Annotated in this window: 52 protein-coding genes and 2 tRNA genes (2 of these 54 cut by a window edge); 30 read left to right on the forward strand and 24 right to left on the reverse strand. The window is 58.8% G+C overall.

Annotated features, from left to right (window positions below; genetic code table 11):
- Positions 1–2,202 carry the 5' portion of a glycogen/starch/alpha-glucan phosphorylase gene (locus tag AB4P92_RS13400; RefSeq protein WP_395599517.1) on the reverse strand. The gene continues 249 nt to the left of window position 1, outside the view, so only the first 2,202 of its 2,451 coding nucleotides appear in the window; its start codon is at positions 2,200–2,202; its stop codon lies beyond the left edge, outside the window.
- 258 nt (positions 2,203–2,460) lie between these two features.
- Between AB4P92_RS13400 and AB4P92_RS13405 the strand changes: the two genes are divergently transcribed.
- A complete protein-coding gene (locus tag AB4P92_RS13405; protein WP_042557215.1) occupies positions 2,461–2,898 on the forward strand; it encodes a YkgJ family cysteine cluster protein in 438 nt (145 codons plus the stop codon).
- Positions 2,899–3,059: 161 nt separating this feature from the next.
- On the opposite strand, the gene typA is transcribed toward AB4P92_RS13405, so the two are convergent.
- Both typA and thiI read right to left on the reverse strand, forming a co-directional pair.
- Entirely contained in the window at positions 3,060–4,880 is a 1,821-nt protein-coding gene (typA, locus tag AB4P92_RS13410) for a translational GTPase TypA (protein WP_042557214.1), read from the reverse strand.
- A gap of 139 nt (positions 4,881–5,019) precedes the next feature.
- A complete protein-coding gene (gene thiI, locus AB4P92_RS13415) occupies positions 5,020–6,474 on the reverse strand; it encodes a tRNA uracil 4-sulfurtransferase ThiI (protein WP_047299357.1) in 1,455 nt (484 codons plus the stop codon).
- 327 nt (positions 6,475–6,801) lie between these two features.
- Here thiI and glnA point away from each other — a divergent pair, with 327 nt between their 5' ends.
- From glnA to ntrC, 6 genes are all read left to right on the forward strand, one after another.
- Entirely contained in the window at positions 6,802–8,208 is a 1,407-nt protein-coding gene (gene glnA, locus AB4P92_RS13420) for a glutamate--ammonia ligase (RefSeq protein WP_042557212.1), read from the forward strand.
- A gap of 129 nt (positions 8,209–8,337) precedes the next feature.
- Positions 8,338–10,398, forward strand: coding sequence for a hypothetical protein (locus AB4P92_RS13425; RefSeq protein WP_395599518.1), 2,061 nt, complete (start codon positions 8,338–8,340; stop codon positions 10,396–10,398).
- 111 nt (positions 10,399–10,509) lie between these two features.
- A complete protein-coding gene (locus AB4P92_RS13430; RefSeq protein WP_395599519.1) occupies positions 10,510–11,022 on the forward strand; it encodes a DUF4124 domain-containing protein in 513 nt (170 codons plus the stop codon).
- Entirely contained in the window at positions 11,019–11,642 is a 624-nt protein-coding gene (locus tag AB4P92_RS13435) for a DUF4124 domain-containing protein (RefSeq protein ID WP_047299353.1), read from the forward strand. The genes AB4P92_RS13430 and AB4P92_RS13435 overlap by 4 nt, the downstream gene beginning before the upstream one ends.
- Positions 11,643–11,873: 231 nt before the next feature.
- Positions 11,874–12,959 carry a nitrogen regulation protein NR(II) gene (gene glnL / locus AB4P92_RS13440; protein WP_150593895.1) on the forward strand — a complete coding sequence of 362 codons (1,086 nt, stop codon included), beginning with the start codon at positions 11,874–11,876 and terminating at the stop codon, positions 12,957–12,959.
- Complete coding sequence (ntrC, locus tag AB4P92_RS13445) at positions 12,956–14,392, forward strand: nitrogen regulation protein NR(I) (protein ID WP_042557208.1); 1,437 nt, start codon at positions 12,956–12,958, stop codon at positions 14,390–14,392. Before glnL ends, ntrC begins: the two co-directional genes overlap by 4 nt.
- A 608-nt stretch (positions 14,393–15,000) precedes the next feature.
- Here ntrC and AB4P92_RS13450 read toward each other — a convergent pair.
- Positions 15,001–15,441 carry a hypothetical protein gene (locus AB4P92_RS13450; RefSeq protein WP_395599520.1) on the reverse strand — a complete coding sequence of 147 codons (441 nt, stop codon included), beginning with the start codon at positions 15,439–15,441 and terminating at the stop codon, positions 15,001–15,003.
- Here AB4P92_RS13450 and AB4P92_RS13455 point away from each other — a divergent pair.
- Positions 15,440–15,895 carry a tRNA (cytidine(34)-2'-O)-methyltransferase gene (locus tag AB4P92_RS13455; RefSeq protein WP_003220777.1) on the forward strand — a complete coding sequence of 152 codons (456 nt, stop codon included), beginning with the start codon at positions 15,440–15,442 and terminating at the stop codon, positions 15,893–15,895. The two genes, AB4P92_RS13450 and AB4P92_RS13455, sit on opposite strands and share 2 nt — an antisense overlap.
- A 113-nt stretch (positions 15,896–16,008) precedes the next feature.
- Here AB4P92_RS13455 and secB read toward each other — a convergent pair whose 3' ends face one another.
- The 3 genes from secB to AB4P92_RS13470 are packed head-to-tail and all read right to left on the reverse strand — an operon-like array spanning position 16,009 to position 17,221.
- Positions 16,009–16,494, reverse strand: a complete 486-nt coding sequence (secB, locus tag AB4P92_RS13460) for a protein-export chaperone SecB (RefSeq protein ID WP_042557206.1) — start codon at positions 16,492–16,494, stop codon at positions 16,009–16,011.
- 57 nt (positions 16,495–16,551) lie between these two features.
- Positions 16,552–16,806 (reverse strand): glutaredoxin 3, encoded by a 255-nt coding sequence (gene grxC, locus AB4P92_RS13465; protein ID WP_042557205.1) that lies wholly within the window; start codon positions 16,804–16,806, stop codon positions 16,552–16,554.
- Position 16,807: 1 nt separating this feature from the next.
- Entirely contained in the window at positions 16,808–17,221 is a 414-nt protein-coding gene (locus tag AB4P92_RS13470; protein ID WP_042557204.1) for a rhodanese-like domain-containing protein, read from the reverse strand.
- A gap of 153 nt (positions 17,222–17,374) precedes the next feature.
- Here AB4P92_RS13470 and gpmI point away from each other — a divergent pair, with 153 nt between their 5' ends.
- From gpmI to AB4P92_RS13495, 5 genes are all read left to right on the forward strand, one after another.
- Positions 17,375–18,904 (forward strand): 2,3-bisphosphoglycerate-independent phosphoglycerate mutase, encoded by a 1,530-nt coding sequence (gpmI, locus tag AB4P92_RS13475; protein WP_115146014.1) that lies wholly within the window; start codon positions 17,375–17,377, stop codon positions 18,902–18,904.
- A 253-nt stretch (positions 18,905–19,157) separates the two neighbouring features.
- Positions 19,158–20,462: a murein hydrolase activator EnvC gene (locus AB4P92_RS13480; protein WP_047299349.1), complete on the forward strand. Its 1,305-nt coding sequence runs from the start codon at positions 19,158–19,160 to the stop codon at positions 20,460–20,462.
- A 31-nt stretch (positions 20,463–20,493) separates the two neighbouring features.
- Positions 20,494–21,813, forward strand: a complete 1,320-nt coding sequence (locus AB4P92_RS13485; RefSeq protein WP_395599521.1) for a S41 family peptidase — start codon at positions 20,494–20,496, stop codon at positions 21,811–21,813.
- Positions 21,814–21,815: 2 nt separating this feature from the next.
- Positions 21,816–22,592, forward strand: coding sequence for a divergent polysaccharide deacetylase family protein (locus AB4P92_RS13490; protein WP_395599522.1), 777 nt, complete (start codon positions 21,816–21,818; stop codon positions 22,590–22,592).
- A gap of 118 nt (positions 22,593–22,710) precedes the next feature.
- On the forward strand, positions 22,711–24,084 hold the full coding sequence (locus tag AB4P92_RS13495; RefSeq protein ID WP_395599523.1) for a Vps62-related protein: 1,374 nt from the start codon (positions 22,711–22,713) through the stop codon (positions 24,082–24,084).
- Here AB4P92_RS13495 and AB4P92_RS13500 read toward each other — a convergent pair.
- The 7 genes from AB4P92_RS13500 to AB4P92_RS13530 all read right to left on the reverse strand — a co-directional run bounded on the left by AB4P92_RS13500 (position 24,065) and on the right by AB4P92_RS13530 (position 30,307).
- Positions 24,065–24,820: an ABC transporter substrate-binding protein gene (locus AB4P92_RS13500; RefSeq protein ID WP_042557198.1), complete on the reverse strand. Its 756-nt coding sequence runs from the start codon at positions 24,818–24,820 to the stop codon at positions 24,065–24,067. The two genes, AB4P92_RS13495 and AB4P92_RS13500, sit on opposite strands and share 20 nt — an antisense overlap.
- Positions 24,821–25,161: 341 nt before the next feature.
- Positions 25,162–25,932 (reverse strand): imidazole glycerol phosphate synthase subunit HisF, encoded by a 771-nt coding sequence (gene hisF, locus AB4P92_RS13505; RefSeq protein ID WP_007897430.1) that lies wholly within the window; start codon positions 25,930–25,932, stop codon positions 25,162–25,164.
- A gap of 93 nt (positions 25,933–26,025) precedes the next feature.
- Positions 26,026–26,775: a 1-(5-phosphoribosyl)-5-[(5-phosphoribosylamino)methylideneamino]imidazole-4-carboxamide isomerase gene (gene hisA / locus AB4P92_RS13510; protein WP_042557197.1), complete on the reverse strand. Its 750-nt coding sequence runs from the start codon at positions 26,773–26,775 to the stop codon at positions 26,026–26,028.
- 101 nt (positions 26,776–26,876) lie between these two features.
- The gene (locus tag AB4P92_RS13515) at positions 26,877–27,137 is read right to left on the reverse strand and encodes a DUF2164 domain-containing protein (protein ID WP_042557196.1); all 261 of its coding nucleotides are present in this window, start codon (positions 27,135–27,137) and stop codon (positions 26,877–26,879) included.
- Positions 27,138–27,776, reverse strand: coding sequence for an imidazole glycerol phosphate synthase subunit HisH (hisH, locus tag AB4P92_RS13520; RefSeq protein WP_008080553.1), 639 nt, complete (start codon positions 27,774–27,776; stop codon positions 27,138–27,140).
- Entirely contained in the window at positions 27,776–28,369 is a 594-nt protein-coding gene (gene hisB / locus AB4P92_RS13525) for an imidazoleglycerol-phosphate dehydratase HisB (protein ID WP_042557195.1), read from the reverse strand. The genes hisH and hisB overlap by 1 nt, the downstream gene beginning before the upstream one ends.
- Before the next feature lie 273 nt (positions 28,370–28,642).
- Positions 28,643–30,307 carry an OFA family MFS transporter gene (locus tag AB4P92_RS13530; protein WP_042557194.1) on the reverse strand — a complete coding sequence of 555 codons (1,665 nt, stop codon included), beginning with the start codon at positions 30,305–30,307 and terminating at the stop codon, positions 28,643–28,645.
- Between the two features lie 353 nt (positions 30,308–30,660).
- On the opposite strand from AB4P92_RS13530, the gene AB4P92_RS13535 reads away from it, so the two are divergent.
- From AB4P92_RS13535 to AB4P92_RS13555, 5 genes are all read left to right on the forward strand, one after another.
- Positions 30,661–32,886 (forward strand): AsmA family protein, encoded by a 2,226-nt coding sequence (locus AB4P92_RS13535; protein ID WP_395599524.1) that lies wholly within the window; start codon positions 30,661–30,663, stop codon positions 32,884–32,886.
- Complete coding sequence (gene mutY, locus AB4P92_RS13540; protein WP_395599525.1) at positions 32,883–33,950, forward strand: A/G-specific adenine glycosylase; 1,068 nt, start codon at positions 32,883–32,885, stop codon at positions 33,948–33,950. The genes AB4P92_RS13535 and mutY overlap by 4 nt, the downstream gene beginning before the upstream one ends.
- Complete coding sequence (locus tag AB4P92_RS13545) at positions 33,947–34,219, forward strand: oxidative damage protection protein (RefSeq protein ID WP_008024947.1); 273 nt, start codon at positions 33,947–33,949, stop codon at positions 34,217–34,219. The genes mutY and AB4P92_RS13545 overlap by 4 nt, the downstream gene beginning before the upstream one ends.
- Before the next feature lie 103 nt (positions 34,220–34,322).
- Positions 34,323–34,398: transfer RNA gene (locus tag AB4P92_RS13550), tRNA-Phe, on the forward strand.
- Between the two features lie 125 nt (positions 34,399–34,523).
- The gene (locus AB4P92_RS13555; RefSeq protein WP_395599526.1) at positions 34,524–34,871 is read left to right on the forward strand and encodes a hypothetical protein; all 348 of its coding nucleotides are present in this window, start codon (positions 34,524–34,526) and stop codon (positions 34,869–34,871) included.
- A 13-nt stretch (positions 34,872–34,884) separates the two neighbouring features.
- Here the strand turns inward: AB4P92_RS13555 and AB4P92_RS13560 are convergent, their stop codons facing one another.
- Positions 34,885–35,166, reverse strand: coding sequence for a YceK/YidQ family lipoprotein (locus AB4P92_RS13560; protein WP_395599527.1), 282 nt, complete (start codon positions 35,164–35,166; stop codon positions 34,885–34,887).
- Between the two features lie 375 nt (positions 35,167–35,541).
- On the opposite strand from AB4P92_RS13560, the gene AB4P92_RS13565 reads away from it, so the two are divergent.
- From AB4P92_RS13565 to AB4P92_RS13580, 4 genes are all read left to right on the forward strand, one after another.
- Positions 35,542–36,600, forward strand: a complete 1,059-nt coding sequence (locus AB4P92_RS13565) for a YhcG family protein (RefSeq protein WP_395599528.1) — start codon at positions 35,542–35,544, stop codon at positions 36,598–36,600.
- Between the two features lie 67 nt (positions 36,601–36,667).
- A complete protein-coding gene (locus AB4P92_RS13570; RefSeq protein ID WP_261736219.1) occupies positions 36,668–37,642 on the forward strand; it encodes an alpha/beta fold hydrolase in 975 nt (324 codons plus the stop codon).
- Positions 37,643–37,671: 29 nt separating this feature from the next.
- The gene (locus AB4P92_RS13575; RefSeq protein WP_042557187.1) at positions 37,672–38,085 is read left to right on the forward strand and encodes a hypothetical protein; all 414 of its coding nucleotides are present in this window, start codon (positions 37,672–37,674) and stop codon (positions 38,083–38,085) included.
- 6 nt (positions 38,086–38,091) lie between these two features.
- Complete coding sequence (locus tag AB4P92_RS13580; RefSeq protein ID WP_395599529.1) at positions 38,092–38,544, forward strand: hypothetical protein; 453 nt, start codon at positions 38,092–38,094, stop codon at positions 38,542–38,544.
- 70 nt (positions 38,545–38,614) lie between these two features.
- On the opposite strand, the gene gabP is transcribed toward AB4P92_RS13580, so the two are convergent.
- Positions 38,615–40,006: a GABA permease gene (gene gabP, locus AB4P92_RS13585; protein ID WP_042557183.1), complete on the reverse strand. Its 1,392-nt coding sequence runs from the start codon at positions 40,004–40,006 to the stop codon at positions 38,615–38,617.
- 553 nt (positions 40,007–40,559) lie between these two features.
- Here gabP and AB4P92_RS13590 point away from each other — a divergent pair.
- From AB4P92_RS13590 to AB4P92_RS13625, 8 genes are all read left to right on the forward strand, one after another.
- Positions 40,560–41,333, forward strand: coding sequence for an ABC transporter ATP-binding protein (locus AB4P92_RS13590; RefSeq protein ID WP_042557182.1), 774 nt, complete (start codon positions 40,560–40,562; stop codon positions 41,331–41,333).
- Between the two features lie 13 nt (positions 41,334–41,346).
- A complete protein-coding gene (locus AB4P92_RS13595; RefSeq protein WP_042557181.1) occupies positions 41,347–42,096 on the forward strand; it encodes an ABC transporter substrate-binding protein in 750 nt (249 codons plus the stop codon).
- 78 nt (positions 42,097–42,174) lie between these two features.
- On the forward strand, positions 42,175–42,870 hold the full coding sequence (locus AB4P92_RS13600; protein WP_047299331.1) for an ABC transporter permease: 696 nt from the start codon (positions 42,175–42,177) through the stop codon (positions 42,868–42,870).
- The gene (locus tag AB4P92_RS13605) at positions 42,867–43,556 is read left to right on the forward strand and encodes an ABC transporter permease (protein ID WP_395599530.1); all 690 of its coding nucleotides are present in this window, start codon (positions 42,867–42,869) and stop codon (positions 43,554–43,556) included. The genes AB4P92_RS13600 and AB4P92_RS13605 overlap by 4 nt, the downstream gene beginning before the upstream one ends.
- On the forward strand, positions 43,537–44,772 hold the full coding sequence (locus AB4P92_RS13610; protein WP_395599531.1) for a methyltransferase: 1,236 nt from the start codon (positions 43,537–43,539) through the stop codon (positions 44,770–44,772). The genes AB4P92_RS13605 and AB4P92_RS13610 overlap by 20 nt, the downstream gene beginning before the upstream one ends.
- A 418-nt stretch (positions 44,773–45,190) precedes the next feature.
- Positions 45,191–45,266 (forward strand) — tRNA-Thr (locus tag AB4P92_RS13615).
- Between the two features lie 199 nt (positions 45,267–45,465).
- Positions 45,466–45,675, forward strand: coding sequence for a hypothetical protein (locus AB4P92_RS13620; protein WP_395599671.1), 210 nt, complete (start codon positions 45,466–45,468; stop codon positions 45,673–45,675).
- Positions 45,676–45,760: 85 nt separating this feature from the next.
- Entirely contained in the window at positions 45,761–46,321 is a 561-nt protein-coding gene (locus tag AB4P92_RS13625; protein ID WP_395599532.1) for a DUF6998 domain-containing protein, read from the forward strand.
- Here the strand turns inward: AB4P92_RS13625 and AB4P92_RS13630 are convergent.
- The 8 genes from AB4P92_RS13630 to AB4P92_RS13665 all read right to left on the reverse strand — a co-directional run.
- Positions 46,318–46,548: a hypothetical protein gene (locus AB4P92_RS13630; RefSeq protein ID WP_395599533.1), complete on the reverse strand. Its 231-nt coding sequence runs from the start codon at positions 46,546–46,548 to the stop codon at positions 46,318–46,320. The genes AB4P92_RS13625 and AB4P92_RS13630 overlap by 4 nt on opposite strands.
- Before the next feature lie 50 nt (positions 46,549–46,598).
- Entirely contained in the window at positions 46,599–47,036 is a 438-nt protein-coding gene (locus AB4P92_RS13635) for a cell wall hydrolase (RefSeq protein WP_395599534.1), read from the reverse strand.
- 284 nt (positions 47,037–47,320) lie between these two features.
- Entirely contained in the window at positions 47,321–47,722 is a 402-nt protein-coding gene (locus tag AB4P92_RS13640; protein WP_395599535.1) for a DUF1353 domain-containing protein, read from the reverse strand.
- Positions 47,719–48,330 carry a DUF4376 domain-containing protein gene (locus tag AB4P92_RS13645; protein WP_395599536.1) on the reverse strand — a complete coding sequence of 204 codons (612 nt, stop codon included), beginning with the start codon at positions 48,328–48,330 and terminating at the stop codon, positions 47,719–47,721. The genes AB4P92_RS13640 and AB4P92_RS13645 overlap by 4 nt, the downstream gene beginning before the upstream one ends.
- Before the next feature lie 784 nt (positions 48,331–49,114).
- Complete coding sequence (locus AB4P92_RS13650) at positions 49,115–49,534, reverse strand: hypothetical protein (RefSeq protein WP_395599537.1); 420 nt, start codon at positions 49,532–49,534, stop codon at positions 49,115–49,117.
- A gap of 11 nt (positions 49,535–49,545) precedes the next feature.
- On the reverse strand, positions 49,546–49,899 hold the full coding sequence (locus tag AB4P92_RS13655; protein WP_395599538.1) for a hypothetical protein: 354 nt from the start codon (positions 49,897–49,899) through the stop codon (positions 49,546–49,548).
- A complete protein-coding gene (locus tag AB4P92_RS13660; RefSeq protein WP_395599539.1) occupies positions 49,899–50,819 on the reverse strand; it encodes a carbohydrate-binding protein in 921 nt (306 codons plus the stop codon). The genes AB4P92_RS13655 and AB4P92_RS13660 overlap by 1 nt, the downstream gene beginning before the upstream one ends.
- Positions 50,816–56,468, reverse strand: the 3' portion of a protein-coding gene (locus AB4P92_RS13665) for a tape measure protein (RefSeq protein WP_395599540.1). The gene runs 371 nt beyond the window's last position; only the last 5,653 of its 6,024 coding nucleotides appear in the window; the start codon falls outside the window, past its right edge; it ends in the stop codon at positions 50,816–50,818. The genes AB4P92_RS13660 and AB4P92_RS13665 overlap by 4 nt, the downstream gene beginning before the upstream one ends.

Consider the following 56,468-nt stretch of genomic DNA (forward strand, 5'->3'; position numbering starts at 1 on the left):
GCTGCGGATCGCTTGCAACACGTCGTTGAGGCGATGGGACTCCGCGATGTCCGGCGCAGCGCTGAACTCGTGGTTCTGTTTGCGCGCTTCAACCTGCTGGGCGCTGAGGCCGAAGATGAACATGTGCTCGGCGCCAATACGCTCGCACATCTCCACGTTGGCGCCATCAAGGGTGCCGATGGTCAGCGCACCGTTGAGGCCGAACTTCATGTTACTGGTGCCCGACGCCTCGAAACCGGCGGTGGAAATCTGCTCCGAAAGATCCGCCGCCGGAATAATGCTCTCCGCGAGGCTGACGTTGTAGTTGGGCAGGAACACCACTTTCAACAGGCCACGCACGGTCGGATCGTTGTTCACCACCCGGGCGATATCGTTAGTCAGCTTGATGATCAACTTGGCCTGGTGATAACTCGCCGCCGCCTTACCGGCGAAGATCTTCACGCGCGGCACCCAGTTGACTTCCGGCTCAGCGCGAATCGCCTGATACAACGCCACGGTGTGAAGCAGATTAAGCAACTGGCGTTTGTATTCGTGGATCCGTTTGACCTGCACGTCGAACAACGCCGCCGGATTGACCGCGACCCCCAGCCGTTCATGAATCAGATAGGCCAAGGCTTTTTTGCTGTGCAGACGTTGTTCGGCGAAGGCTTTGCGGAACGCGGGTTTCTCGGCGAATGGCTCCAGATCCAGCAGGCGTTCTTCAGGGTTGTCGAGCAGGTCCGGGCCGAGGGCATCAACCAGCATCGACGTCAGCTCGGAGTTGGCCTGGTACAGCCAGCGGCGGAAGGTGATGCCGTTGGTTTTGTTGTTGATCCGCTCCGGGTAAAGCTTGTGCAGCTCGGAGAATACGGTTTTGCGCATCAGTTGCGTGTGCAACCCGGACACGCCGTTGACGCTGTGCGAACCGAGAAACGCGAGGTTGCCCATGCGCACCCGACGACCGTTGTCCTCTTCAATCAGCGACACCGCGCGCAGCACGTCGAAGTCATGAATGCCCTTGGCGCGCAGCGAATCGATGTGCTGGGCGTTGATCAGGTAAATGATCTGCATATGCCGTGGCAGCATGCGTTCCATCAAGCCGACCGGCCAGGTTTCCAGCGCTTCGGGCAGCAATGTGTGGTTGGTGTACGAGAGCGTATCGACCGTCACCTGCCACGCCGCATCCCAGGCCACGTCGTAAACGTCGACCAATTGGCGCATCAGTTCGGCGACGGCAATCGAGGGGTGCGTGTCGTTGAGCTGGATGGCGGCGTGATCGCCCAGGGTCAGCACCGAGGTGTGCGTGTTGCGATGGCGACGCAGCAAATCCTGCAACGAGGCGGCGACAAAGAAATATTCCTGACGCAGGCGCAGTTCCTGCCCGGCCTCCGTGCTGTCCGCCGGATAGAGCACGCGGGAAATACTTTCGGCACGAGCCACTTCAGCGACAGCGCCCAGGTGGTCACCAGCGTTGAAACGCTCCAGGTGCAGATCTTCCATCGCCCGCGCACGCCACAGGCGCAAGGTATTGACGCTCGCCCCGCGCCAACCGACTACCGGTGTGTCGTAGGCAATTGCGCGGACGGTCTCGGCGGGTGACCAGACTTGCCTGGATTGGCCGTTGGCATCGATGACGGTTTCCACGCTGCCACCGAAGCCGATGGGGTAGGCGACTTCCGGACGCTCGAACTCCCACGGGTTGCCGAAATCCAGCCAGTGCTCGGTCTGTTCCTGCTGCCAGCCATCGACGATGGCCTGGCGGAACAAACCGTGCTCATAACGAATACCGTAACCGTGGCCAGCAATGCCGAGGGTCGACATGCTTTCCATAAAGCATGCCGCCAGTCTGCCGAGGCCGCCGTTGCCGAGCGCTGCGTCGGGCTCCAGCAGGCGGATGCGTTCAAGATCGACGCCGAGCTCGGTCAGGGCTTCACGCGCCACATCGAGCAGGCCAAGGTTGCTCAGGCTGTCGTAGAGCAAGCGGCCGATGAGGAATTCCAGCGAGAGGTAATACACCCGCTTCTGACCTTTGCGGTAGATCTGCCGGGTGTGGTCCATCCAGTGCTCGACCATGTGATCACGCGCGGCCAACGCAATGGCTTCGAACCAGTCATGGTCGAAGGCGTGATCAGGGTCTTTGCCCACCGCGTAGGTGAGTTTGGTCAAGACGGCGTCGCGGAATGCGGCCACCTCTGCTTCGCGAACTAGTGGTTCTTGAGTCATTGATACGACCTCGGGCGAGCGGGGAATTGTCTGAGCCTAGACGGTCTGACCGACGGCGGAGGCTCTGGTTCGGCAGTATTTCCTGAGACAGTGAGATGGCCCGGCATTACCCTGGCGGATGAGCTAATGAATGCAGGGGCCGTGCCGAATTGTTCGGCAAAATGCCTGCATGCAGAAAAAATCTGGCGAAAGGTTGTTCAAAAATCCACCTGTCCCGGTATGATCGCGCGCCCTGATGCACACGCCTGGTAACTCCCGATGATGAAGCCCAACCTGATTGCCGCCGCTGAGATCGATCGTCTCGATACGTGGGCCAAATATACGGCCCCGATGTGTGGCTCTTGTATCTCCAGCTGCTGCACGCTGCCGGTCGAGGTCAAGATCAAGGATCTGGTGCGCATCGGCGTGGTCGACGAGTTCGAACTGGGCGATCCGCCGAAGAACATCGCCAAGCGTTTGCAAAAGGAAGGCCTGGTTGAACGCTTCAATCAGAAGTCGGGCATCTTCACCCTCCAGCGCATGAGCAATAACGATTGCTACTACCTGGATCGTAAGAGCCGCCTGTGCACCATTTATGACAAACGCCCGGACACTTGCCGCAACCACCCGAAGATAGGCCCACGGCCGGGGTATTGCGCGTACAAGCCGAAGGAAGTGGTGCGCGAGCAGAATTTTCGGGCGATCGAGAAGTTCTAAAAATCAAAAGACCGCAGCCTTCGGCAGCTCCTACAGGGAAATGCGTTCCAATGTAGGAGCTGCCGAAGGCTGCGATCTTTTTTGCTTTTTACACTCCAGACAAACAAAAACGCCCCCGGTCTCGCGACCGGGGGCGTTTTCATTCAGCCTGAACTAAATACTTAGATCTTGGCTTTCTTGGCAGCGCGGGTACGCTCGCTTTCGTCCAGGATCTTCTTGCGAAGACGGATGGACTTAGGAGTAACTTCGCACAGCTCGTCTTCCTGGATGTATTCCAGAGCCTGTTCCAGAGTGAACTTCACTGGTGGAACCAGAGCGATGGTTTCGTCTTTGCCCGAAGCACGCATGTTGTCGAGCTTCTTGCCTTTGGTTGGGTTGATACCCAGGTCGTTGTCGCGGCTGTTCTGGCCGACGATTTGACCGGTGTAGATCTCTTGACCGTGCTCAACGAACAGCTTGCCACGCGCCTGCAGGGTTTCCAGGGAGTAGGTCAGAGCCTTACCGGTTTCAACCGAAACCAGAACGCCGTTCTGACGGCCGGACATGTGGCCCGACTTGACGGTGTCGTAGCGATCGAAGATCGAGGTCAGGATGCCAGCACCGTTGGTCAGGGTCAGGAACTGGTTACGGAAACCAATCAGACCACGAGCAGGGATGTTGTATTCCAGACGCACACGGCCTTTGCCATCCGGCACCATGTTGCTCAGGTCGCCCTTACGCAGGCCCATCTCTTCCATCACTTTGCCCTGAGCTTCTTCAGGGATGTCGATGGTCACGTTTTCGAACGGCTCTTGCTTGACGCCGTCTACTTCACGAATGATCACTTCCGGACGGCCCAGGGCCAGTTCGAAGCCTTCGCGACGCATGGTTTCGATCAGTACCGAGAGGTGCAGCTCACCACGGCCGGAAACCTTGAACTTGTCAGCGGTGTCGCCTTCTTCAACGCGCAGAGCAACGTTGTACAGCAGCTCTTTGTCCAGACGGTCCTTGATGTTACGGGACGTCACGAACTTGCCTTCTTTACCGCAGAATGGCGAGTCGTTTACCTGGAAGGTCATCGAAACGGTTGGCTCGTCGACGGTCAGAGGCTTCATCGCCTCGACAGTGTCCGGGTGGCACAGGGTGTCGGAGATGAACAGCGAGTCCATACCGCTGACGCAAACGATATCGCCTGCGAAAGCTTCTTCAACGTCGATACGGTGCAGACCGTGGTGACCCATCAGCTTCAGGATACGACCGTTACGCTTCTTGCCGTCGGCACCGATAGCAACAACCGGAGTGTTCGGCTTGACGCTACCACGAGCGATACGGCCAACGCCGATAACACCCAGGAAGCTGTTGTAGTCCAGTGCCGAGATTTGCATCTGGAACGGACCTTCACGGTCAACTTTTGGCGCTGGAACGTGGTCGACTACCGCTTGGTACAGCGGGGTCATGTCTTCAGCCATGTCGGTGTGATCCAGACCGGCAATGCCGTTCAGGGCCGAGGCGTAAACAACCTGGAAGTCCAGTTGTTCTTCGGTAGCACCGAGGTTGTCGAACAGGTCGAAGATCTGGTCCAGAACCCAGTCCGGACGCGCGCCTGGACGGTCAACCTTGTTGATGACCACGATCGGACGCAGGCCGGCTTCGAAAGCCTTCTTGGTCACGAAACGGGTTTGCGGCATAGGGCCGTCTTGAGCGTCAACCAGCAGCAGAACGGAGTCAACCATCGACATTACACGTTCAACTTCGCCGCCGAAGTCGGCGTGGCCCGGGGTGTCCACGATGTTGATGTGGTAGCCGTTCCAGTTGATGGCGGTGTTTTTCGCCAGAATGGTAATACCGCGCTCTTTTTCCTGGTCGTTGGAGTCCATCACGCGCTCGTCGTTGAGCTCGTTGCGCTCCAGAGTGCCGGATTGACGCAGGAGTTTGTCTACCAGGGTGGTTTTACCATGGTCAACGTGGGCAATAATGGCGATGTTGCGTAGATTTTCGATCACTTGTGTATCTCGATCAGAGGATTCGGTTTGCTGACAAGTCTTGGCAGCGATTAGCAGTAGTGTCCGGCATGGCCGTTACAGCTTGACGGCGGTGTCGGGGGGCCGGTGACGCAGGCCACAGGCAAACAGCCCCGGGCACTTAGCTCGGTCGATAAACGCGCACATTGGCATACCCCTCACTGAGCAAATGGTGGGCATGCAGGCGACTCATCACGCCTTTGTCGCAATACAGCAGGTACTGGCGAGTAGGGTCCAGTTCCTTGAAACGTGCGTTCACTGCATAGAACGGCATCGTCTGTACCTCTATGCCGGCAAGCTCCAGCGGTTCGTCTTCAGCGGCATCCGGGTGACGGATGTCGATGACGATCTGACCGGCCAGCGCTTCGCCGACTTCTTCAATCTGCAAATCCTGGCCCAATTCATCGATGACTCGATCAATGGCGACCAGTTTGGCGTTGGCGAGCGCACGCTCGAGCACCGCCATGTCGAATTCTTTCTCTTCGTGTTCAACGCGGCCACGCTTGGCGGCGGTCTTCGGATTGACCGAGATGACCCCGCAGTACTCCGGCATGTGCCGGGCAAAATCGGCAGTGCCGATTTCGTTGGCCGTGTCGATGATGTCCTGTTTGTGCGCGACGATCAGCGGGCGCAGCACCAGCTTGTCGGTCACGCAGTCGATCACCGACAGGTTCGGCAGCGTCTGGCTCGATACCTGGGAGATCGCTTCGCCGGTGACCAGCGCATCGATGCTCAGGCGGTCGGCGATGACAGAGGACGCGCGCAACATCATACGCTTCAATACGACGCCCATATGACTGTTATCGACTTTGCCAAGAATTTCGCTCAACACTTCTTCGAACGGCACACTGACAAATAGCACGCGTTGCGAGCTGCCGTACTTCTTCCAGATGAAGTGCGCGACTTCCATCACGCCCAATTCATGGGCACGACCGCCCAGATTGAAGAAGCAGAAGTGCGCCATCAGGCCGCGGCGCATGATCTGGTAGGCCGCAACGGTGGAGTCAAAGCCGCCGGACATCAATACCAGCGTCTGCTCCAAAGCGCCGAGCGGGTAACCGCCGATGCCGTTGTGCTGGCTGTGGATGACAAACAACCGTTTGTCGCGAATTTCCATGCGGACTTCGATTTCCGGCTTTTTCAGGTCGATTCCGGCGGCGCCGCACTCACGGCGCAGCTTGCTGCCGACGTATTTTTCGACATCCATCGAGCTGAACGTGTGCTTGCCTGCACGTTTGCAGCGCACCGAGAAAACCTTGCCCGCCAGCGCATCGCCGTAGTGCTGTTTGCACTTCTCGGTGATGTCGTCGAAGTCGCCCAGCGGGTACTCGTCGATCTGCAAAAAGTGTGCAATGCCCGGCATGCACGTCAGGCGTTCGCCCATCTCTTTAAGGGCTTTGGCATCGGTAACACGGGTTTCCAGTTCGAGGTTGTCCCACACACCGTTCACCACCACAGCCGGGTCCAGATCGCGGAGCACGGCGCGGATGTTTTTGGCCAACTGGCGGATGAATTTCGTCCGGACAGGTCGACTCTTGATGGTGATCTCGGGGAAGACTTTTACGATTAGTTTCATGAAAACAGCGCGCGCAGGGCCAGCCGAAAAAGGGGGGCGCGGATTATAGCGGAAATTGCTCAAGGTTTAACCAGTTAATGTGCAGAAGGTTTTTCATGCACCAAAACAGGTCATTTTCAGATTAAGACGCTACATTAGAGGGCGATAATTTCTGCATTAAGACGTTTTGCACCTTAATAAGCGTGAATATGGGGCATAAAATCCATGCTGGGGCACTGGCATGCAATTTGCTCCCTTGTGAGGCAGGTTGCCTTGGCAGAGTATTCGCGCCGGCATCACCACTATTAAGGGCATCCACTACCCGCCCTAATTCACCCGGAGGACACTATGTCGAAGTCGGTTCAACTCATCAAAGATCATGACGTCAAGTGGATTGATCTGCGCTTCACGGACACCAAAGGCACTCAGCACCACGTGACCATGCCGGCTCGCGATGCGCTGGAAGACGACTTCTTCGAAGTCGGCAAGATGTTCGACGGTTCCTCCATCGCTGGCTGGAAAGGCATCGAAGCCTCCGACATGATCCTGCTGCCGGACGACGAAACTGCCGTTCTCGACCCGTTCACCGAAGACGCCACCCTGATCCTGGTGTGCGACATCATCGAACCGTCGACCATGCAAGGCTACGATCGCGACCCGCGCGCCATTGCTCACCGCGCCGAGGAATACCTGAAGACCACCGGTATCGGTGACACCGTCTTCGCCGGCCCAGAGCCAGAATTCTTCATCTTCGACGAAGTGAAATTCAAGTCGGACATCTCCGGCTCGATGTTCAAGATCTACTCCGAACAAGGTTCCTGGATGTCCGACCAGGACATCGAAGGCGGCAACAAGGGTCACCGTCCAGGCATCAAGGGTGGCTACTTCCCGGTTCCGCCGTTCGACCACGACCACGAAATCCGTACTGCCATGTGCAACGCACTGGAAGAAATGGGCCAGACCGTTGAAGTTCACCACCACGAAGTGGCAACTGCCGGTCAGAACGAAATCGGTGTCAAGTTCAACACCCTGGTGAAGAAAGCTGACGAAGTTCAGACTCTGAAATACGTTGTACACAACGTTGCCGACGCTTACGGCCGCACCGCTACCTTCATGCCGAAGCCGCTGTACGGCGACAACGGTTCGGGTATGCACGTACACATGTCCATCTCCAAAGATGGCAAGAACACCTTCGCTGGCGAAGGCTATGCCGGCCTGTCCGAAACCGCCCTGTACTTCATCGGCGGCATCATCAAGCACGGTAAGGCACTGAACGGCTTCACCAACCCGGCCACCAACTCCTACAAGCGTCTGGTGCCAGGCTTCGAAGCGCCGGTAATGCTGGCCTACTCGGCTCGCAACCGTTCCGCCTCGATCCGTATTCCTTACGTCAACAGCCCTAAAGGCCGTCGTATCGAAGCACGTTTCCCGGATCCGGCTGCCAACCCGTACCTGGCTTTCGCAGCACTGCTGATGGCCGGCCTGGACGGTATCCAGAACAAGATCCACCCAGGCGATGCCGCTGACAAAAACCTGTACGACCTGCCGCCTGAAGAGGCCAAAGAGATCCCACAAGTTTGCGGCAGCCTGAAAGAAGCCCTGGAAGAGCTGGACAAGGGCCGTGCGTTCCTGACCAAGGGCGGCGTGTTCTCCGACGACTTCATCGACGCTTACATCGCGCTGAAATCCGAAGAAGAAATCAAGGTCCGCACCTTCGTACACCCACTGGAATATGAGCTGTACTACAGCTGCTGATCCGGTAGCGCTGCGCTACGCGGCGTGACAAAAAGAGGCCTCCTTCGGGAGGCCTTTTTTGTGCGCGCTCATCCATGGATAATCCGCCGCCTCTGCGCCGCGACTGGCGCCTTTGACGAAGGGATTCGTATGAAGTGGTTATGGGCTCTGACCCTGATGGGCGGCCTCGCCAGCCAGACTGTTAACGCGGCCGAGTTTTATGAAAACAAAACGCTGGCTCATCCGCTGATTCAGGGTTTGCAGGAGAGCTCGGCCACTCTGGCATTTATCAAAGAAGCCGGCGGCGTCAAAGGCTATTACTGCGTATGCGACAAGCCTGAAGCTAGCCCACAACGGCTGGATGACTTCGGCCAGGCCTCCATCGAATCGGTGTTCCTGACGCAACTCGACAGCGAAGATCCCATCCGCCTGGTGCTTTTCAAGCAGCAAACGAAATACCGGATCTACGCCTACAAATACGACGCCAGCAGCCAGCTCTACACACGCGTCACAGGACTGCAAAAAGCCCTCGACCGAATCGCCGAAGGCCAGAAGCGGCTCGACGCCCTCACGATCAAGAAAGCAATGGCGCAGCTAACGCCGATCAACTATCGCTTCTACTACGAGCAATCGGGCATTCCCGAGTTTGACCAACTCGATCTCACCGCAGGAGCGCTGGTCGGTTATTTCGATGAACAGACCAAACCACTCGACATCAACATGCCCGGTACTGGTCAGTACTATTTCAAAAAAACCTATCAGGAAAAAAACGGGCGTTTTCTCACCGTCACGTTTTGGCGCGGCATCAATACGTCCCTTAACGACGGCAATCGCATGCTCTACAACTACCAGGTCAGCCGCATGGCCTGGGAAACCGCGCCCGCTACTTTCAGCGGTAGCGAGGATGGCGATTCGGTTTCCTTCAATTTCGGCGAAATCAGCGGCCAAGGCTCATACGAAAAAGGTGTGCGCGTGGGTGCCTGGTCTTTCACCAAAGAGTCTAAATACTCGGCCAGCGGTGACTATGTGGCGGGCAAGCGACAGGGTGAATGGGTCGAAACCGAATATTCGAAGACCTTGACCGGCCAGTATGTCGACGGTGAACGCGAGGGGCGCTGGACGATCCTCGACGATGGCGATCCCGATAACACGACGACCGGGTTCCAGACATACAGGCGTGGCGTACTCGATGGCCCGAGTGAAGAAATCACTGGCACCATTACCGTGCGTGGCAATTTTATCAACGATCAACGCGAAGGCCCTTGGGTGACCGAAGCCGGCTCCGGTTTTTACCACAATGGCGTGCAAAGCGGTCTGTGGACGCTCAAGGCTGATAAAGGCCACAGCCAGACAGTGAACTTCGTTGCCGGCAAAAAGGATGGCGAGTTACGCGACACCGATGCCAGCGGTGTCCTGACGTTGATCGAGCATTACACGGCTGGCGTACTGAATGGCACTCGCGAGGGCTACAGCCCAAGCGGTAAACGGCTCTACTCGCAGTCCTACGAAAACGGCAAACTCGAAGGCCGGTCACTGGGTTACAGCGACGACGGCCAAGTGCTGATGAACGATATTTCCTGGCATAACGGAGAGCGCGAAGGTCCCTATCTGACCTTTCTGCACGACGGCACACCTGCAACAGTTGGACGCTTTGAAACGGGGCGCTTTATCGGCCTGATGAAACGCTACGACGAAAATGAAGTGATCTATGAGGAATCCAATTGGTGCCGCTTCGACAAGAACGGCCCGACCATTGATCGCTGTGGAAAATTTCGTACGTTCACCCACGGCAAACTGACCAATGAAACGGATTTTTTGTTTGGCAGCAGCCAGGCCGAAGTCAGTTACGACTACAAAACCGGCAATAAGACCCGCGAAAAGATCATCGGTGAAAACGACCAGATCACCGTGCGCACGTATTACGAAAACGGCCAGATCGAATGCCAGAAAAACTCGGTGGGCTTCAGCTGGATGACCGTCAACCAACAACAAGTCAAAAGCTACGAATACGGCGGTGATCTGGCCGGTGAACAGCTTTGCTATTACCGCAACGGCGTGGTCAAAAGCCGGGCGTTTTACGACAAGGGGCCGGTCGGTTGCACGATCCAGTACGACGAGACCGGAAAACAAACCTACCCCGGCCCTGAAGGCTGCCCCAGCCCCGTAGCGCCCGTCGGAAAGCAGAAACGCATGCTCAACTTCAGTAGTTGAGCAATCAGTCAAAACCGGGATGGTTTGTGTGAGCGGATGTTGTCTCAGTTAGGCTTACCGTCGTCCCTGGCCTATGCTGCAAGCCAATCTCATTGTTGATCGGTCGAGCCCATGGGTCGTGGTCTTCTATTCCTCCTGCTGGTGATTGCCCTGCCCGCCGTCGCGCAGATCTACAAATACACCGACGCCAACGGCCACACGGTGTACAGCGATCATTCGCCGGACGGCGTCGACGCGCAGCCGGTGGAGTTGCCGCCGCTCAACCGTGTCGAATCGCAAACGCCGAGCACGCCGCCAGCGGTCGAGACGGACAATCGCCAGCCTGAGCGCAACGCTTATGAGGTGCTGGAACTGGCCGGCCTGCCCACTGAAGAAGCCCTGCGCGCCAACAACGGCACCTTCACTGTCAATGTGCTGATCAAGCCGCGCCTGCAACCGCCGCAGCAATTAAGACTGGTTTTGGACGACGAGCCTTACGGGCAGCCGAGCAACGTGCCAATCCTGCAACTGGTGAATGTCGATCGCGGCGAACATCGTCTGGCCGTGCAGGTGATCGACGGCGAAACGATCGTCCAGCAGAGCCCGCCAGTACTCTTCACCGTGCAAAGGGTGCACAAGCCATGATCCGCGCATGGCTGATCGCCGCGCTGGCCATGACAGCGCTGCACGCCTCGGCCGAGGTGTTCACTTATATCGATGCGCAGGGCAATCGTGTCTACACCGATCAGCCACGCGGCAACGCCAAGCGGGTGCCGCTGGCCACCAGCAATCGCATGCCGGCTACCACCACGGCTGCTGCGCCGATGACCACCGCGAAAAAATCGCCGGAACAACCTCCGTTCCATTACGACATGCTGCGCGTTCTGGTGCCCGAGCCCGACGCGACCATTCGCAGCAGTGCCGGTGAGCTGATCGTCAGCATCACCAGCGAGCCCGGCTTGCAAAAGGGCCATCTGTATCGCTTGCTGCTGGACGGCAAAGCCACCGGCGAGCCCGGCGTCAGCCCGGTTTTTCCGCTGAGCAATATCGACCGTGGCAGCCATAGCCTCTCGATAGAAATTCTTGATGCTCAGGGCCGCACCGTCGAGCGCACCGCCAACCAGCCCTTCCACATGTTGCGCATCTCGCTCGCGCAAAAACGCCAGGTTAAACCCTGCGTTACTGAGGACTACGGCGTGCGCCCCGAGTGTCCGCTGAAAGACAAACCCGAAGAGCCTAAAAATCCCTTCCTGCGTTTCTTCTAACGCCATTCAGCTTTGCGCACTATATTGGTGCAATAGATTGCACCGTACTCACATTCCATCCCATTTTGGTTCGAAACTTCCCGTTCCAGCTGGCAGAACGCCACGCAAACGAGCGTCAAACGCCCGTTTCAGGGGTTGAACGCTTCTTTTCGGAGCCTTGGTTTGGTTTTTGCATTTTCCATCTGAACACGCTTGTTTCTTGCGCACGCTCCGCCCCCAAAAGAGGCCTTGATGACTATTAGCGACGCAATCCCACGCTTGCTGCTCGACAACCTGACCACCGCCACCATCTTGCTCGATGCCGAATTGCGCCTCGAGTACATGAACCCGGCAGCGGAGATGCTGCTGGCGATCAGCGGCCAGCGCAGCCATGGGCAGTTCATCAGTGAGCTGTTCACTGAGTCCGCCGAGGCGCTCAACTCGTTGCGCCAGGCCGTGGAGCAGGCGCACCCGTTCACCAAGCGCGAAGCCATGCTCACCGCCCTCACTGGTCAGACCCTGACGGTGGATTACGCGGTGACGCCGATCCTCAACAACGGCGCGACCCTGCTCCTGCTGGAAGTCCACCCGCGAGATCGCCTGCTGCGGATCACCAAGGAAGAGGCACAGCTGTCGAAGCAGGAAACCAGCAAGATGCTGGTGCGCGGCCTCGCCCACGAGATCAAGAACCCGCTCGGCGGCATCCGTGGCGCTGCGCAATTGCTGGCCCGCGAGCTGCCGGAAGAAAGCCTGCGCGATTACACCAACGTGATCATTGAAGAGGCCGATCGCCTGCGCAATCTGGTCGACCGCATGCTGGGTTCGAACAAGTTGCCGTCGCTGGCCATGTGCAACGTTCACGAGGTGCTCGAGCGTGTCTGCCATCTGGTCGAAGCGGAGAGCCAGGGCTGCATCACGCTGGTGCGCGATTACGACCCGAGCATTCCCGACGTGTTGATCGACCGCGAGCAAATGATTCAGGCCGTGCTGAACATCGTGCGCAATGCGATGCAGGCGATCAGCAGCCAGAACGAGCTGCGTCTGGGCCGCATCAGCTTGCGTACCCGGACCATGCGCCAGTTCACCATCGGCCACGTCCGCCATCGTCTGGTGACCAAGATCGAGATCATCGACAACGGCCCGGGCATTCCGGCGGAACTGCAGGAAACCATTTTCTTTCCCATGGTCAGCGGCCGCCCGGACGGTACCGGGCTGGGCCTGGCCATCACCCAGAACATCATCAGCCAGCACCAGGGCCTGATCGAATGTGACAGCCATCCAGGCCACACCACGTTCTCGATCTTTCTGCCACTGGAACAAGGAGCCACATCGACATGAGCCGTAGTGAAACCGTGTGGATCGTCGATGACGACCGTTCTATCCGTTGGGTTCTGGAAAAAGCCCTGCAGCAAGAAGGCATGACCACCCAGAGCTTCGACAGCGCCGATGGCGTGATGAGTCGTCTGGCCCGTCAACAGCCGGACGTGATCATCTCCGACATCCGCATGCCGGGCGCCAGCGGTCTGGACCTGTTGGCGCGGATTCGTGAGCAGCACCCACGGCTGCCGGTCATCATCATGACCGCTCACTCCGATCTGGACAGCGCTGTCGCCTCCTATCAGGGCGGTGCGTTCGAGTACCTGCCAAAGCCGTTCGACGTTGATGAAGCGGTGTCGCTGGTCAAGCGCGCCAATCAGCATGCGCAAGAACAGCAAGGCCTGCAGGTCGTGCCAGCACTGACCCGCACCCCTGAAATCATCGGCGAAGCGCCGGCGATGCAGGAAGTGTTTCGTGCCATCGGCCGCTTGAGTCACTCCAACATCACCGTGCTGATCAACGGCGAATCCGGCACCGGTAAAGAATTGGTCGCCCACGCTCTGCACCGTCACAGCCCGCGTGCGGCCTCGCCGTTCATCGCGCTGAATATGGCGGCGATCCCCAAGGACCTGATGGAGTCCGAGCTGTTCGGCCACGAGAAAGGCGCGTTCACCGGCGCGGCCAACCTGCGTCGCGGGCGCTTCGAACAGGCCGATGGCGGCACGCTGTTCCTCGATGAAATCGGCGACATGCCGGCGGACACCCAAACCCGTTTGCTACGGGTTCTGGCCGATGGCGAGTTCTATCGCGTTGGCGGCCATGTGCCGGTCAAGGTTGACGTGCGGATCATCGCCGCGACTCACCAGAATCTGGAAACCCTGGTGCACGCCGGGAAATTCCGTGAGGACTTGTTCCACCGCCTCAACGTGATCCGTATCCACATTCCTCGCCTGTCGGATCGTCGCGAAGACATCCCGACGCTGGCCCGACACTTCCTCAGCCGCGCTGCGCAGGAACTGGCGGTGGAGCCGAAGTTGCTGAAAAGCGAGACTGAGGAATATCTGAAGAACCTGCCGTGGGGCGGCAACGTGCGCCAGCTGGAGAACACCTGCCGCTGGATCACGGTCATGGCGTCCGGGCGCGAAGTGCACATCAGCGACTTGCCGCCAGAGTTGCTCAACCTGCCGCAGGATTCGGCGCCAGTGACCAACTGGGAGCAAGCGCTGCGCCAGTGGGCCGATCAGGCGTTGGCGCGTGGCCAGTCGAACCTGCTCGACAGCGCGGTGCCGGCATTTGAGCGGATCATGATCGAGACGGCTCTGAAGCACACCGCCGGGCGTCGTCGTGATGCCGCAGTCTTGCTGGGTTGGGGGCGAAATACCCTGACGCGCAAGATCAAGGAATTGGGGATGAAGGTCGATGGCGGGGATGATGATGAGGGGGATGAGGGGTAAACACCTCGTTCGCTTGAGGCCGTATGTGTACTCAAGATCTCTCCCCCTCACCCCAGCCCTCTCCCGAGGGAGAGGGAGCCGATTTATGTCGCTGCCAAATGTGAGTTCGACTCGGACTTTCAGGTCGGCGTGTCTCTTTAGTATCCCTCGATCAGTCCCCTCTCCCTCTGGGAGAGGGTGAGGGTGAGGGCAATTCAGCCGTGCACCACCGTAATGCACTTTGACCCGCAATCGAGCATATCCGGCGGCTGACTAGCCAAATCCAAACCACTGCAAAACTTCAACTTCAAAAACACGAAAGCCCCGTAATCTGGGGCTTTCGTGTTTCCGACAGCTGCTTTTGTTTCAAAAAATTAAAACCTGGCACACCTCCTGCAATACCTCTTACAGGTGATTCGTTTCACCACCCGTTTCGGGGACCTTGGTACAGGCAGGCCGGGGATTCCCCTCTTTACATCGGGCTCGCACCGCAAAGCGACGAGCTCACCCTTTTGGGATCCTTGGTACAGGCAGGCCGGGGGTTCCCTCTTTACACCGGGCGTTTCGCTCAAGCGAAAGTCCACCCCGTTTTGGGAACCCTGATACAGGCAGGTCAGGGATTCCCGCTTTTATTGCTCTCGCAGGTGAATCTCCAGCCGCCAGCGGTCATCGATCTCGCTGCCGGCCCAATCTCCCTGCAGCGGCCGCGCCGCCAGCACCGTCAACAACAACCCGCCATCACTCATTCGCGTACGCCAATTCACATCTTTGCCATTGAGCTTGAGCTGGCCTTTCTGCGCCCGCCCATCAGCCTGAAACAACAGCGCCACCGTGCCGTCGATGATCTCGCCGTGCAGTTTCGGTTCGTTGTTGAACCACACCACCAACCCGCTTTCAGTCATTTCGACCTGCTGCAATACGCTCGGATCTGGCGTGGTCAGGCGGCCAATCATCAAACCGATCATCAAACCGACAATCGCCAGCGAACCGATCACCCGCGGGAATAGTTTCGAACGCGAGTCCGCTTGCGGCGTAGAATGCGCGTCATCTTTACCTTCGGAGCCGTGCATGTTTCACGTCATCCTTTTTCAACCAGAAATTCCGCCGAATACCGGCAACGTTATCAGGCTATGCGCCAACAGCGGCTGCCACCTGCATTTGATCGAACCGCTGGGCTTCGAGATGGACGACAAGCGCCTGCGTCGGGCCGGTCTCGACTACCACGAATACGCCACGCTGCAACGCCACGCCGACCTCGCCAGTTGCCTGGAAAGTTTAGGCAATCCACGCCTGTTCGCGTTCACCACCAAGGGTTCGCGGCCGTTTCATGATGCTGCGTTCGTGCCGGGCGATGCGTTCATCTTCGGTCCGGAAAGCCGAGGCCTGCCACCAGAAGTGCTCGACGCCCTGCCGGCCGAACAGCGCCTGCGCCTGCCGATGCGCGAGGGCTGCCGCAGCCTGAACCTGTCCAACACCGTGGCGGTGGCCGTGTATGAGGCGTGGCGGCAGAACGACTTCAAGTAACACTGCAAAACAAATGTGGGAGCGAGCCTGCTCGCGATTACGGAGTGTCAGTCACTCTGACATACCGCTATCGCGAGCAGGCTCGCTCCCACATGGGGTATTGCTGAACCGTCTTATTGAACGGTTGGCGTCTCGCCGCTTTCCTGCATGCGCTGCAGCTCTTGCGCGTACAGGGCATCGAAGTTCACCGGAGCCAGCATCAGCGCCGGGAACGAACCGCGGGTTACCAGGCTGTCCAGGGTTTCGCGAGCGTACGGGAACAGGATGTTCGGGCAGAACGCACCCAGGGTGTGGCTCATCGAAGCCGCGTCCAGGTTCTTGATCAGGAAGATACCGGCCTGTTGCACTTCAGCGATGAAGGCGACTTCTTCACCGTTTTTCACGGTAACGGACAGGGTCAGTACGACTTCGTAGAAATCGCCTTCCAGTTCTTTCTGACGAGTGTTCAGATCCAGACCGACCGCCGGGTCCCACTGCTGGCGAAAGATCGCCGGGCTTTTCGGGGCTTCGAAGGACAAGTCGCGTACGTAGATGCGCTGCAAGGAAAATTGCGGTGCGGTTTCTTCTTCGCTGGCTGCAGTGTTCTGTTGGTCAGTCATCTCAGATCCTTTCTGATCTTGGGTCTTTTAGGGAGTGCTGTACGTGGGTGCAGCCGTTCAGGCCTTGAGCAGCGCGTCGAGCTTGCCGGCGCGCTCCAGGGCGAATAAATCGTCACAGCCGCCGACGTGCTTGCTGCCGATCCAGATCTGCGGCACGGACGTGCGTCCGGCTTTCTGGGCCATTTCGGCACGCACCTGCGGCTTGCCATCGACCTTGATCTCTTTGAAGGCCACGCCTTTGTTCTCGAGCAGGTACTTGGCTCGCGAGCAGTAAGGGCAGTAATCGCTGGAGTAGACGATGACTTCGCTCATGTCACTTCACCAACGGCAGGTTGTCGCCTTTCCAGCTGGAGATCCCGCCGGACAGCTTGGCGGCGGTGAAGCCGGATTTCATCAGTTCGCGGGCATGAGTGCCAGCGGTCTGGCCCAGGGCATCGACCAGAATGATGGTCTTGGCCTTGTGTTTTTCCAGCTCGGCGACGCGTGCGGCCAGTTTGTCCTGAGGAATATTCACCGCGCCAACGATGTGGCCGGCAGCGAAATCCTTGGCTGTGCGAATGTCTACCACCACGCCCGCGTCTTTGTTGACCAGCGCGGTCAGCTCACCGGTGCTCAGGCTTTTACCGCCGCCCTGCATCGTGTGCGCCAGCAGCAGAGCCAGCAGTACGACGAAGATACCGACAAGAATGTAGTGGTTAGTGGCAAATTCAATCAGGTGAGCAACCATCGAAGGAGGTTCCAGGGCGTTAAAATGTCGGCCAGTATACACAGCCACTATGGTGGGCCAAACCCCGTCCGGCGGTGACGCGGTCGGAACTTCGCTTTAAACTCCAACTCCCTTTTCCATCGCCCTCTTCTTTATTAGCCACGAGTGGATTCCATGACTACCACGCCTAAACCTTTGGTCCTGATCATTCTCGACGGCTTCGGTCACAGCGACAGCCCCGAATCCAATGCCGTTTTTGCGGCGAAGAAGCCTGTGCTGGATCGCCTGACGGCCAACCAGCCGAACGGCTTGATCTCGGGCAGCGGCATGGACGTCGGTCTGCCGGACGGCCAGATGGGCAACTCCGAAGTCGGCCACATGAACCTCGGCGCCGGTCGCGTGGTGTATCAGGACTTCACCCGCGTGACCAAATCGATCCGCGACGGCGAGTTCTTCGAGAACCCGACCATCTGCGCCGCTGTGGATAAAGCCGTGGCTGCCGGCAAAGCCGTGCACTTCATGGGCCTGCTGTCGGATGGCGGCGTGCACAGTCATCAGGATCACCTGATCGCCATGGCCGAACTGGCCTTCAAGCGCGGCGCCGAAAAAATCTATCTGCACGCTTTCCTCGACGGCCGCGACACGCCACCCAAAAGCGCTGCTTCGTCGATCGAACTGCTCGATGCGACGTTCCAGGCACTCGGCAAGGGCCGCATCGCCAGCATCGTCGGCCGCTACTTCGCCATGGACCGTGACAACCGCTGGGATCGCGTGGCCCAGGCGTACAACCTGATCGTCGACGGCAACGGCGAATTCAACGCTGCCACCGCTCAGGAAGGCCTGGACGCCGCTTACGCCCGTGGCGAGAGCGACGAATTCGTCAAAGCCACCACCATCGGTGAGCCGGTCAAAGTCGAAGACGGTGACGCCGTGGTGTTCATGAACTTCCGCGCCGACCGTGCCCGTGAGCTGACCCGCGTGTTCGTCGAAGACGATTTCAAGGACTTCGAGCGCGCGCGCCAGCCAAAACTGGCCGGTTTTGTCATGCTGACGCAATACGCCGCGAGCATTCCTGCACCGTCGGCTTTCGCGGCGGGCAGCCTGGAAAACGTGCTGGGCGACTATCTGGCAAAAAACGGCAAAACCCAGCTGCGCATCGCTGAAACCGAGAAATACGCCCACGTCACCTTCTTCTTCTCCGGCGGCCGTGAAGAACCGTTCCCGGGCGAAGAACGCATCCTGATCCCGTCGCCGAAAGTCGCCACTTACGACCTGCAGCCGGAAATGAGCGCGCCGGAAGTGACCGACCGTATTGTCGAAGCCATCGAAAACCAGCGTTACGACGTGATCGTGGTCAACTACGCCAACGGCGACATGGTCGGCCACAGCGGCGTGTTTGAAGCGGCAGTGAAAGCGGTTGAATGCCTGGACACTTGCGTCGGGCGCATCGTCGAAGCACTGGACAAGGTGGGCGGCGAAGCGCTGATCACCGCTGACCACGGCAACGTCGAAAAAATGGCCGATGAAGAAACTCACCAGGCGCACACCGCACACACCACCGAGCCGGTGCCGTTCATTTACGTCGGCAAGCGTGACCTCAAGGTCCGTGAAGGCGGCGTGCTGGCGGACGTGGCGCCGACCATGCTCAAGTTGCTGGGTCTGGAAAAACCGGTGGAAATGACCGGGACTTCGATTCTGGTTTAATCCGCGGCCTCAAAACACCGCTCAACCCTGTGGGAGCTGGCTTGCCAGCGATAGCAATCTGACAGCCAACAGCTATGTTGAATGTTCAGACGCCATCGCTGGCAAGCCAGCTCCCACAGTGGCTTATGGGGTTTTCGAAATGGAATTAAGCCTGTCTGGCGCTCCAGTTATCACACAGCCCCAATTGGGCGTTTTTTTTGCAGCCTCGGGCGGGCATACTAGGCCGTCCATTACCCTGGTGCCGCCCGCCCCTATGCTTCGCGTCCTGATTGCCCTCGCTCTGACCTGCCTGCTCCAACCGGCCTTCGCTGACGAGCGCGCGCAAACCCAACAGCAGCTGGACGCAACGCGTCAGGACATTGCCGAGCTGAAAAAGCTGCTGAGCAAGGTTCAGGAAGAAAAGTCCGGCGTACAGAAAGAGCTCAAGGGCACTGAGACCGAGCTGGGCAAGCTGCAGAAGCAGGTCGATGCACTGCAAAAAGAACTGCAGAAAAGCGAATCCGAGCTGCAACGACTCGATGCAGAGAAAAAAAAACTCCAGAGCGCGCGCACTGAACAACAACGACTGATCGCCATTCAGGCCCGTGCGGCCTATCAGAACGGCCGTCAGGAGTACCTCAAACTGCTGCTCAACCAGCAGAATCCCGAGAAGTTCGCCCGCACCCTCACCTATTACGATTACCTGAGCCAGGCTCGCCTGGAGCAGTTGAAAAACTTCAACGAAACCCTGCGCCAACTGGCTAATGTCGAAAAAGACATCGGCTTGCAGCAGGCGCAATTGCTGGTACAGAAAAGCGACCTCGACACCCAGCGCGACGAACTCGAAAAAGTTCGCAAGGAGCGCCAGCAAGTGCTGGCCAAGCTCAACGAGGACGTCAAGGCTCGCGACCAGAAACTCGCCGCCCGCGAGCAGGATCAGGCAGACCTGTCTAAAGTCCTCAAGACCATTGAAGAAACTCTGGCCCGTCAGGCCCGTGAGGCAGAAGAAGCGCGAAAAAAAGCGCTGATCGCCCAGCAGGAAGCGGAAAAAAAGCGTTTGCGTGAGGCGCAAGCCCACGCGGATGCAGAATCGGACACCAGTGACGCCCCACGAAAACCTGTCAAATCGTCTCCCGGCGCACTGGTTTCCAGCAGTGGCGAAACCTTTGGCGGGGCTTTTGCGGCAACCCGGGGAAAACTTCCATGGCCGGTTGATGGTCGATTGCTGGCACGCTTCGGTGAAAGCCGTGGCGATGACGCCCGCACCAAGTGGGATGGCGTGATGATCAGCGCCTCCGCCGGCAGCCAGGTGCATGCCGTACACGGTGGGCGCGTGGTGTTTGCCGATTGGCTGCGGGGCGCCGGGTTGCTGGTGATCCTCGATCACGGCAATGGTTTTCTGAGTCTTTACGGTCACAACCAGACACTGCTCAAGTCGGCGGGTGACGTGGTTAAAGCCGGTGAGTCCATCTCCACTGTCGGTAACAGTGGCGGTCAGGACACATCAGCGCTGTATTTTGCAATTCGTCAGCAGGGTCACCCGAGTGATCCGGCGCAATGGTGTCGTGCGCAAGGATAAGCGCACCACCTAATTCAGGAGTTTGTTCGACATGCTGCATTTGTCCCGCCTTACCTCGCTGGCCCTGACGATCGCCCTGGTGATCGGCGCGCCTCTGGCGTTTGCCGCTCAACCGGCTCCGGCCGTCGCTCCGGCAGGCACAGCTGCGACCTCCAAGGCCCCGCTGCCGCTGGAAGAGTTGCGCACCTTTGCCGAGGTCATGGACCGGATCAAAGCCGCATACGTCGAGCCGGTGGACGACAAGACTCTGCTGGAAAACGCGATCAAGGGCATGCTCAGCAACCTTGATCCGCACTCGGCTTATCTGGGCCCTGAAGACTTCACCGAGTTGCAGGAAAGCACCAGCGGCGAGTTCGGCGGCCTGGGCATTGAAGTCGGCGCCGAAGACGGCTTTATCAAAGTCGTCTCGCCAATCGATGACACGCCAGCGTCGAAGGCCGGCATTCAGGCTGGCGACTTCATCGTCAAGATCAACGGTCAGCCGACTCGCGGCCAGACCATGACCGAAGCCGTGGACAAGATGCGCGGCAAGATCGGCCAGAAAATCACCCTGACCCTGGTACGCGACGGTGGCACGCCATTCGACGTGACCCTGGCGCGCGCCTTGATTCAGGTGAAGAGCGTCAAGTCGCAGCTGCTGGAGTCGGGCTACGGCTATATCCGCATCACTCAGTTCCAGGTCAAGACCGGCGATGAGGTCTCCAAGGCCCTGGCGAAGATGCGCAAGGACAACGGCAAGAAGCTCAACGGCATTGTTCTCGACCTGCGCAACAACCCGGGTGGCGTGTTGCAGGCCGCGGTGGAAGTGGTCGACCACTTCATCACCAAAGGTCTGATCGTCTACACCAAAGGCCGCATCGCCAACTCCGAGCTGCGTTTCTCTGCTACCGGCAAAGACGAAAGCGAAGCAGTGCCGATGGTCGTGCTGATCAACGGTGGCAGCGCCTCGGCGTCGGAAATCGTCGCCGGTGCTCTGCAGGACCAGAAACGCGCCGTGGTCATGGGCACCACCAGTTTCGGCAAAGGCTCGGTACAGACTGTGCTGCCGCTGAACAACGACCGCGCACTGAAGATCACCACCGCGCTGTACTTCACGCCCAATGGCCGTTCGATCCAGGCCCAGGGCATCGTCCCGGACATCGAAGTGCGCAAAGCCAAGATCACGAGCGAGGCGGACAGCGAATACTTCAAGGAAGCCGATCTGCAGGGCCATTTGGGCAACGGCAACGGCGGCGCCGACAAACCGAGCGGTTCCGCAGGCAAGGCCAAGGCCATGCCGCAGGATGACGATTACCAACTGGCCCAGGCCCTGAGCCTGCTCAAAGGCCTGAGCATTACGTCCGGCCGCTGAGGATGTTTTTGCGTTTCGTCTTCGTTCTGCTGTGCTGTCTGGCGGGTGCTGCTCACGCACAACCCGCCGGCTCTACGCCTCACAAAGCCTACCTGACACTGATCATCGACGACCTGGGGCAAAGCCTGCCCCGGGATCGCCGCGTGCTGGCCCTGCCCGGCCCGGTGACCGCGGCGATCATGCCCGACACGCCCCACGCCACCGAATTTGCCCGTGAAGCCCATCGTGCCGGCAAGATCGTCATCTTGCACATGCCCATGGATCCGGCGACCGGCCCGTACGCCTGGCATCCCGAACTGCCCATCGAAGAACTCGAAAAGCGTCTGAACGCCGCGTTCAAAATGGTCCCGTACACCGCGGGCATCAATAACCACATGGGCAGCCGCATGACGGCGCAACCGGAGGCAATGGCCTGGTTGATGGGAGAGTTGCAGCGACGCCACAAGTTCTTCGTCGACAGCCGCACCAGTGCGCAGACCGTGGCCGCGCAGCAAGCGCAGAAGATCAATCTGGCGAGTGTTTCGCGCGATGTTTTTCTCGATGACGAGCGCACCGAGGCGGCAATCTTCACCCAGTTGCAGACCGCGATCAGCCTCGCGCGCAAACAGGGTTCAGCGGTAATGATCGGCCATCCTTATCCACAAACGCTGGCCGTGCTGGAGCGAGAGTTGCCCAAGCTTAAAGCTCAAGGCATTGAGTGGATCGACATTAAACAAATGATCAGCGTGCGCAGCAATCGCGCCATGGCCGGTCATGGCAAGGACGGCCTCTACCGGTAACGGCCTGTTGCGTCAGGCAATAGATAGTTACCACCAGTCACCCCTCGCACTTCCGGATAGTGAGACCTGCAACAGGTCGCGACTCCCTTGAGTCGCTGTTCAACTATCAGGAGTGACCATGACTATTTACGACAACGCTCAAGTATCCGACTGGCAGAGGGAACCCATCAGGGTCGACAACCTGCTGATCAACTTTACGACCGAGTTCCTGAGCATCTGGGACACCTACGGCTCCAACGCGGAACCGGCGTCTTTCTGGCGCCCGACCCCGGCGGCCGATGTGCTGCCCGGCTACTTTCCATTAGGCGACGTCGTCCATCCGGGCCGTGACAACATCAACAACAAGAAAGTCGTGGCGGTGGTGTGCGAGGCGAGCACACCGGCGGCCGATCCCGAAAAAGGCAAGGCCCTGAGCGCACCGACCGACTTCGAACTGGTCTGGAAAGACTCAGGCTCCGGCGCGACCAAGAACGGCTCCGTCTGGCGCCCTCTCCCGCCGGAAGGTTACGTCGCGCTGGGCTCGGTGTGTTCCAACAGCCACGAAAAACCTTCTCGCAATGCCGTTCGCTGCGTACGGGCCGACCTTGTCAGCGCGTCAGCCACATGCGATCTGATCTGGAATGACAAAGGCAGTGGTGCGCGGCAGAGCATCAGCACGTGGAGCGCCGCGCCGCCGGTGGCCGCTTCGGGGGAAATGCACCTGGCGCCCGGCACGTTCGCCGGTGTCAGCGGTTACGCGCTGCCGGCGAATTTTCTGGTGTATTCGTTACGCCTGCACCTTGCGGTTCAAGTCAATCCAAAACCGACAGCACCCGTGCTTCTCGGGGTAACGCCTGAGCCCCTGCAAGCGCCTGAGCAGCCGACCTACACAGCCAGGCTGCCCTGGTTCGCCGTCAAGGATCCCTTGTTCACTCCACTGGAGCAGCGAGACCACTCGCCCTTCTATCAACTGGAGCGCACGGATCACTATGTGCTCGTCGGCCATGGTCACAACAGCGGGCAAGACAGTACGACATTCCGATGGTCAGCCCAGCGCGAGCAACGCACGCGAGGTCAATGGGCGTTCTCGACACTGACCTCCATCGAATTTGGCGTGCAGTGGGGCGCGCAGGTACCCAGTCCGTTTCTGTTTTCGGCTCGGCTCAGCCATGAGTTGACGCAATGCGAAATGCCCAACAATGAATGGCTCGATACCTCTGCGATCGACGTCGTAGCGGTAGTGGACAGCCATAAGGCCGTGGCGGTTTATCTGATTCAGAGTGACTACAGTCTTGTGCGCGCAGACGGTACGCCGGTGACCACTACGTTCAGTTATACCGACGGTCGCAGCCTGCACATCAGCCAATACACACCGGGGGCGCCTGCCAGCACCGTTGCTGTGGCGCCGGAAGCGCAAGTGCCAGGGGTCGCGGACATCCCCGCGACGGACAACGACAGCGCCACCCCGCTGGCGGAAACGGCGCTGGAGGAGGTTACAGATACCGCGCCATGATTTCGTCCACTACACCTTCTTTGCGCAGTTGATCGAGTGCGTCCTGCAGCCTGGCGACGACGTCATCGGAGACGTCCTTGTTCAACGCCAGGTATAACTCGGCGCTATTGAAGCGCAGCACCGTTTTCAGCCCCGTCACACCCTCCTGCCGCGCGAGGTAACGCCCGGCAGGATCTCCCGTTGCCCACAGATCAATCTGTCCGCTGACCAGCTTCTTGGCGTTGTCCTGATCGCGCAGCACGACCACGGGCTTCAAGCCTTGCTTGGTCAGCGTCTCGGCAATCGCGTCGCCTTTGTAGGCGCCGATTTTGTACTTGCGCGCGTCATTGAGGGTTTCGAGGGTGATCTTGCTGTCAGCCTTGGCCAACAGGATCCAGTCGTCGGGGCCGATCGGACCGACCCACTTGAAGAGTTTTTCACGATCCGGCAGACGCGCCATCACAAAGGCACCGTAACCGGGATTTTCCAGCGCCAGCTTGTACACCCGCTCCCAGGGGAACCGCAGGGTCAGGCTGTAAGTGACGCCGGCACGCTGGAATATCTCGCGAACGATGTCGGTGGCGATGCCGTTGATGTTCTCGCCTTGGGCGAAATTCTTGCCGTTCTTCGCCATGTTGTAGGGCGGGAAGTTTTCGGTGAGGAGCACCAGATCAGTGTCGGGACTGTTTTCGGCCCGGACGGTGTTGAGCAGCAACACAGAGGCACTGGCAAGAACAAGAAGCAGGCGTTTGATCATGTCGGGCTACCGAAATCCATGGCGTGCCCAAGAGTGCCTTGGGCACGCCATGCTGTCCACTGGCCTGTACCGTTTTAGCGCATCCGGATCTCGCGATACTTCTATCGATCAAAAACTGTACGTGATGCACACGACTGTTATTCACCAGCACATTACAACAACGCCATATTCTGGTACCGCTCGATGCCCTGCCATTGACGCTGTGCAGTTACACCATGGATCGGAATCTCAGCACTTCAGAGGTCCGTACAGATCTGCTGCAAAGCTCTGGGACAGATTGAGGACCTGGCCGCTTGACGATCGATCTGAACCGCCAAGCGGCGCCGCCGCATCTGAGGCACTTAGCGCATCACGATCCCGCGATGGGCCATATAGGCCTTGGCTTCCTGCACGGTGTATTCGCCAAAATGGAAAATACTCGCCGCCAACACTGCGCTGGCGTGGCCTTCAAGGATGCCGTCGGCCAAGTGCTGCAAGTTGCCGACACCACCGGAAGCGATCACTGGAATGCCCAGTGCATCGCTGATGGCGCGGGTCACGCCGAGGTCGAAACCGTTTTTCATGCCGTCCTGATCCATGCTGGTCAGCAGGATCTCACCGGCCCCCAGGCCTTCCATTTTCTTCGCCCACTCGACCGCGTCCAAACCGGTCGGCTTGCGCCCACCGTGGGTGAAGATTTCCCAGCGCGGGGTTTCGCCCGGGCCGGAAACCTTCTTCGCATCAATGGCGACGACGATGCACTGCGAGCCGAAGTGCTGCGCGGCTTCGCCAACGAATTCCGGGTTGAACACGGCTGCGGTGTTGATCGACACCTTGTCCGCGCCGGCATTGAGCAGGTTGCGGATGTCTTGCACGGTGCGCACGCCACCGCCAACGGTCAGCGGGATGAACACCTGACTGGCCATGCGCTCGACTGTATGCAGCGTGGTGTCGCGGCCATCGACGCTGGCGGTGATATCGAGAAACGTAATCTCGTCGGCGCCCTGCTCGTCATAACGACGGGCGATTTCCACCGGGTCACCGGCGTCGCGGATGTTCTCGAACTTCACACCTTTGACGACCCGGCCGTTATCCACGTCCAGGCAAGGGATGATGCGCTTGGCTAACGCCATGGGCTTAATCTCCGATTAAGAGTTGCAAGCTTCAAGCTACGAGCTGCAAGAAAAAGCCGATCACGGTCGATTTTCTAACTTGCAGCTTGCAGCTTACAACTTGGAGCTGGCCGCGTAGCCATCACAAAAAGATTGAGCCTCTGCAACATCCAAAGTCCCCTCATAGATCGCCCGGCCAGTGATGGCGCCGATGATGCCCGGCGCCCTGGCGTCGAGCAGCGACTTGATGTCACCGAGGTTGTGGATACCGCCGGAAGCGATCACCGGGATCTTCGTTGCCGCAGCCAGCGCAGCGGTGAACGGTACGTTGCAGCCCTGCATCATGCCGTCTTTGGCGATGTCGGTATAAACGATCGAAGACACGCCGTCGGCTTCAAACTGCTTGGCCAGATCGATGACCTGCACGGTGCTGATTTCAGCCCAGCCGTCAGTGGCGACAAAACCGTCCTTGGCGTCGAGGCCGACGATGATTTTGCCCGGAAACGCGCGGCATGCTTCGGCGACGAAGGCCGGATCTTTCACGGCTTTGGTGCCGATGATCACGTAGCTCACGCCAGCCTTGACGTAGTGCTCGATGGTCTCCAGAGAGCGAATGCCGCCGCCGATCTGGATCGGCAGGTTCGGATAGCGTTTGGCGATGGCGGTAACCACTTCGCCGTTGACCGGCTGGCCTTCGAAGGCGCCGTTCAGGTCGACCAGATGCAGACGACGGCAGCCGCCCTCCACCCACTTGGCAGCCATGCTCACCGGGTCATCGGAGAACACCGTGGAATCTTCCATGCGGCCCTGGCGCAGACGCACGCAGGCACCGTCTTTAAGATCGATAGCAGGAATAATTAGCATGCTTTTCCTTCGTCAAAGAGCTGCAAGCTGCAAGCTTTAAGCTGCAAGCGCGCACGGGTGTCTGATTCTTGCAGCTGACAGCTTGAAGCTTGCAGCTGCTCCTAATTTTTTTCGAGCGCCCACAGGTCGCTTTCGATGCTTTCAAACCGCTCTTTGAGGTGGGTCTGCACATCGAAAATCGCCCTGTTGTAATAGTGCGGAGCAATTTCGCGGGTAAACAGCTCAAGAATTTCTGCCGCTTCGAACGAACCCAGGTCCAGTTCGAAACGATCCTCCATGAACCGCTTGATCTTGTGATTGGCCTCGTTCTCCTGTTCGGGAGTGAGGGTCAGGATCGGCGGTTTGGACTTCTTGGCGGCCATTTACCAGCGACCGTCCCACGCTGCGAAGTTCTGCAGCAATTGCAGGCCATGGGTATGGCTTTTCTCCGGGTGAAACTGCACGGCGAAACGCGAGCCATCGGCCAGCGCTGCAGCGAAATCGACACCGTAATGACCGCCGCCCACCACCTGCCGCGCGTTGGCGGCGGCAATGTAGTAGCTGTGCACGAAATAGAAACGCGCCATGTCCGGAATGTCGTGCCAAAGCGGGTGACTGACCTTCTGCTTCACCTCGTTCCAGCCCATGTGCGGGACTTTCAGGTGTTCGCCGTCTTCATGCAAGTCTTTGCCGAAGAACTTCACCGCGCCCGGGAACAGGCCGATGCAGTCGACGCCGTCGTTCTCTTCGCTGGTATCGAGCAAGGCTTGCATGCCGACACAGATGCCGAGGAACGGACGATCCTGGCTGACTTCACGCACCAGCGAATCAAACCCGAGGCGACGGATCTCCGCCATGCAATCGCGAATCGCGCCGACACCCGGAAACACCACACGGTCAGCTTCGCGGATCACGTTCGCATCGCTGGTGATCAACACTTTACCGGCGCCGACATGCTCGAGGGCCTTGGCCACCGAGTGCAGGTTACCCATGCCGTAATCGATAACTGCAACCGTCTGCATTACAGAACGCCTTTGGTCGATGGCATCTGCCCGGCCATGCGCTCGTCGAGCTCGACAGCCATGCGCAGCGCGCGGCCGAAAGCCTTGAACACGGTTTCGATCTGGTGGTGAGTGTTGGTGCCACGCAGGTTGTCGATGTGCATGCTGACCAGCGCGTGGTTGACGAAGCCCTGGAAGAATTCCTGGAACAGGTCAACGTCGAAGCCGCCAACGGTGGCGCGGGTGTACGGCACGTGCATTTGCAGGCCCGGACGACCGGAGAAATCGATCACCACGCGCGACAGCGCTTCATCGAGCGGCACATAGGCGTGACCGTAGCGACGGATGCCTTTTTTATCGCCGATGGCTTTGGCGAAAGCCTGGCCGAGGGTGATACCGACGTCTTCCACCGTATGGTGGTCGTCGATATGCAGATCGCCCTTGCATTCAATATCCAGGTCGATCAACCCGTGACGGGCGATCTGATCCAGCATGTGCTCAAGAAAAGGAACACCGATATCGAATCGGGCCTTTCCGGTGCCATCAAGGTTGATCGAGGCTTTGATCTGGGTTTCCAGAGTGTCGCGCTCGACAGAAGCCTTACGTTCGGCCATCACCAGCTCCGCAAAATCATTGGGCGAAAAAGGCAGCCATTATAGGCACGCGGGCGCGAAACAGAAACACGAGAGGTGATATGACTGACGGAGTGAATCCGGGGGTGTCGCGGGTAGACATGTGCATACAAGCTACCGGGCACACCACAAAAACAAGTGTGGGAGCGAGCCTGCTCGCGAAAGCGGTAGATCAGCCAACATTTATGTCGACTGACACTCCGTCTTCGCGAGCAGTCTCGCTCCCACCGTTTTCGCGCTTATGCAGCTAACAATTTAGTTAAACAGTACCGCCGTTTTCTGCAGGGTCACCCACACACCCCACGCCAACGGAATACCCACCACCAGCCACGCAGCGACGGCCAACGGCTTGCTGCCCGGTGCCGCTTTCCATTCCAGAACGGTGGTCGCATCGGCACCTTTGTCATGGCCCAGCGCCTGTTCAGCAGCCAGTTCGGCGTCGGTCATGAAGTACTTGTCAGCCACCGGGCGCACCAGCAGGTTGCACAGGAAGCCCAGCACCAGCAGACCGGCGAGGATATACAACGTGATGTCATAAGCGGCGGCGCGTTCAACGCCGATGCTCAGTTGATACTCACGCAGGTAGTTCACCAGCACCGGACCAAGCACACCGGCCGCCGCCCAAGCGGTCAACAGACGACCGTGGATCGCGCCAACCATCTGCGTTCCGAACAGGTCGGCCAGATACGCCGGAACCGTGGCAAAACCACCGCCGTACATCGACAGGATGATGCAGAACGCCGCCACGAACAGCGCAACGTTGCCCAGGTGACCCAGGTTCGGGATCAGCGCGTACAGGGCAAAACCCAGCGCAAAGAACACGAAGTAAGTGTTTTTACGGCCCAGGTAGTCCGAGAACGATGCCCAGAAGAAGCGGCCACCAATGTTGAACAGGCTCAGCAGACCCGTAAAACCGGCAGCAATCGCGGCGATGGAAGCCAGTTGCCCGGCATCCAGTTGGCCGAACGGCAGGTCAACACCAATCAATTTGCCGCCGAACACTTCCTGCAACAATGGCGAAGCCATGCCAAGGATGCCGATACCGGCAGAGACGTTCAGGCACAGCACCAGCCACACCAGGCGGAATTGCGGGGTTTTCCACGCCACATTCACGTGTACGTGACGATGAGTGATCATCGCGTTCGCAGCTTTTTTCGCCGGAGCGGTCCAGCCTTCAGGCTTCCAGCCGGTTGGCGGCACACGGTAGGACAGTGCCCCGCCGATCATGAACACGAAGTAGATCGCGGCCATCACCAGGAAGCTCTGCCACACGCCGACGCCAGTTGGCGATGCGAAGTGACCCATCAGCGCTGCGGCCAACGGTGCACCGACCATCGCGCCACCACCGAAGCCCATGATCGCCATGCCGGTCGCCATGCCGCGCTTGTCCGGGAACCACTTGATCAGGGTCGACACCGGCGAGATGTAGCCCAGGCCCAGACCGATACCACCGATCACGCCGGAACCGATCCACATCAACCAGATCTGGTGGGTATAAATCCCCAGCGCCGAAATCAGCAGACCGCCGCACCAGCACAGGGCCGATACAACGCCAGCCTTACGTGGTCCGGCGTGTTCCAGCCAGCCACCCCAGATCGCTGCCGAGCAGCCGAGGAAGATGAAGAACAGGGTGTAGATCCAGCCGAGCATCGAGATCGGCCAGTCGCATTGCGACGAGAAGACTTGTGCGATGAAGCTCATGTCCGGCGCGCAAGCCACCGGTGCAGTAACGCCCAGCGCCTTGGACAACGGCAACCAGAACACCGAAAAGCCGTAGGCCATGCCGATGCACAGGTGAATGGCCAGAGCGGCCGGTGGAACCAGCCAACGGTTGAAACCGGGCTTGGCGATGATGCGTTCCTTGGACAGGAACGCGGGCTGATCGGCTTTGAAGCCATCCGCCGTGATGCTCGTGCTCATTGTGTATCCCCCAATTATTAGTATGGTTCGCCAGCCACTGTTCACCCCCGGCCTTATGCACGCAGGCATGACCGTTTTTTTGAGTGAAGCTCCTTGAAGGCGCGACGTTAAGTCGCAGAAGGACGGACGAACCGGCGAAGGTTACCATTTGCACGTGACAGAAAAACCAAACTGATATCACCTTTTTTCTGTCACCTGATCGTATCTCTGCGGGGAACCCCCATCGCATCCGTTGTCGAAGCGCTACAAGCGGCGAGTCAACGACCTAGGCAGGACGCCTCAGCAGTGAAGACTGATGCAGCGCTATACTCCCCGGCTAAATTACGAATTCGACTAATTACAAGGACTCGCCCATGAAAGCGTTCGGCAAAATCCTGGGTCTGGTACTTCTCGGGCTGTTGCTGATCATTGTGGCGGCAGGCTTTGCCCTGACCCACCTCTTCGATCCCAACGACTATAAAGACGAGATCCGCCAGATAGCCCGCGACAAGGCCCACATCGAGCTGACGCTCAATGGCGATATCGGTTGGAGCCTGTTCCCGTGGCTCGGCCTGGAATTGCACGAAGCCAGCGTCGCCACCCTCGCCAAACCTGCCGAACCATTTGCCGACTTGCAGATGCTCGGTCTGTCCGTGCGCGTGCTGCCGCTGTTGCGCCGCGAAGTGCAGATGAGCGATGTGCGCGTCGAAGGTCTCAACCTGCGCCTAAACCGTGACAAAAACGGCCATGGCAACTGGGAAGATATCGGCAAGGCGCCAGTCGCGCCTGGTGCAACGCCGCAGGCCACTGCTCCCGGTCAACCCGCCAGCGAGCCCACTGTAGCGGTGGAAAAACCGGCGCAGCCGATCCGCCTCGACATCGACAGCCTGACCGTCAACAACGCCCGCGTTGAGTACACCGATGAACTGAGCGGCAAGCAGTTCAGCGCCGAGAGCATTCAATTGAGCACCGGCCCGGTGCACGACTCGACCAACATCCCGATCAAGGCCACGGCATTTCTCGGCACCAATCAACCGGTGTTGCGCGTGCGCACCGAACTCAACGGCGAGCTGCGCTTCGAGCGCGCCCTGCAACGCTACAAATTCGAAGACATGAAGCTCTCTGGCGAAGTGGCGGGCGATCCGCTGCAAGGCAAGACCATGACCTTCTCCGCCCAAGGGCAAATATTGCTCGATAAAGCCGCGAACGTCGCCGAATGGACCGGAATCAAGATCTCCGCCAACCAATTGCGCGCCTTGGGTGAACTGAAAGCCAACGACCTCGACAAGACCCCGCAGATCACTGGCGGCATCTCGATCGCCCAGTTCGATCTGGCAAAATTCGTCGACAGCATCGGCCAGAAACTTCCGGCCATGGCCGAAGGCAGCCTGAGCAAAGTCGAACTGGTCAGCCGCATTGCGGCCACACCGACCAGCGTCGCGTTCGACAACATCAACCTGAAACTCGACGACAGCAGCTTCAGCGGCCGTATCGCCGTCGAAGACTTCGCCAAGCAATCGTTACGGGCGACCCTCAAGGCAGACACCTTCAACGTCGACCGTTACCTGCCGCCGAAATCGGAAAAGGCCAACAACGCCACGCAAACCCGTCAGGCCGAAGTCGCCAGCACCGAAGCCAATGCCATCGCCGGTGCGGGTTCTACACCGCTGCCAGACAAACCGAGCAAAACCGCTTGGAGCACCGAGCGCCTGCTGCCGGTTGAACGCCTGGCCAAACTCGATGTGGACGCCGACCTGACTTTCGGCCAACTGACCCTCGACAAACTGCCGATCCAGAATGCCGCGCTCAAAGCCACCGGCCAGGGCGGCCTCCTGACCCTCGGTAACCTCAGCGGCGAGCTGTACAACGGCGGCTTCGAAGCCAAAGGCACCCTCGACGTGCGCCCGAGCGCCCCGGTGCTCAACCTGCAGACCAAAATCAACCGGGTGCCAGCGGAAAAAATCCTCGAAAGCCAAGGCAAAAAACCGCCCGTCACAGGTTTGGTCACGCTCACCAGCAACCTCACCGGCAGCGGCAACAGCCAACAGGCGTTGATCGACAGCCTCAACGGCAACGCCAGTTTCGTCATCAACAACGGCGTGCTGCTCAACGCCAACCTTGAGCAGCAACTGTGCAAAGGCATCGCCACCCTCAATCGCAAATCACTCAGCGGCGAGCCACGGGGCAAGGACACTCCGTTCCAGGAACTCAAGGGCAACCTGACCTTCCGTAACGGCGTTGCCAGCAACCCGGACCTCAAGGTTCGTATTCCGGGCATGACCGTCAACGGTGACGGCGACATCGATCTGCGGGTGCTGGGCATGGACTACCGCGTCGGCATCATCGTCGAAGGCGACACCAGCGCCATGCCGGATCCGGCGTGTCAGGTCGGCGACAAATTCGTCGGCATCGAGTGGCCACTGCGTTGCCGGGGTCCGCTGGAACTGGGCGCCAAGGCGTGCCGTCTGGACAACGAACGCATGGGCCAGGTCGCGAGCAAACTGGCCGGCGACAAACTCAGCGAGAAGATCGACGAGAAACTTGGCGACAAAGTCAGCCCGGAATTGAAAAACGCATTGAAGGGGCTGTTCAAGCGATGAGAGCGGAGCAGTTTTCAGAGGCGGTGCTGGATTGGTTCGACCGCCATGGCCGCCACGATTTGCCTTGGCAGCAGAACATCAACCCGTATCGGGTGTGGGTGTCGGAAATCATGTTGCAGCAGACTCAGGTCAGCACTGTGCTCAACTACTTCGACCGCTTCATGGCCGCGCTGCCAACGGTCGAAGCACTGGCCGAAGCGCCGGAAGACGAAGTGCTGCACCTGTGGACCGGCCTGGGTTACTACACCCGCGCACGCAATCTGCAGAAAACCGCGAAGATCGTCGTCAGCCAGTACGCTGGCGAGTTTCCGCGCGATGTCGAGAAGCTGGTGAAGCTGCCGGGTATCGGCCTGTCCACCGCTGGCGCCATCGCGAGCATCAGCATGGGCCTGCGCGCGCCGATCCTCGATGGCAACGTCAAACGCGTTCTGGCGCGTTTTACCGCGCAAGAGGGCTACCCCGGCGAGCCGAAGGTCGCCAAACAGCTGTGGGCCAACGCTGAGCGCTTTACGCCGCACGATCGGGTCAACGCCTACACACAGGCGATGATGGATCTCGGCGCCACGCTGTGCACCCGCAGCAAGCCAAGCTGCCTGCTGTGTCCGCTGGAGCGTGGCTGCGAAGCCCACATGCTCGGCCTGGAGACGCGCTATCCGATTCCCAAACCGCGCAAAGCCATCCCGCAGAAGCGCACGCTGATGCCGATGCTGGCCAATGGCAAAGGCGCGATTCTGCTTTATCGCCGCCCCTCGACGGGTTTGTGGGGCGGTTTGTGGAGCCTGCCGGAACTCGATGACCTCGACGACCTGCAACATCTCGCCGATCAGCACTCGCTGGCACTGGGCGAGCAGCAGGCGTTGCCGAGCCTCGTCCACACCTTCAGCCACTTCCAATTGTCCATCGAACCCTGGCTGGTTCAGGTACAGGAGGCCAGCCATCACGTGGCCGAGGCCGACTGGCTCTGGTATAACCTCGCCACCCCGCCGCGCCTGGGCCTCGCCGCCCCGGTCAAGACCTTGCTCGAACGCGCGGCCGCCGTATTGAATGCAGGAGAGTCAGCATGACCCGCACCATCATGTGCCGTAAGTACAAAGAAGAACTGCCCGCTCTGGAACGCGCCCCTTTCCCGGGCGCAAAAGGTCAGGATATTTTTGACCACGTCTCGGCCAAGGCCTGGGCCGACTGGCAGAAACACCAGACCCTGCTGATCAACGAAAAACGCCTGAACATGATGAACGCCGAAGATCGCAAATATCTTCAGGGCGAAATGGACAAGTACTTCTCCGGCGAGGAATACGCCAAGGCCGAAGGCTACGTTCCGCCTGCGGAGTAACCCCGCAAAATCGGGGGTCGGATCGTAAGCGACGGAATTAATTTAAGAAATTTTAAAAAAGTCGTTGACGAGAATCCGAAAAACCCTTTTAATGCGCCCCGTTGCCCAGATAGCTCAGTCGGTAGAGCAGGGGATTGAAAATCCCCGTGTCGGCGGTTCGATTCCGTCTCTGGGCACCAAATACCGAAAACCCTGAATCGCAAGATTCAGGGTTTTTTTATGCCTGCGATTTGACGAGGGCTGTTGCCGCCCCAGGGATTCGCGATACCTTGGCCGCCCCTTACGGAAGAGGGTCACCCCCGCGATGAACCAGAAACGACCCCGCATCCCCCTGCCCCATCCGCCGCCCTATCGCCCAAGCCGGGTGACTTACTGGCTGACCGTTCTCGTTGCCGTGCTGATGGCCTTCGCCATCAGTGCATCGATCTGGATGCTGATCGACAGCTGGGTCACTGGCTCCATCACCACCAACAATCGCGGCCCGCGCAGCACCTACACCCTGGCCCTGCAACCTCGGCGGTTCTGGATTGAGTTTGTGTGGCAGAGCATAGGCACTGTTTTTTTGCTGGTGATCGGGGTGTTCGGGTTATGGGCATATCGCAAAGCGCAGGAGTCTGTGGAAAAACCCAAGGGCAAGCGCACAAAGCGATAAACCAGGGCTGCTTTCAGAGGGCGTTGACGTAATCGACTGGCAGCAAGACCGTGTCCACTGCAGCATCTACCGGCAGGGACACCACCGTGATCAGCGGGCAGACGATCATGATGTAACAGATGACGGCATGGGGCATGCCGTCTCCCCCTCTCACGCCAAGCAAGTGCAAGTTGCCATCAACACCTTTGTAGTAAGGCTCTGCAGAGTCACCGTTCAATCGCCCGATCATTGCTCCACAACCGGCCAGCATCAACATCAGGCCCACCACTGAGCCAATACGCAAAATCCTTTTCAAACCAGCGCGTCCTTAATCACCAAACATGAGGCGCGGGATTGTACCTGCGTCTCAACTTTGCAATCACACTGATCGCTATCCCGCTTCATTCCAGTGGAACACCAGATTGCGCCGTTATGACGACTCCCGGGCTGTTGCAGAGCACAACAGTTACCTTTTGTTTGATCAAAAGCGCGAGGGCCGCGTTCTAGAAAGATTTGAACTTGGCGCTCGTACGAAATGGACTACAGACCGAAGCCACCTGAAACGCTTTCACCAGCAACTTCCTGCAACAACGATCCCGTCTTCCTGCTGACTTCACAGCCTCGCCCGACATCCCTGGCCAGCGACTGCCGGCATGCTTGCGCTCCTTTTTCCAATGACGTGGAAGACCCGATGAGCAAGCTTGAACCTGCCGACACGCAAGATCCGAAAATCGATTCATTGCTGGGCGATCTTGGCGAACTGATTCGCCAGGCTCGGCAAAAAGTGCTGCGTGTGGTCGATACGATTCAGGTTCAGACCTGCTGGCAGATTGGCCGGCATATTGTCGAGTTTGAACAGGAAGGAACCAAACGAGCGGGATACGGCAAGCAACTGTTGGCCCTGTTAGCGCACGAACTGAAGGCGCAGTTCGGCAAAGGCTTTGATGAGCGAAATCTGCGTTACATGCGCAGCTTTTATCAGCTTTTCCCAATTTGGAACGCAGTGCGTTCCGAATTGAGCTGGACCCACTATCGCAGGTTGCTCAGGGTCGAAAGTGAAAAGGCTCGCCAGTGGTATATGGACGAATGCGCCACCCTCAACTGGTCGAGCCGCGCCTTGGATCGCCAGATCAATACGCTCTACTACGAGCGCCTGCTAATGAGTCGGGACAAGGCAGGCGTAATAGAGGAAGCTACCACCAACATCGCCGCACTGAACTGCAATCCACGCGAGTTCATCCGCGACCCCGTCATTCTCGAATTTCTCGGCCTGCCATCTCCGGGCAAGGTCAATGAAACGGGGCTTGAGCAAGCACTCATTGATCACTTTCAAAGTTTTCTGCTCGAACTCGGCAAAGGTTTCTCGTTTGTCGCCCGCCAGCAACGAATCAGTACCGATGGCGTAGACCTGTACATCGATCTGGTGTTTTACAACTATCTACTCAAATGTTTTGTGATCATTGACCTTAAGCGCGGCAAGCTCAGCGCACGCGATGTCGGGCAAATGGAAATGTACGTACGCATGTACGACGAGCTCAAGCGAAGTGAAGGCGACAAACCGACAGTCGGAATCATCTTGTGCGCAGAAAATAGCGAATCTGTCGCGCGCTACTCAATACTCAAAGGCAATGAGCAGCTGTTCGCCAGCAGCTACAAAACAGTGCTACCAAGCGAGGAGGAACTTCGCGCAGAGCTAAATCGAGAACAGGCATTGATCGAGGATCGCTTGCTTACCGAATCTATCGAGTAAGCACTGCAGATTGTCCCTTTAAGGTGCTGCGACTATCGTGGGCAGCATCCCGCAAAGGTCGAGCACCATGAGCTGTCAGGACACGCCCCCATTGCAAGCTGCGCAGCGCAAGCCGCCATTGGCTGCCGAGCTTCAAGGTGATCCGTTCAAGGAAACAGCCCCCGACGGTTTTGTCCTTGGTGGTTTTACCTGGCGCCATGCCCTGCCCGACACCCAGTGTCCGGTGGTGATCATCAACGCCGCCACTTCGGTGCACTGCCGTCATTACTCGCGGTTCGCTGCCTATCTGTTCGCCAATGGCTTCGACGTCATCACCTACGACTACCGTGGCATCGGTGAATCTCGACCCGGTTCGATCAAAGGCCTTAACGCCTCATGGACAGACTGGGGCGCGCTGGATTTCGAGGCGATGCTCCTGCGCGCACAACGGGAATTCCCCGGGCAGCCAATCGATGTTGTCGGCCACAGTTTTGGTGGCTGCGCGGCTGGCCTCGGTGAGTCCGGACAGGTCATCCGACGGCTGGTAACCGTCGGCGCGCAGTTCGCCTACTGGCGCGATTACGCGCCTGAACAGCGCTGGCGGATGTTCGGCAAATGGCACCTGCTGATGCCGCTGTTAACGCTGTTCTGCGGTTACTTCCCCGGCAAACGTCTCGGCTGGCTGGAAGACACGCCGGCAGGCGTAGTGCGCGACTGGAGCACGCCCACTGCGCGTTACGAACGTCGTCCAAGCGGCAGAGCGATGTTGGCGAGAACAGGCCAACTGCCCTTTACCAACGTCCGCGCACAGACCTTGGCGATCAGTATCAGCGACGACCCTTACGGCACGATTGCAGCCATCGAGCGCCTGCTCAGCTACTTCAGCCATGCGCCAAAAACCCACCTGCGCATCGCCCCGCAGGACATCGGTGAGCAACAAGTCGGACATTTCGCCTTTTTTCGCAGCGCATACCAAGCCACACTATGGCCCATCGCTCTGAACTGGCTGCAAACCGGCAAACTGGCCCCCGACACACCGGGGCGGGAAGTACCGCGCAGCTGAGCCTCATTCAACGCACGACGGAACACACCATGGCCTCTGCCAACAAGCAGCAAAAACGCGCCGCCCGGGCCAAAACCAAGGCCAAGCAGAACCGCACCAAACGCGCCGAGGCGCCGGTCGAGCTGGACCCGAACGATGACCGTATCGACTTCGAGTCGGTGGACCTGACCGAGCTGTTCAAGAAAATGATCGACGCCGAAAAGATCAGTCAGCAAGCGATGTGCACCGCATTCCTCGAAGACCCGCTGCTGGAACTGGTCTACGAGCAAGAAGGCGAAGAAGGCTCCATGGATTTCATCCTCGCAGCGCTGATCGAGTATCGCCAGTGGTCGCAGGAAACCGACGAGGCCGGCGCGCTGGCGTGGATCGAATCCCCCGCGTTCCAAGCCGACTATGTGGCGGCGTCCGACGCTATCGCTGCACAAACCCAACAGAAGAACTGAGTTCCCATGGCATCCCTGAACAAGCAACAAAAACGCGCCAAACGCGCCAAGGCCAAAGCCAAGCAAATCCGTATGGTTGGCCGCAAGCCGCTGGACCAGAACGAAGACCTCGGCCACCTCGCCGAGCCGATCCCTGAATACACTCTGGCAATGTTCAGCAAAATGCGCGACGCCGAAGCCGTCAGCCGCAACGAGATGCTGCTGACACTGCTGCGCGAACTCGCGGTCATCATCATTGATCACCCTGATCTGCTGGACATGGAAAACGCCGAAAACGAAGGCATGGCCGCCACCCACCTGGCCGCCGACATGTTGATCGACTACCGCATGTGGGCCGATGGCATGACGATCGAAGCCGCCCAGGCCTGGCTGAGCGAGCCGCAGTTCATCACCGACTTCGGGATTGCGCTGGATACGTATGCCAAGTCAGTGGAATCGCAGGAAGAAAAGAGCGAGTAATCCGCTCTCACAAACAAAAACGGCCGCTAGTCATCACTGACAGCGGCCGTTTTGTATTACGCGCTACGGATCAGTTCAACACCACCGCACCACGTTTTTCCTGCTTGCGACGGCGAGACACCAGCAGACCGGTCGCCACCACCATCAGGCTCAGCAGGCCGGTGGCGAGGATTTCCACGCGGTGCGCTTCCTGAAACAACATGATGGTCAGGGCCGCGACGATGAAGATGATCACCGCGTAGGTCAGGCCCGGGAACAGCCACATGCTGAAATCGATTTTCTCGCCACGGGCCATGCGCTGTTTGCGCATCCGCAGTTGCGAGAACGCGATCACCAGGTATACCAACAGTGCGATCGCACCGGAGCTGGCCAGCAGGAATTCGAACACGGCAGCCGGGGCCACGTAGTTGGCGAATGTGCAGAGGAACGCGGCACCAGTGGACAACATCACCGCCCAGTAAGGCGTACCGCTTTTGTTGGTGCGAGTCGACATGGCCGGTGCGTCACCGCGCTTGCCGAGGGAGAACAGCATGCGCGATGAGGTATAGAGCGCCGAGTTCAGGCAGCTGGTTACAGCGACCAGAACCACGATATCGACGATCATTTTCGCGTTCGGGATGCCCATGCGCTCCAGCACAGTCTGGTAGGAACCGAGGTTCGCCAACATAGGATCGTTCCATGGCACCAGCGCCACGACGATGAAGATCGACACGAGGTAGAACAGGCCGATCCGCCAGATTACCGAGTTGGTGGCCTTGGAGATCTGCTTGCCCGGGTCCTTCGATTCCGCGGCCGCGATGGTCACGATCTCGGTCCCCATGAACGAGAACATGGTGGTCAGAATCGCGCCCAACACCGCGCCCATGCCGTTAGGCAGGAAGCCGCCGCTGTCGAACAAGTGCGAAACGCCGCTGACCTGGCTGTTCGGCAGGTAGCCGAAAATTGCCGCAAGACCGAGCCCGATGAACCCGATGATCGCCAGCACCTTGACCAGTGCAAACCAGAATTCGAACTCGCCGTAGTTCTTCACGCTGAAGAGGTTAGTCACGGTCAGCAGCAGGGTGATGACCAGCGCAAACGCCCAGATGCCTACATCGGGGAACCACGCGTGCAGGATGGTCGCGGCGGCGTTGGCTTCCAGCGGAATCACCAACACCCAGAACCACCAGTACAACCAGCCGATGGTGAAGCCGGCCCAGTGCCCGATGGCGCGGTCGGCATACGTCGAGAAAGAGCCGGTGTCGGGCGAAGCAACCGCCATTTCGCCGAGCATCCGCATCACCAGCACCACCAGGGTACCGGCGGCTGCATAGGCCAGCAGCACTGCAGGACCTGCGGCGGCGATGGCGTGGCCGGAGCCAACGAACAGACCGGCGCCGATAACACCGGCGATCGACAACATGGTCACATGACGCGGTTTGAGCCCCTGTTCGAGGCCATTGGAGCTTGGGGTACTGCTCATCGAAACTACCTTTGCAAGGAAAGCGATTGCGTCCGGCCCGTCCGGAATTTCCTTTTCGTAAAAAGAAACCAACGGGGCGTTCCTTATTCTGCACGCAATAATTGCGCCAAAATATTTCAAACTCTTTCAGGACGGGGCTTTGCGCGCGACCGGACAGTCATCGCAAGTCCTTGGATTTAATGGCAATCTGCCAGAGCGTTACCCTGCGACTCACTTTGAAGACGAATCCGCGCACCAGAAACACACTGAAAAATTGTGGGATGCACAATAAAAGGGCGAATCGGGAACGTTCGGCCGGATAGCGCTTCCAACACCCCGCCAAAGCTGGCAACATCGCGCCTTTTTTTACGCGACACCCACGCGATTGCACGTTCAAACACCCGTTCGGTTGTTGATGGGGCGACAGTCTGCTGTGCTGATGCGACAACCCGCCACATGCCACCCGTTTACCGCTCGTAGCGCTGTTGGCTGCCATTGAAACGCTATGCTAGCTTGGCCGCCTCGCCAGGAAGGCCATCCAACAGCAGGAGCGCAACATATATGAGGAACGCACATGGCTGAGGCCACGCCCGCGCTTGAAATCCGCAACTTGCACAAACGCTACGGACAGCTTGAGGTGCTCAAAGGCATCTCGCTGACCGCCCGCGACGGCGATGTGATCTCGATCCTGGGTTCCTCCGGTTCCGGCAAGTCCACGTTCCTGCGTTGCATCAATCTGTTGGAAAACCCGCACCAGGGCCAGATCCTGGTGGCCGGTGAAGAACTCAAGCTCAAGGCCGCCAAGAATGGCGAACTGGTTGCCGCTGACGGCAAACAGATCAACCGCCTGCGCTCCGAGATTGGTTTTGTGTTTCAAAACTTTAATCTGTGGCCGCACATGAGCGTGCTCGACAACATCATCGAAGCCCCGCGCCGCGTGCTCGGCCAGAGCAAGGCCGAAGCCATCGAAGTCGCCGAAGCACTGCTGGCCAAGGTCGGCATCGCCGACAAGCGCCACGCCTACCCGGCGCAACTGTCCGGTGGCCAGCAGCAACGCGCGGCCATCGCGCGCACGCTGGCGATGCAACCGAAGGTGATCCTGTTCGACGAGCCCACCTCCGCCCTTGACCCGGAAATGGTTCAGGAAGTACTTAGTGTCATCCGCGCATTGGCCGAAGAAGGCCGCACCATGCTGCTCGTGACCCACGAAATGGGCTTCGCCCGTCAGGTCTCCAGCGAAGTGGTGTTCCTTCACCAAGGCTTGATAGAAGAGCAAGGATCGCCACAGCAGGTGTTCGAAAACCCGCTTTCGGCGCGCTGCAAACAATTCATGTCCAGCAACCGCTAACGGAGCAACATGCATGCAGAACTATAAAAAGGTCTTCCTGGCTGCGGCCGTCTCGCTGGCGTTCAGCGCCGGTGCCATGGCCGAAACCCTGAAGATGGGCATCGAAGCGGCTTACCCGCCGTTCAACAATAAAGACGCCAGTGGCAACGTGGTCGGCTTCGACAAAGACATCGGCGACGCCCTGTGCGCCAAGATGAAAGTCGAGTGCACCGTAGTCACTTCCGATTGGGACGGCATCATCCCGTCGCTGAACGCGAAGAAATTCGACTTCCTGATCTCGTCTTTGTCGATCACCGAAGAGCGCAAAGGCGCGGTGGACTTCACCGACCCGTACTACTCGAACAAGCTGCAGTTCATCGCACCGAAAAACGTCGACTTCAAAACCGACAAGGACTCGCTCAAAGGCAAGACCATCGGTACGCAGCGTGCCACGCTGGCCGGCACCTGGCTGGAAGATACCTACGCTGATGACATCAAGGTCAGCCTCTATGACACCCAGGAAAACGCCTACCTCGACCTGACCTCCGGTCGCGTCGACGCCATCCTCGCCGACAAGTACGCCAACTATGACTGGCTGAAAAGCGACGCCGGCAAGAACTACGAGTTCAAAGGCGACCCGGTCGTGGAAAGCGACAAGATCGGCATTGCTGTGCGCAAGGGCGATCCACTGCGCGAGAAGCTGAATGCTGCACTGAAGGAAATCGTCGCTGACGGTACCTACAAGAAGATCAACGACAAGTACTTCCCGTTCAGCATCTACTGATCCTGACCTGCGGAACTGGCGCCGTGATTCAACGGCGCCGGCTCCCGACCTTGCCTGCCGCGATTTGAAAAGAAATCCATGATTATCGACCTTTACGGATTCGGCCCGGCGCTCGCCGCTGGCGCGCTGATGACCGTCAAACTGGCTCTCTCGGCCCTGTGCCTGGGTTTGGTGCTCGGGCTGCTCGGCGCCTTGGCCAAGACTTCCCCGTACAAGCCGCTGCAATGGCTTGGCGGCTTTTATTCAACCCTGGTGCGCGGCGTCCCGGAATTGCTCTGGGTACTGTTGATCTACTTCGGTACGGTCAACCTGATGCGCGCGCTCGGCGAGTTTTTCGGCAATCCCGATCTCGCACTTAGCGCCTTCGCCGCCGGCGTCATCGCGCTCGGTTTGTGCTTCGGCGCCTACGCCACGGAAGTGTTTCGTGGCGCAATCCTCGCCATTCCCAAAGGTCACCGTGAGGCCGGCGTGGCCCTGGGCCTGTCGAAATGGCGGATCTTCACCAAGCTGATCATGCCGCAGATGTGGCGCATCGCCCTCCCGGGCCTGGGCAACCTGTTCATGATCCTGATGAAAGACACCGCGCTGGTGTCGGTGATCGGCCTGGAAGAAATCATGCGTCATGCACAGATCGGCGTGACCATGTCTAAACAGCCGTTCACGTTCTATATGGTTGCAGCGCTCATGTATCTCGGCCTGACGGTGGTGGCGATGACCGGCATGCACTTCCTGGAAAAACGCGCCGCCCGCGGCTTTGCGAGGAGCGCTCAATGAACTGGGAAGTCATCATCAAGTGGCTGCCGAAACTGGCGCAGGGCGCGACCCTGACCCTGGAACTGGTGGCCATCGCCGTGATTGCCGGCCTGTTACTGGCGATCCCGCTGGGCATCGCCCGCTCTTCGAAGCTGTGGTACGTGCGTACTTTGCCCTACGCCTACATCTTCTTTTTCCGCGGCACACCGTTGCTGGTTCAGCTGTTCCTCGTCTATTACGGCCTGGCGCAATTCGACGCTGTGCGTAACAGCCCAATGTGGCCGTACCTGCGCGATCCGTTCTGGTGCGCAACGGTAACCATGACCCTGCACACCGCGGCGTACATCGCCGAGATCCTGCGCGGCGCGATTCAGGCGATCCCTCCGGGCGAGATCGAAGCGGCGCGTGCACTGGGCATGTCCAAGCCCAAAGCGATGTTCTACATCATCCTGCCGCGTGCAGCCCGCATCGGCCTGCCGGCCTACAGTAACGAAGTGATATTGATGCTCAAGGCCAGCGCTCTGGCCAGCACCGTCACCTTGCTGGAACTGACCGGCATGGCCCGCACGATCATTGCCCGCACCTATCTGCCGGTGGAAATCTTCTTCGCCGCTGGTGTTTTCTATCTGGTGATGGCTTACGTGCTGGTGCGCGGCTTCAAGCTGCTGGAGCGCTGGCTGCGCGTCGATGCCTGCCAAGGGCGATGAAACTTCCCACGTGCTGACGGGCGAAGACTTACTCGCCCGCTTCACGGCACTGGATACTTTTCTGACAGCGCATCAGGCGTTGTGGAAACCTCGACCGTTCACTCATCTGCAGCTTCCCTGGGAAGCGTCCTACCCGGAGCTGGCCTCATGGCTACGCGGGCGGTCGCTGCAAGATGCGGAAAATGCTCACAACCACCCTGCCAATCTTGCCGATGCGCCGGAGCCGTTCGCTTCATTGGCGGCGTTGTCGGCTGAACTGAGTGCGGTCGGAGAGTTGCCCGGGCATGCGCTGGAAGCTGCAAGCCAGCGCTTGAATGTGGATGTACCGGGGCGTAAATGGCAGCAGATCGAGGCGTTCGGCAGTCGACTGTCCTTCGCATCGCAACCGACGCATTGGCTGGACTGGTGCTCCGGCAAGGGACACTTGGGGCGGCGTCTGCTGAGCACCGGGCAACAACTGACGTGCGTTGAGTACGATCCGGCGCTGGTTGCCAGTGGTCATGCGCTGAGCCAGCGCCATCAATTAAACGCGCAGCATGTTGAACAGGATGTTCTGGCGGCAGATGCTTCAGCCGTATTGAACGCACGTCACACTCCAGTTGCCCTCCACGCCTGCGGCGATCTGCATGTGCGACTGATGCAACTGGCCAGCGCCGCCGGTTGCCGACAAATGGCAATCGCCCCGTGCTGCTACAACCGGATCAATCGCACGGAATATCAGGCGTTATCCTTGGCCGCCTCGGGATCGCTCCTACGGCTCTCGCTAGAAGATCTGGCGCTGCCGATGAGCGAAACCGTCACCGCCGGTGCCAGAGTCCGACGCCAACGCGACACCTCCATGGCAAGACGCCTTGCCTTTGACTTGCTGCAACGGCAACTGAGCGGCATCGACCAGTACCTGCCAACCCCTTCGCTACCCAGCGCCTGGCTGGAAAAAACCTTCGCCGATTACTGCCTCGATCTGGCAGCGCTCAAAGAGTTATCCACAATCGGCTCGCAGGATTGGCCAGCGCTGGAGGCGGCCGGTTGGCAGCGGTTAGCCGAAGTTCGCAACCTGGAATTACTTCGCGGATTATTCCGGCGACCACTCGAACTTTGGCTAAATCTGGATCGAGCACTTTTCCTTGCCGAACTGGGATACGTCGTGCGCCTTGGCACCTTCTGCGATGCGCCGCTCACACCGCGCAATCTACTGCTGCTCGCAGAACGTGCTTAAAACACTCCAGCCTGTGGATAACTCTGTTGATGAAATTCTTGTGGATCCAATATCCACGGCTGTTTCGAAGCCTTAACACTGCTGGTCATTTTTTGTTCACATAAATAAAAAACCAGTAAAACAGGGATTTGCGGACAAAATGAGAACGCGTCCACAAATACTCGCACTTGAGCGCGGGCACGCCGATCAGTTGTGCATAAGCTTCCATTCAAAACGGCATAAATCACTTAATACGAGGCAGATCTGACGGAAAAAATCGCCGCCTCAGGCGAGCAATACAAACCTTGAAAGTGCCTGTTTTCAAGGGTGAAAACCCAGAGATTTCGCCTTCGTTGAGCTTGATCCTGCACCGGCGTAAAAATAGTCTGAATTCAGGGGTTTACAGATTTAACCCAATCGCTATAATCGTCGCCCACACGCCGGTATAGCTCAGTTGGTAGAGCAACTGACTTGTAATCAGTAGGTCCCGGGTTCGACTCCTGGTGCCGGCACCATACAAAACAAAGGCTTGCAGCGATGCAGGCCTTTCGTTTGTCTGCAATACGTACAAATAGACGTACATTGTTTTTCAGGCGCTACGATTTATCCACAGAATCGATTCCGACCCAATATCGGGAATCCCCAGGTCCGTTCCTGCGGAATGAACCGCCACCCTCCCTACTGCTGCCCTGTCCTCATCAGCTCAGGACGTCAATTACCAGCTCAGACCTGATCCCTCCCCTGCTCTACAAGATCAACGAAAACCAGCTCGCGCTCGAAGCAGCCATCATGGAACTGTCCAACAGGGTCGAGCAGCAAGGATCGTCCGAGGTCGCCGACAACGTGCGCGGCGCCCTGGACACCATCGACAAGAACGAAGGGTTCCTCAAGCTGACGCTCGCAGTGCTGATGACGCCCGAATGATTTTTATCCAACACGGAGCCGAAAAAAGGTAGCTTGTAGCGCACCACTAACAGCGCCATCTCGGCTAAATAGTCCAGAGCAAAAAATGATTACTGCAGATCGCATACAGCAACTCTTTGACCAGTACTTTGATCTACTTTTGCTCGAAACCGCTGAGTTTGGTGTGAGGCCCACAGAGCTCAGCCATCTGACGGGCCGCATTGGTGAGTTCTATTGCGCCCTCCAAGTAGGTGGGACCCTTGCACACATTACCAACCAGCATGGCTTTGACGTTATTTGTCGAAATGGGCGAAGAATCAGCGTAAAAACCACCGCGCAACTGACCGGTTTTGTCCCAATCGGAAAGTCGACACTCGGTAAAGTCGATGACCTGATGATCATTCAATACAATGAAGGGGCCTTATTTACCATTTACTACGGTCCGATCGGACCCGCTGTAGCGGCTGCCCGGTACTACGCACCCGATGGTAAGTATGAACTAGACATTACGAAAGCTCGCCGCCTGATGGCTGCATCAGCGCCTCTGCCGTTAACTTCATTCACAGCGGCCGAGCAAATCGAGTGTTCAAGCTCTACCGCGACTGGAAGCGTCCTCAACCAAGGGCCCGCGCTGATCCAGTCGATGGAGACCGGCAGCCTGATCTAAGTAGGCGCCAACTCCTTAAGCCGTTCCTCGGTCTCGGCATCGAAGATCACATAGAGCCGGTCAATCGTCGCCTCGTTCAAGGCCCGGGCCGACTCAAGGCCAAGAACGAAACCCTCCGCCTTTGCACCCGCCTTCGCCGCAATGATCATCGAGTCCGCCCGGGCGATCTGCGCGAGTAGCTTGTCGGCCGCCCGCTCAATGTTTGGGCTCAGTTCTACACCTTCCATGCTGCCTCCTGTTCGCTTGAAATCAGCAACAGGATAGCGTCACTTGCGGGCTAAGGCACATCCTTGAAAAATACGTGATGCCCGAGCTTCAGCGTCTGCTTCGCACCCTTCGCCCACGTTGGTGGTCGCGGCATGGTCGTCGCGTAATAGTGAGTGGCGCCGTTCGTTGGATCCGGCGCCGCACTGTCGATCACATGGTCAGCCGCCATCCGCGCCCGGGCGAGCTCTCGCGCTGGGATTGGCTTCGCGCCACTCAGGTACGGATAGTTCGGATCGTTCTTGTTCCAGCAGCTGAACTGCCACGGCTTCAGGCACACGCCGGCGTAGCCCTCGCCCCACCAATCCGGCTTGCCGTCGTTGTGCAAATCCATCTCCACCCGGTTGCGGATGGTCCACGCAACAGCAATCTGGCCGATGACGTCTTCACCACGGGCCTCGCCATAAAGCGTGCGCGCGAGGATGTCTCGGTCTTTCTCAGTGACGGTCATACTTTTCTCCAGGCAAAAAGAAACCCGCACTCGGCGGGCTGGATAGCTGAAATTTGTAGTCGTTACAGGTGGAGCGACGGTTGGCGGGCGCGCCTCCGACTGGTAGGCTCCGCGGCACGCTCTTCTGTCATAAAGGGGTCAGAGGAGAATAGAGACCCCGGCGATTGCGAACCGCCGGGGTTTTGCTTTTCCATTCCCGCTGGTAGCATCGCGGCAAGTTTTGGATGTTCCCCATCTGAGAAATAGAAGCCCTGGTGATTACAGCTCACCGGGGCTTTGTCTTTTCAATCCCCAGACGAAGAAAACCCCGAACTTGTCGGGGTCTTGTACTGCTTGGCGCCGCCTAGCCTGACTCCTAGCCAGAATAAATAGGCTCGCCAGCGCGCCACCCCTTCAGCACGTAACGCCCGGTACAGCACCGCATCCGCTTCCTTGCGACTGATCTGGCCATCCTCATAAAGCCAGTCATGCACCGTGGCCGCGTAGTTGCCGTACCCCGACACCAGTGCGAACAGTACAAACAGGAATGCATTGTGCAGCACCTTGATGCTGGCAAAGTCAGTGACGAAGCCAGCCGGCACAGTGATCGTGCGTTCGTCCTCATCGGCCAGCACCAGGTCAGCCAGTAGCGTGTACGTGCGCCGGTCGGTCTGCTCGGTTTTTAGGGTCGTGACGAAGCGGCTCATACCGGCCACCCCTCTTCCAGCATCTCAGCGGTGATCGAGCCGTCGGCCACTGCGCCGAGAAGCACATCCTCACGGTCAAAACAGAGCTGAACGTGTTCGCTTACGGCGTCGGCAATCGCCAGCACCTGGGCGGCTGGCAGATCGACAAAGCCGTCTGAGGTTTTCCAGCGCAACACGTAGTCAGTGCTCCGGTACGCCCGCAATGCCGAGCCATTGATCAGCGTCTTGCTGCGGTCGTCGGTATCGATCGGCATGCCGGCGATCATCGTGCCGGATGTCTCGGCGGCATAGCGACGAGCCGCAATCCGATCGCGCCAATCAGCAGCAAGCAGCGCATCCCGAGCCGCCTTTTCGGCCGCTGTCATAGCCACCTGCTTGCGGGCGACCTTCACCACTTTGCGCTCGGCGTCGATGGTCAATACCTCGGCGCCCCACTTCTTGTCGGCGCCGAGTTCGCCTTCAGTGTTTTCTTCGGGCCACCAGGCCACACCCTGCACGCCTAGCGCCGGATCGGTCCACGACAGATCGGTGAGCGATTCAGGCAGCAAGCCTTGCAGGAACTGCGGAAGCGGTTCGCGCGTTGCGATACCTTTTTCAACCTTTACCATAGTTCGATCCTCACTCCGCCATAACCACCTACGGACCCAGTTCCTCCTGAAGCCCCTACTGCGCGGCAACCGCCTCCACCGCCCCAATTACCGCCGTTCCCCCCGCTTATAGTGACCCGGAGTTGCCCTGCACTCCCCCAATATTCCCCGGTAGATCCGCCGTCGATACCCCCTGATGTAGCGTTAGGCGCCCCCCTTGCCATTACGCCCCCGCCTCCCCCTGCGCCAACAGTGGAGCCGCTAGATCCTACGCCACCGCCACCGCCATCTACAGATGAGCCGCCAACGGTAGATCCGCCAACCGCTCCGCCATTCCCACCATTGGAATTAGGTCCGGCCGCCCCGCCCCCGCCTGCGTTAACCCCGGAACCGCCCGTGAAATTGAAGTCACCCCCGATCCCTGTTCCGCCCGCCCCGGATACCTTACCCCCATTACCCGTAAGGGAAACGGCGCCGAAAGACGCGGTAGACGCAGCACCGTCGCTATTTGTCGCGGGTATGGATGCTGCGCTATATGAGATTGCCAGCCCTTGCACTACAGGAAGAATGCCGGTTCTCGCCAAACCGCCACCGCCACCGCTATTGCTCAAGGTAAGAGAACCAGAGCCACCGGCCCCTACTGCCGTAACGCGAAAAAACGAGAACCCGTCAGGAATCGTATAGGTGCCGGAAGCCCCGTTTATGAAATCGACAATGGTCGGATTTATCGTCTTTAACCCACCGCCGGCTTTTCTAGGCAGCCCGAAAGGATTGCCTAGCGGATTTCCCAGTTCCCGGCTGCCCATTACAGGTTGCCCCACTGAGCCGTAAAAACTATGCCAGCAGCTAGTGCCACTTGGGAGCCCGCATAGAGGGCGTCACCCGCCTCAAGGCGGATCGGCGTGTCGTCGCTAATGTTGCCAAAAACCGTTTCAGGGATGGCAGTGGTAGAGGCGAGGGTGTATCCGGCCATCAGCTCGGAATCGATCAGGTTGAATACGGTCGGGGCGGAAGACTTCACAAGAAACAGAACCAGGGACGAAGCTGTAACCGTCGCTCTTGGGATCGCCGTCAGCTTAGTGACCAGTGCCCCATTAGAACCAGCGGTACAAACAGGAACAGCGCCAACGATACTGGATGTACCGATACCGGTAACGGCTGTCGGCGCGATGGCGGACTGCGTTTTGTAGGTCTGAACAAAGGGTGCGGTAAATGTATTGGCCATGTTTTTAATTCCTAAAAAGAGAGGGCGACGGCATGCAACAAAGCGAGATTGCCGATTGAGCCAGGGGCGGATTCGGCGGCAGTTGCTGATGCGGCAGCATTGTTTGCGGCTGCCGTGGCAAGGGCGACTTGCGCGGCGGCTGCACCGCCTGCTCCGCTAGCAATGGCAGCTTGCTCAGTCGCGGTTTGCGCAGCCGTTGTGGCGGACAGAACTGCTGCATTGATGCCCGGGATAACGCCCGCATTCATCTCGTCAACGTAGTTATCTTGAGCGGTCAGCGAGGCGCCGGCCTTCGTGTCAAAAACTGCTTCGGCGTCTGTCGGTAACGGGGGGGGCGGAAACGGCGTGAGTAGCGGAATAGCCATTACATGAGGCTCCTTACTTTGAGTGTGTATTCGCCACGGTTGTACGTCGGCAGGCCTATGTCGAAGTCGTCGAATATCCCAACGATGACGGTGTAATCGAGTTCACTTGCGCCTACGTAAAGGGCGGGTGAATCGTCGAGCGCATCGAGCGTTCGCTGCGCGCTGGATATCTGATCGCCATCGATCACGACTTGGAAGTCGATTGATCTGCGTCTTCCGCGCCCGGTAATGGTCATGCTTCCGTCGAACTCTTCCCTCACGGTTGAGTACTTCTTTCGACCTAGCGATGTTCCATAGATAGCGGTGCCGATGCTCTTGGCCCAGCCGATGACAATCATCCCCACGCGAGCTGTGCCGCCCGGCGCGCTGACAACCACGCGGATATCTGCGTTATTGAATGGCGGCAGATCGAACTCGGCCAAGTTGTCCCTGGTAACGAACTGGCCGAAGAAGTACTGATACCAGCTGCCCCCTGCCTTGCTCGACATGGCAAAGGTCTTGTCATATACCGGGTCTGTTACCCCTGGCACGGTCATGACGATCCGCACCGATGAGGCGTAAACCCCGACGAGGCCTATGGCGTTGATGCGCTGGCCAGGCCGGATAGTGAAGTCGATGACATTCGGTGCCGCCGTGAATGTCCCGATCTTCCAAGTGTTGCCAATGTTCTTGTTGAACATCCTGTACTTGTTGACCCATCCGAGGTTCTGCCAGGCAGCTGGCGAAACCGTATCAGTCACTGGGTTGCGGTTTGTATGCGCAACCAGTGCCTGATAATTGATACGGTCAATAGTTACAAAGTCCCCGATGACGTATGCCGTAGTTGCCGACCAAGCTGCATAGTCGGCATCAGGCAGGGCGTTAATTATCATCTTCGCCGGGGTTATCTCTATCCCCGGCACCACTTTCATCTGGCTCATGCGGCCGCCTTAGTTTCAACTGTGCCGTTGATTTGCACGCCAGAGTTGACGAGCGTGTCGATACCGTCCGCGACACCCTTCGTGAGTCTCGCCATATAGGAAGCGTTGCTCTTGATCTCTTCGCGTAGAGCTCGCACTTCCGCAGCTGTCGCGCCCGAATCACCACCCCGCAGCATCGATGCCGTTTGGTTCGCGTTGAAGATCCGGCTCGGTCCAGTAACATCCAGTTGCGGGCCGGCCTCACCGATACCGCCGCCAGTCGAAAATGCTGGCAACTGCCCAGCGTTCATCTGATCGAGCAGACCGGTACCAAACATCTGCACCGCGTCAGCACTCATGACGTACTCGCCGTTGGAAAGTCGGGCGAAAATGCTGTCACTGGTGCCGGTGCCTGGGCCATTGATCAGGCCGCCAGTGGCATAGCCAGGAATACCGAGATACTTCCCGGCATTGGCCTTGGTCGCTGCCGACTCCGCGCTATTGCCCATCGCCCCTTGAGCGATAGCCTTGGCGATCTGGTCATAGCCCATCGCGCCGGACTGCAGTTGCGCAGCCCAGAATGCAGCGCCCGCCTCATCCCCTTTGGTCCCGCGCCCGAGCACCGACTGATAAAGCGTGTCGACGATGGTGGCGTTGTTCTGAGGGGTGTTGGCAGATGGCTTGGTGCCGACGCCTGCAAGCGCCGCCACGACCGCCGCATTCATCGCGTTGATTGCAGCAGTGACACCCATCACCGAGTTGTCGACGCCGTTTAGCGCATCCATCTGCGCTTGAGCGAAGGCCAGCTGCTGATCGAATGCCGTCATTTGTGCTTCGTACGCTGCCTTGGCCAGTTCGACTTGCGTCTCCAGACCCTTCAGCGACTTCTCGGCGGTGGTCAGCTGCTTGCCGTTGATCCCGTTCAGTTCGGCAACAACGTTGGCCGTGCGGCCTTGATCCCGTGCGAAATCCTCCATGGAGCCGTACAGGTCAGTGTTGTTATTGCTGACGGTGTCGAGTGCGTCTTCCAGACCGGTGAAGCCGGACAGCGACCCACCAGCACGAGCTGTTGCCAGCGCGCTTTGCAGCGTGGCCTGAGCCTGGGCGCGCAGCATCTTCACGGCCTCATCCGAATCGCCGCGCAGTGCCTTGAGTGCAGCGCTCAGATCATTGCCAACAGAAGTCAGGCCGGTGACGTTCTCCGTCGCGGTGCTAACCATGTCGCCGAGTGAAGCGTTCGTTGCGTTGTAAGCATCTTGCGCGGCTTTTTGCTGGGCCGAGATCGAGCGCTGCAGCGTCGACAGTGAAGAGCTGACTGCGCCAAACAATGCGTCTTTAAGAGTCTGCGCCGCTTCCTGCGCCGTAGCCTCCAACACATCGAACACAGTTCCAGCAGCGCCCGCCACGCTCATCAGCGTGTTGTACATCGCTTTGCCGGTGGCAGTGGTGGTGTCCAACGCTTCGATCATGTCCCGGAACCCTTCACGGGTTGCAGGCAGGATCACGCCCATCTCTTTCAGGCGCTCCGTGGTTTCCTTGGTAGTGCGCGCCGTGTTCTCCGAGGCGCTGAAAAACGCGCTGTAGTATTCCGACTCTCGCTGCTCAAGGATCGCGTAGGCCGATGCAGCAGATGCTGCGTGCATGGTCATGGCATTGAACACTGCCTGACCGTATGCACTGGTCATGTCCAACTGCTGCAGCATGTCCTTGTAGGCTTCGCGTGTGCCAGGCAGGACCAACTCCAGAGCGGCGAACTGCTGAGTGACCGCCGCCAACGCGTCGCCGCTCTTCTGCGTATCGTCCGTGAAATTGTCGTAGTAGCTGGCAACGTTGGCGCGCAATGCGTCCATCCCGCCCGCAATCGACGCCAGCGCCTCAACGGCACGGCCGCCGGCGACGGTGAAGCCAACCATCTTCACGTCGAACTTTTCGAAGATGCTGTTCACTTCGTACAGGTTGTTGACGAAGCTGGTCAGGCCATCGAGCGTGAAACCGTCCAGACCTGAGCCGGTCGCGGCATTGATGGCGGAAACAGCGGAATCACCCAGGGTGGTGAACCATTTGTCCAACTCTTCCTGGATCGCTTCGGGCGTCTTGCCCTGCGTGCTGATCTTGCTGGCAGCCACGTTCAAGCCATCGAACACCGACTCGCTGAGCTGTACGCCCAAGGCCGAGAACAGGCCCATAGAATTAAGCAGCTTGTCGTTGTACGCAGCACCGAGAGCGTTTTCCGTCTCGGCGTCCAGCTCGCTGTAGCGCGTGCGCTTCTTGCTGCTGGAGAACAGGCCGCCTTTCTTCTTCTGGTAAATGTATTGTTGCGCATCGAACTCGCCATTTTCGACACCGAGCGAGATACCGCCGTCCTTGGTTTCCCATGCGCCCCCGAACAGCTTCTTGCCCACCGCACCCCATACCGCCTGGTGCAATGTCGATCCGCTGATGATTGCAGCAAGCTTGCCGCCAACCAGCTTGCTGTTGATCTTGTCCTGAAAGTCCATGATTCCGGACTGAATCGCCAGCGGCGCCATGGTGGCCTTGCCCGCTGCGGTGTGGCCACCGGTTTCGAGCATATCGCTTGCACTAGGACGAACCCCTGCGTCGTACAGCTTGCCGGACTGGTACATGCCCATCACGATCGCGAGCGGCCACATAGCGGCGGCACTGCTCATCGCGGCTGTGATCTGCCCACCAATCGAAGCCGCAGTAGCCGCAGCCCCCACTTCCGCTGCGGCATACGTGGCTGCCGTGGTCATCGATACGCCGGTGCCAAACTGCGCGCCAAGAGACGCCGCACCCTGCGTGACTGCCCCGGACAGCGCAGCGCTGGTGATGCCCTGCGCGCCAATGGTGGCCGCCGTCTGTGCAGCGGTCGCGCCTGTGAAGGTGGATACCAAAGACTTAAAGCCATTCGACAGCGTGCCACCAATGTTGGACAGCATGTTGCCGTAGTAGCTTGCACCACCTTGAACCGCACCACTGACACCACCGGAGGCGTAGCCCGCCGCAATGTCAGCACCCACGCCAGTAACAGCGCTCCAGGCGGAGTACAGGTTTTTGCCCAGACCAACCATGCCGCCCCATCCGTTGGAGTCGCCACCGGCAGCACCCTGCTGGCCCGTCGCGCTGCCCATCAACTTGCCCCACACCGAGCCAATCCCCTGACCGTTATCCGTACCGGTCAGCCAGTTGCTAAGCGACGCCAGCAACGGCTTGGTGGTGAGCATGTGAGCAATCTCGCCAAAGGCCTGTTTGGCACCCTTGACCAAGCTATCCCACAGGTTGTTCGCGCCACTGCCGATGTTCGCCCAGGCATCAGCGAACACGCCGTCGATGCGATCCACTGCACCCTCGGTCATCTGGCCCCAGATGGTGGCCTTGCTCTGGTTCACCTCATATTCCCGGCCGAGCTTCGCCAGAGCGGATTGGTAGTTGGCCGCGTTTTGCGGATATAGCTCCATTGCAGCATTGAGGGCTTTTTGGTCCTCGGTGTAATCCTTGAGCAGCTTCGCCTCTGGATACAGGCGATCCATGATTCCGCCAGCACTCCCGGCCTGCTGGACGAGTTTGAGCGCCTCCCTCTGAGCCTCGGTCGCAGCCAACATCTGTTTATATTCTTCGCTGCCGACTTCGATGTTCTTGCCTGCAAGCGCGATGGTCAGCGCCTTTTCCGCGTTGTACGCAGCGAGCGCGTCTGCACCCATCAACGTGGCTTTAGCCTGGGCGATCAGATCAGCCGTTTCTTTCCCCAGGTCATAGGCAGATTTGCTAACGGCCAATTTGTCCTGGGCTTCTCTCTCGGCGGTGAGCTTTGCAATAACTTCAGCGCGAGCGGACGCACCGGTTTTCAGCAGCGCCTCTTCAACCTTTTGCTGCAGGCTGAACTCGCGGGATTTGTCTGTGCCTGCCAGGTAGGCAGCAGCCAAACCGGTGGCCGATTGAATAGCGATATCGGCTTGGGTTTTGAGATCAGTGAGGGCCTTAGCCTGGTTTTTCGCTTCGGTCGCAGCTTCCTTTACGGCACCAGTGCCGCTTTTGGTTGCTTTGGTTGCCGCATCGTCCGATGCCTTCTGAGCGTCTTTTGCCGCGGCAGCCGAGCGAATTGCGGTGATCATGCCCTCAGTGAGGTTGGTATTTTCGGCGATGAATCTGTTGGCTGCCTCTAGGTGGGTTTTGTCCTGTGCAGCCCCCAACTGCTTCTGCAGTTGCTCAAGGTACTTTTGCCCAACACCAGCGGCTGCTGCCTTTGCCGCAGCATTCTCGCGCTCAGCCCTCGTCAGACCTTCGGTTTCACCTGTTAGCTGGGAAACGGTGTCCTTTAGCTTGGCAAGTTCAGAATTTGACGTTGCCGCTGCGCCGCCACTTTTCTCAAGCGCGTCAGCAACCTCTGCCGTGACACCTGGTACTTGCCGCACCTGGTCAGCCACGGCCTTCCAGTCAACAACCATTCCGCTTGCTTGGTCAGCCGATGCCTTCTTTACGAGGTCGATGGCTGCCTGGAATTCGGCCGGCAATGGCGCGATGCCTGCCATAAAGCCCGAGGCGCCAGCCAGCCCGGCATTCGTCAGACTGCTCTGGAACTCAAACGCTATCGAGGTGGCTGCGGTCGACAAATCCTCTTGCGCATCGGCGATCGTACTGCGCAACTCGCGCAACGTTACAGACTGGGTGGCCCGGTCAAGCTCGTTGAATTTTTTGGTGAGCTGGTCGATCGGGCCAGAAAGGTCGCCGAGCTTTTTTTCGAGGTCGCCAGTGTTATCGCGAAGAGTCAGAAAGGCAGCGGCCGCGCCCATGGCGAGCATGGCAATACCAACAGGCCCGCCGAGCAGGCCAAGCAGTGGACGCCCAGCGCTTATGACCGCGGACTGCGCAGTGCCAACTGCTGCTGTTGCGCGAGCTTCGACCATGCGGGCCTCTGCAAGCTGCAGGGACATCTGCGTTTGGACGGCCGTGCCTCTTGCCGCGACAGCCTCTTTCTCGGCCAAGAAAACCGCAGTCTGAGCCTTTTTTTGATCAGCCTGGGCGGCGAGCAGCAGTCCGGTTGCTTGCTCGCGACGCGCAACTGCGTCCTCGAGTGCAGCCTTTGTAGCTAATGCGGAGCTCGCTGTCGAAACAACCAAGCCACGCGCATAGAGTGCGAGCGCACCGGTAGCGATGGTCGCTACGATTTCGGCGACTGCGGTGAAGTTGTCGGCGAGTATGGCGATGCCGGACGCAAGTGAACCCGTTCCGTCGGTGGACTCGTTGAGCTGCCCAACGTAGACGGTGAAAGCATTATTCAGCGCGACCAAAGCATCGCGCACTGCAACGCCCATGCTGTCGGCGAGTAACCCGTTGGCTTCGGTGCTTTTTTGTAATCCCTCGGTCAGTGTGTCGAGGCTCAGCTTCCCTTGAGCTCCCAAGTTTTTGATTTCTTCGGCCGACTTGCCGGTTGCGCTGGACAGCGTTTCCACAATGGTCGGCATTGCCGCAAGCATGGCTTGCCACGAATCCGCATCGATCTTGCCGGTTTGCAGGGATTTTGAATAAGCATCAATGGCAGAGCTGGCCTTGTCCGCCGACGCAGAGTTTGTTACCAGCAAATAGCTGAAGCTATCCATGACGTCCATGGATTGATCCGCGCTGAGACCCATCGAGCGAAGACTGTCAGACGTGCGAATGTAGAGCTCTTGA

Source organism: Pseudomonas sp. A0308, from assembly GCF_044218815.1.
GTDB lineage: Bacteria > Pseudomonadota > Gammaproteobacteria > Pseudomonadales > Pseudomonadaceae > Aquipseudomonas > Aquipseudomonas iridis.

What these genes read in the sequence shown, in the direction of transcription:
- AB4P92_RS13430 (WP_395599519.1), top strand. Translation starts at nt 10,510, where the DNA reads ATGGGTCGTGGTCTTCTATTCCTCCTGCTGGTGATTGCCCTGCCCGCC.
- AB4P92_RS13480 (WP_047299349.1), top strand. Translation starts at nt 19,158, where the DNA reads ATGCTTCGCGTCCTGATTGCCCTCGCTCTGACCTGCCTGCTCCAACCG.
- AB4P92_RS13595 (WP_042557181.1), top strand. Translation starts at nt 41,347, where the DNA reads ATGCAGAACTATAAAAAGGTCTTCCTGGCTGCGGCCGTCTCGCTGGCG.
- grxC (WP_042557205.1), bottom strand. Translation starts at nt 16,806, where the DNA reads ATGAGCGAAGTCATCGTCTACTCCAGCGATTACTGCCCTTACTGCTCG.
- gabP (WP_042557183.1), bottom strand. Translation starts at nt 40,006, where the DNA reads ATGAGCAGTACCCCAAGCTCCAATGGCCTCGAACAGGGGCTCAAACCG.
- gpmI (WP_115146014.1), top strand. Translation starts at nt 17,375, where the DNA reads ATGACTACCACGCCTAAACCTTTGGTCCTGATCATTCTCGACGGCTTC.
- thiI (WP_047299357.1), bottom strand. Translation starts at nt 6,474, where the DNA reads ATGAAACTAATCGTAAAAGTCTTCCCCGAGATCACCATCAAGAGTCGA.
- AB4P92_RS13640 (WP_395599535.1), bottom strand. Translation starts at nt 47,722, where the DNA reads ATGAGCCGCTTCGTCACGACCCTAAAAACCGAGCAGACCGACCGGCGC.
- AB4P92_RS13490 (WP_395599522.1), top strand. Translation starts at nt 21,816, where the DNA reads ATGTTTTTGCGTTTCGTCTTCGTTCTGCTGTGCTGTCTGGCGGGTGCT.
- AB4P92_RS13630 (WP_395599533.1), bottom strand. Translation starts at nt 46,548, where the DNA reads ATGGAAGGTGTAGAACTGAGCCCAAACATTGAGCGGGCGGCCGACAAG.
- AB4P92_RS13485 (WP_395599521.1), top strand. Translation starts at nt 20,494, where the DNA reads ATGCTGCATTTGTCCCGCCTTACCTCGCTGGCCCTGACGATCGCCCTG.
- hisF (WP_007897430.1), bottom strand. Translation starts at nt 25,932, where the DNA reads ATGGCGTTAGCCAAGCGCATCATCCCTTGCCTGGACGTGGATAACGGC.
- AB4P92_RS13450 (WP_395599520.1), bottom strand. Translation starts at nt 15,441, where the DNA reads ATGCACGGCTCCGAAGGTAAAGATGACGCGCATTCTACGCCGCAAGCG.
- AB4P92_RS13610 (WP_395599531.1), top strand. Translation starts at nt 43,537, where the DNA reads ATGCCTGCCAAGGGCGATGAAACTTCCCACGTGCTGACGGGCGAAGAC.
- AB4P92_RS13425 (WP_395599518.1), top strand. Translation starts at nt 8,338, where the DNA reads ATGAAGTGGTTATGGGCTCTGACCCTGATGGGCGGCCTCGCCAGCCAG.
- AB4P92_RS13605 (WP_395599530.1), top strand. Translation starts at nt 42,867, where the DNA reads ATGAACTGGGAAGTCATCATCAAGTGGCTGCCGAAACTGGCGCAGGGC.
- AB4P92_RS13535 (WP_395599524.1), top strand. Translation starts at nt 30,661, where the DNA reads ATGAAAGCGTTCGGCAAAATCCTGGGTCTGGTACTTCTCGGGCTGTTG.
- AB4P92_RS13655 (WP_395599538.1), bottom strand. Translation starts at nt 49,899, where the DNA reads ATGGCTATTCCGCTACTCACGCCGTTTCCGCCCCCCCCGTTACCGACA.
- AB4P92_RS13495 (WP_395599523.1), top strand. Translation starts at nt 22,711, where the DNA reads ATGACTATTTACGACAACGCTCAAGTATCCGACTGGCAGAGGGAACCC.
- mutY (WP_395599525.1), top strand. Translation starts at nt 32,883, where the DNA reads ATGAGAGCGGAGCAGTTTTCAGAGGCGGTGCTGGATTGGTTCGACCGC.
- secB (WP_042557206.1), bottom strand. Translation starts at nt 16,494, where the DNA reads ATGACTGACCAACAGAACACTGCAGCCAGCGAAGAAGAAACCGCACCG.
- AB4P92_RS13565 (WP_395599528.1), top strand. Translation starts at nt 35,542, where the DNA reads ATGAGCAAGCTTGAACCTGCCGACACGCAAGATCCGAAAATCGATTCA.
- AB4P92_RS13470 (WP_042557204.1), bottom strand. Translation starts at nt 17,221, where the DNA reads ATGGTTGCTCACCTGATTGAATTTGCCACTAACCACTACATTCTTGTC.
- AB4P92_RS13600 (WP_047299331.1), top strand. Translation starts at nt 42,175, where the DNA reads ATGATTATCGACCTTTACGGATTCGGCCCGGCGCTCGCCGCTGGCGCG.
- AB4P92_RS13650 (WP_395599537.1), bottom strand. Translation starts at nt 49,534, where the DNA reads ATGGCCAATACATTTACCGCACCCTTTGTTCAGACCTACAAAACGCAG.
- AB4P92_RS13590 (WP_042557182.1), top strand. Translation starts at nt 40,560, where the DNA reads ATGGCTGAGGCCACGCCCGCGCTTGAAATCCGCAACTTGCACAAACGC.
- AB4P92_RS13660 (WP_395599539.1), bottom strand. Translation starts at nt 50,819, where the DNA reads ATGAGCCAGATGAAAGTGGTGCCGGGGATAGAGATAACCCCGGCGAAG.
- AB4P92_RS13645 (WP_395599536.1), bottom strand. Translation starts at nt 48,330, where the DNA reads ATGGTAAAGGTTGAAAAAGGTATCGCAACGCGCGAACCGCTTCCGCAG.
- glnA (WP_042557212.1), top strand. Translation starts at nt 6,802, where the DNA reads ATGTCGAAGTCGGTTCAACTCATCAAAGATCATGACGTCAAGTGGATT.
- hisH (WP_008080553.1), bottom strand. Translation starts at nt 27,776, where the DNA reads ATGCAGACGGTTGCAGTTATCGATTACGGCATGGGTAACCTGCACTCG.
- AB4P92_RS13515 (WP_042557196.1), bottom strand. Translation starts at nt 27,137, where the DNA reads ATGGCCGCCAAGAAGTCCAAACCGCCGATCCTGACCCTCACTCCCGAA.
- AB4P92_RS13625 (WP_395599532.1), top strand. Translation starts at nt 45,761, where the DNA reads ATGATTACTGCAGATCGCATACAGCAACTCTTTGACCAGTACTTTGAT.
- AB4P92_RS13570 (WP_261736219.1), top strand. Translation starts at nt 36,668, where the DNA reads ATGAGCTGTCAGGACACGCCCCCATTGCAAGCTGCGCAGCGCAAGCCG.
- AB4P92_RS13500 (WP_042557198.1), bottom strand. Translation starts at nt 24,820, where the DNA reads ATGATCAAACGCCTGCTTCTTGTTCTTGCCAGTGCCTCTGTGTTGCTG.
- AB4P92_RS13530 (WP_042557194.1), bottom strand. Translation starts at nt 30,307, where the DNA reads ATGAGCACGAGCATCACGGCGGATGGCTTCAAAGCCGATCAGCCCGCG.
- hisB (WP_042557195.1), bottom strand. Translation starts at nt 28,369, where the DNA reads ATGGCCGAACGTAAGGCTTCTGTCGAGCGCGACACTCTGGAAACCCAG.
- glnL (WP_150593895.1), top strand. Translation starts at nt 11,874, where the DNA reads ATGACTATTAGCGACGCAATCCCACGCTTGCTGCTCGACAACCTGACC.
- AB4P92_RS13635 (WP_395599534.1), bottom strand. Translation starts at nt 47,036, where the DNA reads ATGACCGTCACTGAGAAAGACCGAGACATCCTCGCGCGCACGCTTTAT.
- AB4P92_RS13555 (WP_395599526.1), top strand. Translation starts at nt 34,524, where the DNA reads ATGAACCAGAAACGACCCCGCATCCCCCTGCCCCATCCGCCGCCCTAT.
- AB4P92_RS13405 (WP_042557215.1), top strand. Translation starts at nt 2,461, where the DNA reads ATGATGAAGCCCAACCTGATTGCCGCCGCTGAGATCGATCGTCTCGAT.
- AB4P92_RS13580 (WP_395599529.1), top strand. Translation starts at nt 38,092, where the DNA reads ATGGCATCCCTGAACAAGCAACAAAAACGCGCCAAACGCGCCAAGGCC.
- AB4P92_RS13435 (WP_047299353.1), top strand. Translation starts at nt 11,019, where the DNA reads ATGATCCGCGCATGGCTGATCGCCGCGCTGGCCATGACAGCGCTGCAC.
- hisA (WP_042557197.1), bottom strand. Translation starts at nt 26,775, where the DNA reads ATGCTAATTATTCCTGCTATCGATCTTAAAGACGGTGCCTGCGTGCGT.
- AB4P92_RS13545 (WP_008024947.1), top strand. Translation starts at nt 33,947, where the DNA reads ATGACCCGCACCATCATGTGCCGTAAGTACAAAGAAGAACTGCCCGCT.
- AB4P92_RS13455 (WP_003220777.1), top strand. Translation starts at nt 15,440, where the DNA reads ATGTTTCACGTCATCCTTTTTCAACCAGAAATTCCGCCGAATACCGGC.
- AB4P92_RS13575 (WP_042557187.1), top strand. Translation starts at nt 37,672, where the DNA reads ATGGCCTCTGCCAACAAGCAGCAAAAACGCGCCGCCCGGGCCAAAACC.
- ntrC (WP_042557208.1), top strand. Translation starts at nt 12,956, where the DNA reads ATGAGCCGTAGTGAAACCGTGTGGATCGTCGATGACGACCGTTCTATC.